Source organism: Streptomyces sp. NPDC002701, from assembly GCF_042889045.1.
Lineage (GTDB): Bacteria > Actinomycetota > Actinomycetes > Streptomycetales > Streptomycetaceae > Streptomyces.
The window spans coordinates 1-52,119 of the sequence record NZ_JBIAQL010000032.1 but is presented as its reverse complement, the minus strand read 5'-3'; the positions used below and the strand labels follow the sequence as shown (position 1 = coordinate 52,119).

The window sequence follows — 52,119 nt, the reverse complement described above, 5'->3', positions numbered from 1 at the left end:
TGATGGCCGGGCGGGTTCGTGCAGGCCCCCGCGGGGGGGGGGGGGGCCCCCCCCCCCCCCGGCGCGCGCCCCCCCCCCCCGGCGGGGGCGGGGGGGGGGGGGGGGCCCCCCCCCGCCCAAGACCCCGTCAGGGACCTCAAAGGAACTTGCCCATGGCTGACGCTGACCCGGTACCGATCACCGACGAGAACGCCGCCGCGCACGCCATCGCTGCCGCCATCCACGAGATCGTCAAGCAGAGGCTGATCCGGGCCGGATCGGTCGTCCGCGCCTCGGTTGCTTACAGCAACGCCCGCAAGACCGGCAAGACCGAACGTGGAGCCGTCCGCGACGCAGCAATCGAACTCGTCCGGCAATACCGCTTCCAGCACAACCTCTGACCGCCCCCGCGGTGACCGGCCGACACAGCCCGGCGGTCACGTGCCGGGACTGACCAGACCAGCGGCCAGGCGTCTCCCCCGCGCATGGCCGCTCCCAGGGCCGCCGCCCCGGGATCTCCCGGTACCGGGGCGGCGGCCCACCCCTAAAGGGCCCGTAGCTCAGTGGCAGAGCAAGCGCCTTAAAAGCGCATATCGCGCCGGTTCGAATCCGGTCGGGTCCACCCACACCCTGCACCAACCGCCCCGTGGCGGAGGAGATATGACCGCCGACGACCACCAGAACACCGCATCCCAGCCCACCGCCCCCAGCGTCGCCCCGAACGGCAGCGAGCGGGCCAGCGCGCAGGAAGTGATCCAGTTCGTCATCGCTGAGAAGCAACTCGCGGACCTAGACGTCGAGATCGATTTCGAGGCGCTCGCCAGGCTCGATGACATGCCCGACGACGAGGCCGCAGCCCTGATCGACGAGACGATGAGACGAATCCTCTTCAGCTGACCAGCGGCCGGGGCTTTCCTCCCCCGCGCGCCCCGCCCTACCGGGGCGCGGCCCCCACCTCACCACCGAGGTGCTGTAGCTCAGGTGTGTAGAGCGCCGGCCTCATAAACCGTTGATGTCGTGGGTTCGAGTCCCACCAGCACCACGCGAACCATCACGGCCAACCCGGCCAGCTCGTCACTGGCCGACGATCCGCCGTCCCGCCAACCCGCGCGTTGCGCGGGGCGGCGGACCCGCCCACCGCCCCATGTTCCCTCCGACCGCACGGGAGTTCTGATCGTGACCGCCGACATCCTCACCATCGACACACCGTCCGGCACAGTGCGCGCCACCGCCCGGTCACAGGGCAAAGACGCCGTCGTGTACGCCCTCACGGGCGCGCTGCGCGGCAGCGTGCACGTGACCGGCACCCACCATCCGCGTCACTGGAACCAGTTCACCGCGCTGCGCGTGAGTCTCGGCTCCGCCAATGCCATGGAAGGAACCGCGCCGGCCGAGTCCCTGCCGCGCAGGCGCGGCAGTGCGACCGGCTACACCGGTGGCCTGGTGCGGTGGACAGACGTCGGTTACCCGTACCAACACGCCGCGACGACCCCCGTCGAGTCAGCGGCCGGGAAGGCCCCTTCCCCCACAACGGACGAGACCCTCGCCCTGGTCATGCATGCCTGCGCCGAGGACGTTGCTCACCGGCCCGACCTTCACCGCCTGCTGGACGCCTCCCGCGAGCGTGAGACCCCCGGCCTGCTGCGCTTCCTCGAATGGTCGATGCGTAAGGGCGAGGCTGAGGCGGCATGCTTCGAGTCCAAGGCCCAGACCCACCGTCGCGACGCCCGCAGCGCCGTCTCCAGCTGGTGGACGGCCGCCCGGTGGCTCGCCGTCCGTCCGCACCCGGTCCTGGCCCTGGTGCTGATGAACTACCGAGGGTCGCTCGCGCGCCGCGCCGACTACCTGCCCGGATACGCCGAGTACGCCGAGCGCGCGGCCCGCGAGGAGCGTGATCGCGTCAGTCGCATCCGCACTGAGATCTCGTCCCTGCGCGCCCAGCAGCGGCCGCGCCGGCGAACCCGCCGCCCCGCTGTCGACTACCCGGCATGAGCGACTCATTGCGGCCGTGGCGAGCTAAGGACTTCGACGACACGTGCGAGACCTGCGACGCGCCGCCTGGCCAGTTCTGCCGTTCCTGGTGCACGACCGGATACACCGCCGCCGACGCACTTCGCGAGGCCGAGAAGGCGCAGAGGGAATCGGTGACCGGCACCCCGCCCTCCGAACAACTCGCCACCGCCATCAAGGGAATACCCGCCCCACATCACTTGTTTATCTAGTATCGAATCCATTCGGAGTGACGTCCTAGCAGGCGCCGAATCCGCACGAAGGGAAGTCCCAGGCATGGGCTACGACATGTACCTCGTACGCTCCCCCGAGGGCGAGGACGCAGCGTACGAAGCGGCCAGCAGGTCGTTCGACGCGGCCGTGGAGAACCGCGACGGTCTCGACCTCCCGTATGACCATCCGGAGTACCGCGCCGTCCAGGCGAAGGTCAACAGGGCCTACGACGCGATGGAAGCGGTCCGCACCACGCACTTCTACCTGACGACCTGGGCGATGAGCGAGTGCCGGGCACTCATGGACCACTTCGGCATGCTGATTGCCACGCAGCCACCGGACCGCCCCGCGCCTGAGACGTACGGGGCCACCCCCAGGGAAGCCGCTCTCGCCCCGGCATTGGACATGCTCGGCTTCCCCGTCGACTACACGGGGGACGCGGCTCCGGTGCAGGTCCAGCGGTACCGCAAGGCTCTTGCAGAACGGTTGTCGTGGGCACCGCCACAGCCCGAGGGCGTCGCGGCCCACAAGCTCGGCGGTGACGAGGGCTGGACCGTCACCCCCGGTGAGATCCATGCAGCCCTCGCGGCGTATGAGACCAACAGGGCCGCGAACCCCGCGCTCCTTTCGGAGGTCATCGAAGACGCCGACTGGTGGCCCGAGTGGATCGACTACCTCAAGCACGCCGCCAGGCACGGCGGGTTCCGCACCTACGGGCCCCCTGTGACCTGACGCGCCCCTCGCCGGTCACCGCGACACGGCGCGGGCCACAGACCGGCCGGGCCCGTTCCCTTCGTTTGGGGCCCGGCCGCCCACGGCCCGGCCCGCGGTCAAGCCTCGTGCGGTCGCCGCGCGAACCGCACCCGAGCTCCCGCGCGCCGGGCCGACCACCTCCTACGCAGCGAGCACGAGAAACACCCATGACCAGAACCCCTTCCGCCCTGCTCCTGACCTGCGACGCACAACTCGTCGAAATTGAGCTGCCGTTCGGCCACGACAGCGAGTCCAGCGCCGAGCGCCGTGCAGGGCTGCGCGCAGCCCTGCGCTGCGACCGATTCGACGTCGTCTCTCTGACCCGCCAGTGGGACATGTGGATCGACGACGAAGGTCTCTACAACCACCCGGTGAATCCCGCCGCAACGGCTCTGGCCCAGCGGTTCGGTTTCACCCACCAGCGCTACTACGGCCCCGTCCTGCTCACCGGAGGGCCCGACGCGGAAGGCAACACCCTCCCGCTGCTGAGGCAGCAGCTCGTCGGCCTACTGTTCACCTTGCAAGACCTGTAACGGCACCGGCCTCCCCGGGATCTGCAGGCACCGACACCCGCACAGTTCTCTCCCGCTCATGCGCGTACGGCTCCTGCGAGCCGGGCCTTCCACCGACCGACTCAGCGTGGGGCCCGGCTCGGCGCCGCGTCCCACCGCCGGCGGACTGCCGAGCAGTCCCGGCCCTCACCCCCGGCCACTCGGCCTCTGGAGTACCTGCCATGCCCGACCCGTTCGACACCGCAGCCCAGGCGTTCGAGGCGCTGCTGGATGCCCTCGAACCGGGACGCCATCGCCTCGTGTGCAGCGCCCATACCGCCCTCGGGAGCTATGCCAGCGCCTCGGCGAGCGTCGAATGCACTCCCGGCGACCAGGACCAGGTGAGCGCCGGCTACGAAGGCTGGCTGATGTTCTGTCACCTGCTGGCGCAGACCTCCATCGCCTTCCGGGACGCGGCCATCTTCGCGCGCACGTACACCACCGACAGCACATCCGTACTGCGCGGCTGGTTCGTCATCGAGGTGCGGCCCCAACCCATGGCAGCGGCCGACGTGTTCGCGGCGTACTGCACCGACCTCGCCACGGGCGACCCGATCCCTCCCGAGCCGCGCACGGACTACCAGGCGGTCCCCCCGCTGTCGACCGCTTTCGGCGACAGCAGCTGCTGAGTGCCACGAGCACGCCCCGCGCCGCCGACGCCACCAGGCCCTGGATTGGGGTGCGCCACCCGCGCCCAGGCCGTTCAGCACCGCCACAAGAAGGAGGTGACCACTTACCTTTCCGGCAGTTATTATCTAGTATCGATGATAATACGGTGTCATCGGCACACAGCCTGCGCGCCGTGATCTCACTGCCCGAGAGGAACGCACCGCCATGTCGCGTGCTGAAGATCCCGCTCCCTTTCCCACCGGCTGGCCTAAGGCCCGCTATCGCGCCACCCGCCGCGCGATGAAGGCGCTCCGGCTCGCCGATCACCTGTTGCGCCGTGGGCTCGCCTACACGCCCGACGACACCACCGACGAGTTGATCCGCACCGCTGCCGAGCAGACCGGTCACCACTAGCCGTCCCAGACCACCTGCTCGCTCGTACGCGCAGTCCTGGGGCTGCTGCTCTCCCCGTCAGTCACCGTCGCCCCGACCGAGGGCGACGCCAGCGGACGCGTCATCCGCATGGTCGTCACAGTCGACGACCGCCTCACGGCCTGACCGGCCGACCGGACGGGCCGGGACATGCCCGGCCCGCCATGCACCACCAGCACAGGAGTACCCATGTCCACCGCCTCCCAGGCGAAGAAGACCACGACGACCCCCACCAAAGCCGCCTCTGCTGCGACCCCGAAGCCCGCGCAGCCCGAGCCGTCGGCCGTCGAAGAGGCCCATGACCAGATCATCCGCCTCGACCCGTCCCTGATCGTGCGCGACGACTACAACGCGCGCACCACCAACACGGAGCCGGACGACGACCTCAAGGCGTCGGTGGCCGAACTCGGCGTACAGGACCCCATCCACGTCCGGCCGCTGGAGAACGGAACGTACGGCGCGTTCAAGGGATGGCGGCGCGCCCAGGCCCAGCAGGCCGCCAATGCCACGGCCGAGGCCGAGGGCAGGCCCGCACGCAAGATCCCCACGATCGTCCGGGCCGACCTGGTGGGCAACGACGCGATGACGCACCTGCTGTCGCTGATCGAGAACGATCACCGCGAGCAGATGCACGATCGCGACCGGGTCAAGGCCATCGAGACGCTGGCGCTCATTGATGTGAGCGAGGAGCAGCGCGAGACGATGGCCCGCGCCCTGAAGATCAAGCGGGCCGAGCTGCGCGCGGCGCGCGAGGCGGCCCGCCTGGACGACGCCCAGCTCCGCCGGGCAAGTGTCCAGGGGTTCGACCTGATGCAGATGGCTGAAATGGCCGAAGTCAGCGACGTCTCCCGGGCCTTTGAGGTGCTGGAGGACGCTCATGCCAAGGACGCTGCCGAGGAAGGCGGCGGGCGCGGTCACTGGGACCAGGCCCTGGCCCGGCTCCGGCAGGCCAAGGCCGACGCCGAAGCCCGGCAGACGGCGCTGGACGGACTTCAGAAGGCCGATGTTCCGCTGCTGCCCGACTACTTCCCTTGGGGGACGAAGGACACCTCCCGGCCGCTGAGCGAGCTGCGCACGCCCCTGGGCGCGCCGCTCACGCCGGACAAGCACGCGTACTGCTCCGGCCATGCTGCCCGCCTGGATGAGGAGTTCCAGCCTGTCTGGTACTGCTCCGACCCGGCCAAGTACGGCCACAAGCTTCGCCCCGGGGCCAAGCAGGCCAAGCAGTCCATGAGCGAGGAGGAGAAGGCGGCACGGGCGCGGACCATCGCGGGCAACAAGGCGTGGAAGACCGCGCGGACGGTCCGAGAGGACTTCGTGAGGCGGCTGTGCAAGGGAAAGTCCCTGCCCGAGCCCGTGCGGCAGTTCGCCCTGCGCACGGTGATGAGCCCGCCCTACCTGTACGCGAAGTGGTGCGAGAAGGGCGAGACCGAGGCCGTTGCCCTGTTCCTCGGAGTCCCGGATCCCAACGCCGACCGATCCCGGTACAGCCGTGAGGGAGATCCGTTCGACGATTTGGTCAGCCGTCAGGGCAAGACCAAGGGATGGCACCAGGTGTTCGCGCAGGCTGCCGCCGCGTTCGAGTACAGCATGCGCGAGCCGAAGGCGTGGCAGGGCCTCAGCCGCCACCAGGCCGCTTACCTGCTGTGCCTGAAGGCGGAGGGCTACCGGCTGTCCGACGTGGAGGAACTCGCCGTCACGAAGTACCTGCCCCAGCCCGATGACGAGGACCAGGTCGCCGACCAGGCCGCCTGAGCCCTGCCGGGCGCAGCACTCCCCAGCAGCGGTGCTGCGCCCGGCCCGCTCCCCTCCCCCACAGCCAAGGAGTACGTCGTGTCCGACGACATCTGCCCGACGGGACGACGTCGCTACCCCGACCGCGCGGCCGCTCGCGCAGCCTTCGGAGCCACCCGTGCCCGCGGCAGGTCGACGCGCGGCTACCGCAAGTGCGGGATCTGCGACGGCTGGCATCTCACGCCTGAGCGCAACCACCGCCCACGCCGCCGCAGACGTGCGCGGACGCAAGGACGGCCGCTGCAGCGCGATTTGGAAGACAGCGCCCGCCCTGATTGCCGGTCACAGGCGCACCCAACGTCTGACCGGCTCCCAACACCTCACCCTGTGATCCGGCCGGGCACGCCCCGAGCCCGGCCGGGTCCGATCAGTCTGTGAAAGATCGGCCTCTCCATGAATTCCGCGATACCCCAGCGGTGTGCACACCGCCCGCTGGCCGGCGGGCTCGTAGTGCCCTGGGTCTCCCTGCTCCACAACGGCCATGCGGCTTTCGGTAGCCTCGACGCTGAACGCGCGTTCCGGGCCTAACTCGACCGCCTCTGCCAGATCTGCGGCCAGGAGCTGGACGAGCGGTGTTTCCTCATCGTCCGTCCGGCCGACCACGCCCGCGGCCACTCGCCCGAACCCGCCCTGCACCCGGAGTGCCTGCCCTACGCGGCCGCGCACTGCCCGATGCTGAACGGCACTGCAACGCACTACCGCCGAGCTCCGGTACTGGCCAGCCACCCCGCTGGAAGACCCTGCACCGATCCATCGTGCCCCTGCCCGTCACGCGACCCTGACCAAGGCCATGCCTCCCGCAGCGGCAGTACCGCCGACCGGTACGAGGCATGGATGATCTCCACCGCCGACTACCGCCTCGTCGCGCAACCGGACGCTCCTGGTGTGCCAGCGGGCATCAGTCTCGGTGGCCCGATCCGGCGCAAGCGCCTGCTGCGCGAGGCCGCCCTGCCTGAGGACGCGGCGCAGCTGCTTGAGGTGCTGCGCAGTGCGCTCGACCTGGAGGGCGGCGGTTGAGCCCGCCCCGCCTCCAGCCGACACAGGACCGCGCCGCGGCCTGGCCCGGCAAGCGGTAGTCCTCCGCCTGTCGCGTGGGGGAACTCACCGTCGCCACGTACCTGCCCCGGACCGCTGACGAGGACCAGGCCGGCTTCCCCCTCCTGCTACTGCCCGCCTGGTCCCGCGTCCTGTTGTCGCTGCCTCCCCTGCGAACCGGCGCTGCTCACCCGCCCCCGCGCCGTCGTGACCTCCTGCCTGTATGCCCGAGGAGTAATCCATGCAACTCGACCTGTTCGCCCCCGATGAGCCGCCCGAGCCTGATCCCAGCCAGCCGCGGATCCACCTGAGCTCAGCCGACACCGATCCCCCGCGCCCGGAACGTGCGGCAGCTACTCCGGCGCTCACTGCGGCCCGCCGTAAGCGCACCCGGACGCGCGGCCTGTCGCCGGCGCATCTCGCCCTGGACGTGGCGGAGAAGGTGGCCCGCACCTGGCACCGCAACCGCATCGACTCCCGCATGGAGGTACCGGTCGGCGTCGTCGCCGTCCTTTCCCTGCTGCGCCAGACTGACGACGGTCCGGATCTCACGGGACACCTCCTGACCTTCGGCCCGCAGGAGTTGCTCGACCTTTACCGGCGCGTGTGGGGTCTCTTGTGGATCAGTCGTCCGGAGCTGGTCGAGTGGGCGCATCCGCTGCGAGGGTGGCTCGACGAGGAGGAGCAGAGCGCGAAGCGGCTCGCTGCCGTCCACGCGGTCACCTGTGCCGCGCTGGAGACCGGATTGCTGGAGCTGACCGCAGATGCGGACCCGTCTTGGCGATCGGAGGCCGACGTGCTCGGCTTCCTCGTCACCGAACTGCGCTCCCGTGGCGCGCGGGAGGCGCTCGGCCAGGTCCATACTCCGCCGGACATGTGTGACCTGATGGTCCGCATGACGTTGTCCGTGGAGGATCTCCCCGAGGGAGCGTGGCTGGGTGAACCGACGGCCGGCACCGGTGGCCTCGTTCGAGCTGCCGCCCAGTACCTGCGTGAGACCGGCCGCGATCCGCGCGCCTACGTGTGGGCCATGAACGATCTCGACCCCATCTCCTCGGCCTGCTGCGCCGTCAATGCGGTGGTGTGGGATCTCGGTCGTCGTGTCCTGATCTCCTGTACCGACACCCTGCATGAAGGCGACGGCACCGAACGGGCCCTCGCGGAGCGCACCGCCATCTTCGCCCGCCGCAACGAGCTCATCGGACGCGCCCAGACGATCGCCGCCACCTACGAGGCCATCGCCGAGGTGGAGGATCTGATCTCGCGCGGCCCCGGCCCAGCAAAGGCATCCTGACCATGCCCTCGCCCTCATTCGATCAGGCCACACAAGAAGGGGCCGCGATCGCCGATCTGTTCAGCCGGATCAAGGACATCGAAGAGAGCAGCGGCGACTGGAACGGCGGCGAGGTTATCGCCGTGCTGTCCCAGTGGTTTTCCGAACTGCATATCGACGTCGACGGCAGTGCAGATCAGGTGCGGCACCCGCAGCCCGGCTAGAAACTCCACCCGCCGGCGGGCCCGCAAGTCCACTGAGTGGTACAGCAGTTCACAGGCATCCCGAGAGGGGCCCTGCCGTGTCGATACCCGCCGCCACCAAGGCCCTGACCTGCACCGGATCGCAACCGCGGTAGGGGATGCGGCCCCGAATCCGCTTGCAATCCCAGCAGATTTTATCTGGTATCGAATTAACCACTCGGTGGGGTGTGCCCCTCCCGCGGGGCAGCGCCGACGTGCCGACCGACGGCCGCATACCGGCAGCCCACCGCCGAGCCGCTACGCAAGCACGCATCCCGTCCGGCAGCGCCCTCAACAGACGCGGCCCTCAACCACCTCTCTGCGGGGAGGGCCGCGCCATCGGGCGCCCCGGGATCACTCGCTCAGCCTGAGGAATTCGTCATGACCACCCCTGCATGCGCGCCCGCCGCCGACCGGCGGCAGGCCACTGTTCAACCCCGTCCTGAGCAGGTCAGAGAACTGCCCTACCCCATCGCCGAGGACTATGTGAAGGACTGGACATCCGAGCGGGCCCTCGTGGAACTGATCGCCAATGCGCTGGACGAAGACCCGCACACGGAAGTGGCGTGGAACGACGGTGTTCTGACCATCCACGACCAGGGGCCCGGCATCCCCCGCACCGGGCTCCTCCTGGGAGCCTCCCGGAAGAGCAGCCAGCAGATCGGCCAGTTCGGGGAAGGCAAGAAACTCGCAGCGCTCGTCCTCGCCCGCGACCCACAGATCGGCACGGTCCAGTTCGACACGGTCGGCTACAGCTTCACGCCCGTCCTGAAACCGAGCACGTACCTCACCGACGTCCCCGGCCCGGCCGAAAGCCATCAGAGCCTGGTTCTGCACTACCAGTACTGGTCGACCGACCGGCAACTCGGCACGCTCGTCAGCGTCCCCTGCCCGCGCGAAGTGGCCGAAGACGCCATCGGCCGGGTCCGCTACCTCAGCACCCCCTCCTACCGGCCCCCGCAGGATCACGCCCAGATCCTTCTGGAGGGTCCCCCTGGACGCATCTTCGTCGGCGGCATCCTCGTCTCCACCGACGCCCGGCTGGCGGCCAGCTACGACCTCCCCCTGGCAACGGCCAAGGGGGAGCAGAACCGTGACCGATCGATCGTCGACGGTGCCGCGCTGGAGACCCACATCCGCAGCGCGCTTGCAGCCAGCACCGATCCCGCCGTGATCGCACGGTTCGTCGAGCGCGCGCTGAACGGGCCACGGCTGTCGACCGCCGAGACCTACTTCGACTCCGTCACCGACTTTGCCGTGCGCCGCGCCTTCCGCGACCACGCCCGAACCCTGTGGAACGACGACGAGGTCTACCACAACGCTTCGGGCACTGCGGTCGAGGACGAGCTCCACCTGCAAAGCCGTGGCGTCACGTGTGTCACCAGCAGACTGAGCCGCCACATGCACAACGTCCTGATGCAGCTACTCGGCATCAGGCCCGTACCTGTGGCCGTGGAATACCACGAGCGCCTGCGCCCAAGGACACAGTGGGTCAGGACGGGTGGCGTCTCGGTCGAGCGACGGCGCACGCTGGACCTCGCCTGCGCGGTCTTCCGCAGCGTCTTCGGCCTGGAGTCCCTCGGAAAAGTCAGGATCTACCGGGAGGACGAGGCACGGACGCGCTATTGCACCGACGGCATCTACCTGACTGCCTCCGACGTGACGGGGGTCAAGGAGAGCACCCTGGACGACCTCAATGAAACGTTGCGTGTGGTGTTCCACGAAGGCGGGCACCGGCGGGCGGCCAGGGAGGACAACCTCAGTTCGTCCGACCGCAGCGAGTCCTTCGAGCACGCCATGGACGCCATGGGAGGCAGCCTCCTGCACCTCCTCATGATTCCTGAAGCGAAAAGCTTCCCTCTCCTTGACGTCGAGGCGTGGCAGGACGTGCCGCTGCCAACCGGCGCCTACTTGGCCGACGCCTCGCACCTACACGATCTTCGCCAAGCGCAGCCGACCATCACCCAGCTCCGCCGGGCACAGCGGCTGGAGAGAGCCCCCGAACCACGGCGCCTGCTGGCCGAACTCGCTGAGCGGCGGATGGATGTCACCCTCGGGGAACTGGGGCTGCGCAGCGCTGAAAGGGCCGTGTCCACCGTCGCCTGGACCATGCCGCAGTGGCGGTTGATCGTGAACCCCAATCCTGCCGGGTACCGCCGTAGCGGGGGATTCACCTGCATTCCCGACTACCGCAGGGCCGTCGCGCTGGCCGAACTTCTCGGCATCCATGCACCGGTGCTCTACCTCGGGCACATCGCCGTCGAAGGCCCCCTCTACAACGTCCGGAAGGGCACCAGCCCCGCCAACCGCCCGTGGAGGAAACCTCTGAGTACCCACATGCCGAAAGTCATTTCCGACCTGCGGGCTCTCGGCGGGCCCTACGCGGCGCAGGCCGATGCCATCGCGGCGATGTCTCAAGGGCGTACGCCCTACGACGCGGAAGGTTCTTGGCTCCGCCCGGTGATCGACCTCCTGAATGCGGAGAAACAGCGGCTCAGCTGCTGAGAGGACAGACCCGTCTGCCGGTGCGGGATGCGCGGTCCTTCAAGGGCCGCCCCCGGGCCGACGACGCAGGCCAGCAGCCGGCGCCGGTGCGCACCGAGCGGCATCCGGCCAGCACGACCGGGCGCCTCGCTCTGACCTGTAGAAATACCCACTGGGCGGGCGGTGATCCGCTTGCACCATACCCGTACAGTATCTAGTATCGAATACAGGGAAGTTGACACCCTCCCTGCGCCGAACCACACGAGACAGGAGCGCCCCGTGCCCACGCCCGATCCCGTCCCCTCCGCCAGCGGGTCCACGCAGGACGGCTCCCGCCGCTCCCGGAACTAAGCGCCGCTATGACCGGCGAGACCATCGTCACTGTCACCGGAAACCTGGTCGCCGACCCCGAAATTCGGTTCACCGAAATGGGCACGCCCGTCGCCCGCTTCCGGGTCGCATCAACGCCACGGGTCTACGACCGCAAGACCAGCCAGTGGACCGACGGCGAATCACTGTTCATCACCTGCACGGTGTGGCGGCACGTTGCAGAGCACGTCTGCGAGTGCCTGCAGCGCGGCATGCACGTCATCGTCCAAGGCCGCCTGCGCCAGCGCACCTACACCGACCGCGAAGGCATCAAGCGCACCGTGTTCGATCTCGACGCCGACGACGTCGGGCTGAGCCTGCGTCACCGCATCGCCTACACCGACAACACCCTCCCCTCCACGCTGGCCCGACCCACCGCACCCTCAGCGCCCCAAGCAGGCACTGCCGCAGGCCAGGGTGCGCCAGAACACGAGCGACAATCCCGCCCCAAGCGCCACGGCGGCTGGGCCCGCATCCGCTGACGTCCCTGGAGATCCCCTGTGTCCAGTGGCAGCTCCCTGACCCCGATGCCGGAATTCCGGCCTGAGGTCAAGGAATCCAGACCGGTCCGCCTGGCCTTCGAAGGCCCGTCAGGGTCCGGCCGCACCCTGACCTCCCTGCTGGTCGCCGCCGAGCTCGGCGAGCCGATCGCGCTCATCGACACCGAACACGGGATGGCAGCCAAGTACGCCGACCGCGTGCCCTTCCACACCCAGGAATTCACCCGCTACGACCCCAGGTCACTGTTCGCGGCCCTCGCCCGCGCCGCCATGCGCGGCTACCCCGTGCTGATCGTCGACGCCTACAGCGCCTTCTGGAGCGGCGAGGGCGGCATGCTCGACAAGGTCAACAGCGAAGCCCGGGCCGGATATGGCGGCGACAGCGCCGGATGGTCGAAGTACCGGCCGGAGGACCGCGCCGTCACCGAAGCCCTGGCCGCCTACCCCGGGCACGTCATCGTCACCCCCTCAAGGCCCGGACCAACACCGTCATCGAAACCGACACCCGCGGCCGCGAGTACGCCCGCCGGATCAGCGTCCGGCCCGAGCAACGAGCCGACATCGAGTACGACTTCGACGCGTTGGGCTCCCTCTGCCCGGTCGCCACCGTATGCCTCGGCAATAGCCATATCCCCGCACTGTCCGGAGAGGTCATCGAACAGCCCGACGAGAACCCCGGCCGCACCATCCTCACGTGGGCCGACGGCGGTGTCCCCAACTGGCCCCAGCAGTCCTTCATCGAGCGCGCCCGCGACCCGGACGCCACGGTCGACAGCCTGCGCGAGCTCTGGTCGGAGATCGTCACCGCCCGCGCCGCGGGCATGGCCGCACTCGACCTCCACGACCAGCCCATCACACTCGCCGAGCTCGTCTCGAACCGCGGCAAGCAGCTGCGCGCCTTCGACTCCGCACCCCAGCCGGATCCGCCGGCCCTGCCACCTCAACACCCCGGAATACGACATGAACGGCTCCCCCACCACCGTCGAGCAGCCGACCACCATCCCCGGCAGCCTCGGCCACGACTTCGCCGACACCTGGTGCGGCACCCTCACCGCCGACATCGCCCACCTCCTGAACTGCGAGGAGGTAGACGTACTCGCCAGCCTGCTGCGCTCGCTCGGCGCCGAACAGGCCGCCGACGAATGGATCGACGCCCACTCCGTGGCCGACAGCGAACCCCAGGACCGCCACTACCGGGACCCGAACGACCCCGCGGCGCTCTCGGCCGACGCATTCCGCTGGCACCCGGGCCTCGAAGGGACCTGACGCCGTGGCCCACGAGCACTCCGTCGTGATGAGTCCCTGCATCAACTGCGGGCGACCGCTCATGTACGACCCGGAGCGTGTGGTGTCGGTCCTGATCCTCACCGCGACCGGCTGGTATCCCGAGCCCGGCCGACGTCATCACGCGGCGCGAGTGCCTGCCTGCCACTTCGGTGTCAGGGCCGCGAACGTCGAGCGGCGCAAACGCGGACTTCCCCCGGGCTACGAGGGCGACACCTAAACCGACCTGATGAGGCGCCTCGCCCGAGACGAGTGGTGTAGCTGACCCCTCGTGCACCGTTCCCCCGCACCCTCCCGGCGTCACCTGGTCGCCGCCCCACAACGAACCACCCTCACGGCCCTGTTGGAGGGCATCTTATGAGAAGCCGTGTCCGTACACGGGATGCTGTCTCCACACTCGCGGACGAGCGCATTCCCTTTCCCCACCGAGCACCCCACGCCCTGCCAGGACGATCCGGCGCTGTTCGCCTTCGAAGAGGTCGCCGACCGACTTCAGCGGACGAAGACCCTCGCCAGGGCCAAGCTCGCCTGCTCCGGCTGTCCCGTCGTCCAGGGCTGTCTGAAGTGGGTCCTGGCCAACCCGTCACTGACTCCCAGAGGTGTGTGAGCGGCAACCACCCCCGGCGAGCGCGGCGCGCTGCGCAACGGGCTCGTGCAGCGCCTCGGTGACGACTGGGTCGGGGTAGTGGCCGACCAGGATCGCAGACGTGAGCAGCAGCAGGCGACGCCTACCGCGCCGCCCACGATCCGGGAGCAGATGCTCGCCCGCCAGGAGCTGGAGCTCATCCCTACCCGGCCGCGGCCTTACGAGCCGTGACGTGAACCGCTCACACCCCAGCGCCGCGCCGAAAACTGGCGTCTCCTCGAACGCGCGCTCGCCGGCAAAGACCCGAGGCGTGCCAGCCGTCGGCCCCCGAACCCGCGCAGCGCCCCCTGACTGCCACTCCCCCCTTCCCCCAGGAGACTTCGATGCCTACGCGCGCTTTCCCGTCCTACGTCGCACCGGTCCACGCCCGTCACGGCTCCTACTCCCCCCGCTACGGCTGGCTCCTCAAGACGCACCTCGCCGTACAGGACAACCCACGCGTGTTCGCAACGGCCCGCGCGACCGTCGAACTAGGCGCCGACAAGAGCGCGGTGGCCTCCATGCGGTTCTGGTCATCGGCGTTCAAACTCACCGACGAGATCCGCCACGGGCCCGGAACGGCCAGCGACGTGACTCCTACCGCAAGGGGCCGGTGGCTGCTCGACGAAGACGGGGCCGACCCCTACCTGGAGCAGGACGGCAGCCTATTCCTACTGCACTGGTGGCTGCTGGCTCCTCCCTGCCGGGTTCCCGCCTGGTTCTACACCTTCTGCCTGTCGCCGTTCGCCCGGCTGGAGCCAGGCTCCCTGCGGGAGGGGATGCTGCGCGCGGCCTCCGCGGCCAACTGGAGACGGCTTCCGACGGCCGCCACGCTCCACCGCGACATCAGCTGCATGATCCGCATGTACACCACAGGCAGCGCCCATGAGCAGCCGCGCACCACGCTGGAGGACCTGGTCGACCGCCCGTTCAGTGCCCTGGGCATGATGAGCGTCGCCCCCGACGGCGCGGTCCACCTGAGCCCTTCGGCCGGCATCAGTGCGCCGACCGCGGTGGTGGCGTATGCCTGCCTGGAGTACGCCTCTCGGTCCACGCCCGGCCCGGGCAGTATCTCGTTCGGCCGTCTCCTGCACGACGACGCAGGTCCGGGGCGCGTGCTGCGGCTCCAACCGCGCAGCCTTCGGCGCGCGCTGCAGGCCGCCGCGACGCGGCACCCACAGTTGGGCGTGGCGGACTCCGGTGACGGCACCGAAGTGCTCACGTTCAACCGTCCCCCGCTGGCGCTGGCCTGGGATGTCCTCGACGAGAGCTACGGGCGCGTTCGCCAGCGCCTCGGGCTCCACCCCCAGCAGGACGCCTACCAACCCCGGCCAGGAGACGCCCGTCCAGTCGAACAGTTGGCCTTCGGCGAACCGGCATCCCAGGACAGCCTCTGACCTGACCCGCCACACTGCCTGCAGTGCGCCGGACATCACGGTTCCCCACCACAGCATCGTTATCTCGGATCGACTCTGCGTGGTCGCTTCTCTCGACTGCCTTACGGAGCACCATCGTGATCGACCGCCCCGACCTGACCGCGACAGCGCGCTCGGACCGGATGCCAAGATCCCCCAGCAGCTACCAGGTGTTCCCCTCATCAGACTCGCGCACAACGCCGACAGCAGCCTGATCCACCGCAACCGCTCCCGCGAGTACGGCTCGTCGACCGTCCAGCTCAGCTGGGCCATGCCGTTCGACGAGACCACCGCGACCACACTCCTGGCCTACACCGTGCGCCTCATCGCCATCTGAGTCGCGGCGCGGGCCCTCAGTTCCCTATCGGTCGCGTCTCCATCCCAACCACAGGTCCCACCGCTACACGCCGCCGTTCCCGTGGCCACCGCCCGGGCACGGCCCTTGGAGAAGATCCCTATGGAACACCCTGCCGGCTTTCTCGCGTCGGCCCTCCCTTTCTGCCCCGACCACGCCGATGTCACCGAGGTACTGGGGGATCCGGCGGCCGACCACTGCGCACGCGACGACGGCGGTTACGTCCCCGACCCGTCCGCCGCCCGCACCGCTGTACCTACGTTGGCTGGCCCAACGAGCCCTCTACTCCAGCGACTACGAGGCCCTGGCCGTCGACGACTCGCGGCGTGCGGTGATCAGGGAGCGTTTGCTGCCGTCACTGGCGGGTGCCGGCCCGCTGCTGGTGACCCCGCAGCGCCACTGGGACCTGGTGCACACATTGCGCGCCGTCCTGGACCAGGGCCGAGCGTGGCTGGCGGAAGCCGGCGCCGCCGGGGTGTACCTGCTGGCACAAGAGGTACCGCCGTTCCCGGAACGCGATGACACCGACAGCGAACTGGAGAGCCGCTCCCAGGACGCTCTGCCGGAGACGGTGTTCCTCCATCTGATGGCCGAGGACAACCTCGCCCTGCTCCCCGACGACACTCCCCGCGGCTTCGTCGAACTGTCCCTGCGAGTGGGCCGGCGCCCGTGGGAGGCCCGGCACCTGGAGTTCGACTGCGTCCAGTGGCACAACATCGACATCGAGGCAGCAGACGGCAGCGTCCAGCGCCGCCGCTACCCCTTCCTCGTCTACTGGATGCAGAAGGTCCGCCGACGCCACAAACTGCCACTGCACCTCACCGACGTCGAGGTGATCACCCGGCAGCAGGACCACCTGCGACGGGAGTTCCCGCAGTGCTTCGACCCCGAGGGGCGACCGCTCTCACAGCGGATGCTGCTGTTCCCCACACCAAGGCTGTCGCGCGCGAACAAGTTCGGTGAGCGCCCCTACGGCTCCAGCACGAGCCGGTACTGGCTGGAGGTGTGGGTGGACAGTGTTTCTCAGCTCGTCGACGAGGACGGCCAAGACCTCGACCGCTCCAGTGTCTTCCCTTACGCCTTCCGGCACACCTACGCCCAGCTGCACGCCGACGCCGGGGTACCACTGGAGATCCTTCAGGTCCTGATGGCTCACCAGGAGTCTTCCACGACGCAGATCTACTACCGGGTCTGCCACCCGCGCAGGGTGGATGCCGTGCGGGCCATCGCCGCCAAGTACCAGTTCGACATCTCCGGCGGCCGGCTTCGCGCCCGCACCCCGGCCGACGACCTCGCCGACCGTGCCCCCGCGGGCGTGGGCCAGGTACCGGTCCCCGGCGGGACGTGCCACGCGATGAACAACGTCCGCGCCGACGGGCACGGCTGCCCGGTGTACTACCGGTGCTTCTCCTGCAAGTTCTTCACCACCGACTTCACCCAGCTCCCTGAAGTCCGCCAGCTGCGCGCCACCAAGGCCGAGCAGCTCGTCCGGCTGGAGGCCACCTACGGCAGCGTGCTCGTGCCGGGGCCGCAGGGCCGGGCGAACACGGAGCTGCTGCGCCAGGAACTCGTGCAGATCGACGAGCTCATCAGCAAGTGCGAGACAGACCTCGGCTCGCTGACCGAGAAGGACAAGGCCACCGTCGAGGCATGGCTCCACAGCCGGGACCGGTTCCTCACCGTGATCCCCGTCGCCGCGGTACTGGCCGGCCGCCAGCAGCTGGCCCAGCCGACCATCGACCCGATCCTCCTGGCCGTCGAGGCCAGGTGACCGGCGGCCGCATCCCGCAGGCACCGGCAGCGAAGGACCTGGCCGCCGGGCGTGCGGCCGCCCTGGACGCGGGCCGACAAGCCGCCGCGGCCCTGCGCCGGGCAGACAGCGAAGCGTGCCGGCAGCGCGTGCTGGCCGTAATCGCCGGTATGCGCACGTCGCGCAGGCCGGTCTCCGACGCGGAGATCACCCGGCGCGCCGCGGTCAATCCCCAGTACCTCCACGGCACCGGGACCCTTAAGGCCGAGGCCGTCCGCGCGCACCTCGGCGGCGACCGGACCCGGGCCGCGGCCGCCGCCGCGGCCCGCCAGGACACGGCGCTGGAAGTGGAGAACCGCATGCTGCTCGAACAGAACACGGCACTGCGCCGGGACCTCGAAACAGCCAGAGGCGAGCTCCGGGCCGTCCGCGTACTCGACCTCGCTACCAGTGTGTCGGGCGGCCTCGCTCCGGCACCGGGCCGCAATGCCGAGGTCGAGGCGTTGCGCGGGGAACGCGACCAGGACCTGGCCGCAGTGCGACGCGCAGACACAGAGCTGGTGGCACTGCGTAACGTTGTGCAACGCCTTATGGTGGAGAACACCCGGCTGCTCGGGAGCGAGCACCAGCAGTAGGCGACGAGCGGCACGTTGTACCGGCTCAGGCAGAGATCATCCGATCGGTGGTGACGACGCGCCAGGCGTCGGCTGGCCCGTTACCGGGAGCGCGCTTCTGGCCGGCGCTGGAGGCACGGTGCCGATGCCGGGCTGTGCTGGTCCTGATTGCCGACGCCACGCGTGCGTTATTGCCTGCGCAGTTCGATGACTGTGATGTCGGGTGGTGCTCCGACTCTGGTGGGTGGCAGGGATGCTCCGACTCCGCGGGAGACGTAGAGCTGTGTGTGGTCGATGGTGGCCAGTCCCGCTGTGAGGGGTTGGGTCAGTGGCACGAGCAGGTTGCCGGGGAAGAAGGCCCCGCCGTGGGTATGCCCGGACAGTTGGAGATCGACTTTGTGCCGGGCGGCTTCGCGCACCTGCACGGGTTGGTGGGCGAGCAGGACGACGGGGTGGGAGGCGTCGCGGTCGCCGAGGGCCTTGTCGTAGTCGGGTGTGTCGTGGTTCTGCTCGCCTGTGACGTCGGTGACGCCTGCGAGGTCGATGGCTCCGCCCCGATGTTTGATCAGTGTTCGGGTGTTGCGCAGGGTGGTGACGCGGAAGTCGGCGAGTGTGGCGATCCAGGCGTCGACATCGTGGCGGTAGTCGTGGTTGCCCGTGACGAAGAAGGTGCCGTGGGTCGAGGACAGCCGGGTGAGCGGCGCGGCGTGAGCGACCAGGTCGTCTGCGGTGCCGTCGGAGAGATCGCCCACGATGGCGACGATGTCGGGCGAGGTGTCGTTGATCATGCGGACCGTGCGTGCGGTGTGGGCGCGGCCGAAGAACGGGCCGAGGTGAAGGTCGCTGGCCATGGTGATGCGCATGCCGTCGAGTGAGGGGTGCAGTCGGCGCAGGGCCACGGGCACGACTTTCACATCGGGTGCTCCCAGGCCGCGGTGAAAGCCGTAGCCGGTGGTGGCCACGGCGGTTCCGGTGGCGAGCAGGGCGACCGAACGGGCCAGGACGAGACGGCGATCCGCCATCCGCGGTGCGTCCTGGGCCGGTCCGGGATTCGGGGCTCCCATAACCGGAGCCGTAACGGGGTGGCTCTCCTGCTCGACCGATGCCCGTAGGGCCTGCTCAGGAATCACGGGGCCGGTTACGGTTCGGCGCCGCAGTGCACGCGCCGTGAGGCGAGCTGGGATCTCCAGGGCGACGAGCGTCATCAGCAGGTAGGCGGCTAGGGCGGCCCACACGAAGGCCGGCCAGGCCAGCCATGCGATGCGTGTGGGGTTCGCGTACTGGGCGGCGAGGACACCGGTGGGGACCAGGACCGTGAGGGCGAGTGCCGTGGCACCGCCCGCGCGGCGCAGCCGGGCGGACGCTGTGACGTCCTTGACGAGCCGCAGGTAGAGGTAGCGGTGTGCGGCGGCTGAGGCGATAATGCTCACCGCGGCGACGGTGGCTTCCTGCGCGAGGGTGCTCACGCCGCCGCCTCAGCCGGTGGGAACGGGCTGGAGACGGGTCGCCCGTCGTGGGTGCTGGAGCCGGGGTGTCGGTGCATGGCGGCGGGGTGCTCCGGGAGAGTTGTCGAATAGTTGGAGTTGATTGGTCCGGGGTTCGGCGGCGCCCGGCTGGAGGGACGGCCGCGTCGGACGGCGGCATCCGGGGTCCGTCTGCCTGCCCGGGCGGGTTCACTGAGGGCGGGCCAGGCCCACGTCGTAGGCGAAGATGACGGCCTGTACGCGGTCGCGGGCATCGATCTTTGCCAGGATGCGGCTGACGTGTGATTTGACCGTCGACTCGGCCAGGTGGAGGTGGGCGGCTATCTCGGTGTTGGACCATCCCGTGGCGATGGCGGTGAGGACTTCGCGTTCGCGTTCGGTCAGAGCGGCCAGGTGTCGTCGCTGTGCGGGGCTGAGGACAGGAGCGGCGGAGGTCCGTTGGGGGTGCGTGGTGGTGAAGGCGTCGATGAGTCTGCGGGTCAGGCTCGGGGAGATGACGCTGTCGCCAGCCGCCACGGTCCGGATGCCGACGACGAGTTCCTCGGGGCGGGCGTCTTTGAGGAAGAAGCCGGCCGCGCCGGCGCGCAGGGCCTCGTAGGCGTACTCGTCGAGGTCGAAGGTGGTCAGGACCAGGACCCGCGAGCGGCCGCCGGACTCGACGATGCGGCGGGTGGCCTCGATGCCGTTGACGCCGGGCATCCGGACGTCCATCAGGACGACGTCGGGACGCAGTTGCGCGGTCAGGCGGACGGCCTCCTGGCCCTGGGAGGCTTCGCCGACGACTGAGATGTCCGGCTGTGCTTCGAGGAGCATGCGAAAGCCCAGTCGTTGCAGGGTCTGGTCGTCGACGATGAGGACGGTGGTCATATGCGGTGCTTCTCCTGGGCGGCGCTGGGCAGGGTGCGGGATGTGCTCAGGACGGTGTGGACGCGCCAGCCGCCGGCGGGAGTCGGGCCTGCGCTGATGCGCCCCTGGTAGAGGGCGGCGCGGTGGCGCATGCCGACCAGTCCTTGTCCGCCGTGCCTGCCGTGCCGTTCGCTGTCCGCCGTACGGGTGGGGCCTGTGTCCTCCACCGTGATGTGCACCGATTCCTCGTCTCTGTACAAGTCGACGGACACGGTGGTGTGGGCCGCGGCGTGTTTGAGAGTGTTGGTGAGGGCTTCCTGCACGATGCGGTAGACGGTGAGCTGAAGGCCGGGACTGAGCGGTGTGAGGTCCCCGTTGGTGTGCAGGTCGGCGGTGGGGCCTGCGGCGCGGACGCGGTGGAGTAGCGCTGGCAGGTCCTGAAGGGTCGGCTGTGGTGCGAGCGGAGTGGTGTCCCGCTGTGTCGCAGGGTTGTCGACCACGATGAGCAGGCGGCGCAGTTCCGCGAGGGCCTCGCGGCTGCTGTCGCCGATGAGGTCGAGGGTGCCGGCGGATTTCTCCGAGCGGGATCTGGCCAGGGCGGCAGCTCCGTCGGCGAGGCCGATGATGACGGCGAGGGTATGGCCGAGGATGTCGTGCATCTCGTGGGAGATGCGGGTGCGTTCCGAGGCTGCGGCCAGGCGGGTGTGCTGGTCCCGCTCGGTCTCCAATGCCACGATGTATGCCTTCGCCAGGCGTCCGGTGAGGGCCAGTCCGGCGCAGGCGGTGACGGCGAGCATGGCCAGCGGCGTGACGATTTCTGGGCGCTTGGCGTGTTGCAGTTGGCCGCTTCCCCAGAACGCCGCGATCCAGAGAACGAGCTGGGCGGCGGTGACCGTGCAGGCGATGACCAGCTGGCGGTGGCTACCGTAGCGGCCGACGTTGTAGAGCGCGACGATCCGGGCCGCGTCGGCGCCGTTGAGGACGTTCAGCGGCAGCGCGAGGACGGAGGCGGCTGTGGTGATCGCGAACACCAGGCCGGGACGCCGTTCGCGCCACAGCAGCGGGACGGTGTAGGCGAGGGTGAGGACGATCTCGCTGGGCAGGTGGGCGCGGTTGGTCGGGTTGAGGAGGGAGGGCAGTGCGAGGACGGCGCAGAAAGCGGGCACGGTCCACAGCCGCAGCCGGGGGTGGTCGCGGTCGAGCGTCCGCCAGGCGGCCAGCCCGCTGATGATCGACACCGTGACGCGGTGGTCGGGGTCGCTGGTCAGTGACTGCGGAAGCCGGGAAGCATGGGGCGAGGTGCCGCGTACGGGTTCTCGGGTGGTCGGCTCGCTCATGGCAGGTGGGGGCCTTTTCGCTGTCCGGGCAGGCCGCCCGCCACTCCTCGGGGAGCGTGAACCGGCGGGCGGGGCAGAGGGGCCCGGACAGCTGATGTGCGGTGCACGGTGTGCTGTCCGGGCCCCCGGGGACCGCCTGCCGCCCCTCGGGGGGTGAGGGCCGGCAGACGGGGTCGGGGTATGCCGGGGCTGTGCCTACCCAAAGGGCGCAGGCGCCGTCGGCTCCTGGTCGTTCTGCGCGGGAATGCGGGTCTGGCAGTCGCGTTCGGCCAGCACCCGGCGCAGCTTCTCGCCCTCCACGTCGACGTTGGGCAGGAGGCGGTCGAGCCAGCGGGGAAGTGCCCAGGCCCGTGCGCCGAGCAGGGTCATCACCGCGGGGACGAGGGTCATGCGGATGACAAGGGCGTCGAAGAGGACCGCGGCGGCGAGGCCCATGCCGATGGATTTCACCAGGGCGATGTCGTCGAGAAGGAATCCGGCGAACACCGAGATCATGATGATGGCGGCGGCGGTGACCACGCGGGCGCCGTGGCGGAACCCGGTGACGATCGCCTCGGTGGGGCCGGCGCCGTGGACGTATGCCTCGCGCATCCCGGAGACGAGGAACACCTCGTAGTCCATGGCCAGGCCGAAGACCACGCCGATCAGCAGAATGGGCAGCAGGCTGACGATGGGCGCGGTCTCCTCGACGCCGAAGACGTCCTTGAGCCAGCCCCACTGGAACACGGCGACCAGCACGCCGAGGGTGGCGACGACGCTGAGCAGGAAGCCGGCCGCGGCCTTGATCGGGACCAGGACCGAACGGAACACGAGAAGCAGCAGGACCAGCGCGAGGCCGACGACGATGGCCAGGTAGGGCACCATCGCCTCACCGAGCTTGGCGGAGACGTCGATGTTGAGCGCGGTCGTGCCGGTCACCATCACCTGCGCGCCGCTGTCCTCCTCCACCGCGCCGCTGCGCTCGCGGATGTCGCCGACCAGGTCGACGGTCTCCTGGCTGGTGGGAGGGCTGCCCGGCACCGCGGTGAGCAGGGCCACGTCACCGGCCTCGTTGAAGACCGGGGGCCGTACGGCAGCGACGTCGCCGAGGCCCTCCAACAGGGCGGAGGTGTCCGCGGCCGCAGTCTTGGCGTCGTCGCTGCCCCGAGCGTCGACGACGATGGTCAGCGGGCCACTGAAGCCCGGCCCGAAACCCTTGCTGAGCGTGTCGTAGGCCACGCGCTGGGTGCTGCCGGGAGCGGCCATGCTGTCATCGGGCAGCGTCAGCCGCAGCGACAGCGCCGGGATGGCCAGCACACCCAGGCCGACCACCGACGCCAGCAGCATCTTCCAGGGATGGCGGGTAACGAAGCGACCCCAGCGAACGCCCATCGTGACGCGCCGGCCACGCTGCTCGGCACACACCCGGCGCGTGGTGAGGCGACCGTGTGCCACACGGGTGCCGGTGAAGCCCAGCATGGCCGGCAGGAGGGTGAGCGCGACCAGCACGGCAACGGTGATGGCGAAGGCCGCAGCCAGCCCCATGGTGGTGAGCATCGCGATACCGATGACGCTCAAACCGGCGAGCGCGATGACGACGGTCAGACCGGCGAAGACCACCGCCGAGCCCGCGGTCCCCAGAGCACGCCCGGCGGCTTCCTCAGGCGCGTGCCCCTCACGCAGCTCTGTCCGGTAGCGCGAGACGATGAACAGGGCGTAGTCGATGGCCACCGCCAGACCCAGCATGAGCGCCAGAGTCTGCGCGTTGGAGGCCATGTCGACGAACGACGAGGCAACGGTGATGGCGCACAGGGCGATGCCCACGCCGACGATCGCGGACACCAGGGGCAGTCCGGCCGCGACCAGCGAACCGAAGGTGATGACCAGGACGAAGGCGGCGACCAGCAGGCCGATCAGTTCGGCCGCGTTACTCTGCTCCTCCTCCAGCACCGCGTTGCCGCCCAGGCTGACGTCCAGGCCCGCCTTCTCGCCCTTGTCCGCCACCTGGTGCAGGGCGTTTGACGCGGCGGTAGTGATATCGGCCTGCGGGACGGCGTAGGTCACCTGGGCATAAGCGATGCTGCCCGAGGAGTTCACCAGGCCGGCGGTGAAGGGGTCGGTGACGTTCGCCACCTGCGGTGCCTTACGCAAGTCGGCGACCAGTGACTCCACCTCCTGCTTGTGGGCGGCGGACGTCAGCTTCTGCCCGTCCGGAGCCTCCATGACCACACGGGCCGTGGCGCCGCCGGCCGAAGCCTGCGGGAACTCCTTCTCCAGCAGGTCGATGGCCTGCTGCGACTGGGTACCGGGAAGCGTGAAATCGTCCGTCGTACTGCCCGACACGCTGCTGACACCGACGACCGCGGCGACGAGCACCGCGATCCACGCCAGCAGCACCAGCCAGCGCCGCCGGAAGGCGAGCCGACCGAGCCGGTAGAGAAAGGTGGCCACGAAAATTACTCCCACCAGGAGAGAAAACGGATGTATGAAGGCGAGCCCGACAGGCTCCGCCCATGAACGTAGGAGCCGGCTGCGGCCGAAAAGAGCTACTGGAGGACGAATCCGCGCCCGGGGCGGTACCCCGGTACCGGGCGGTGTCCTCCCTGAGGCGGGCGTGCCGGGTCTCAGCCGGCCGGGTGAGCGGCGAGAAGTGCCGTGGTCGCGTCCCACAGCTCCCGCTGCACGCGCGGGTCCCGGCCGGGCTCGGGGCACTGCAGGGGGCGGGCGCCGCGGGCGGAGAAGTAGCCGCCGGTGGTACCCGCGAGCGCCGCATCGGTGGCGAGCCTCACGATGATGCCGGCGCCCTTGCGGGGATCGCCGATCTTCAGCGTGTTCAGCACCCGCTGCAGGACGGCGGAGCCGGGCAGGTCCCGGCCCAGGCCGGTGGCGTTGAAGCCGGGGTCGCAGCAGTTCACCGTGACCTTGTCCGCGTCCAGGCGACGGGCCAGCTCCTGCGTCCACATGATGTTCATCAGCTTTGTGCGCCCGTATAGGGGCATCGACTCCCGGCGGGTGTAGGGCTCGGTACGCCGCAGGTCCTCGGCCGGGTCGATCGTTTTCGCCTGCTGGGCCGCTTCGGAGGCGACGTTGACGATCCGGGCCGGCGCCGAGACGCTGAGCTTCGACGTCAGCGCCTCGGTCAGGACGAACGGGCCGAGGTAGTTCACCGCCGTCATCTCCGCGAAGCCCTCGGTGGTGATGCGCTGCGCGAAGGCATGGAGGCCGGCGTTGTTGACCAGGACGTCCAGGCGCGGGTAGCGCGCGGCGATCTCCTCGCCCGCACGGCATGCCTCGGAGAGCAAGCCCAGGTCGGCGTGGAAGACATCCACGGGCTCGTCGGTCACCGCCTTCAGGTCGGTGACGAGAGCCTGCGCCTTGCTGCGGGAACGGGCCACGGTGCCGATGCGGTAGCCCCGGCGGGCCAGCTCGAACGCGGCGATGCGGCCCAGTCCGGAGGTAGCTCCGGTGATCACGGCGACGGGACGATCCATCCCACAACCCCTTTCGTGAGGTACCTCATGATTATGTTGTGCGAGGATACCCGAACCATGGAGCAGCACGAATCAACAACCGCGGGCAGCCTCCCTGAGCAGGTGGGACTGTCCTTCCTCACCCTCGCGTACAGCCTGCGCGAACAGGTCGACCAGCACATGCTGGCGACCGCCGGCCTGTCCCTGTCCCGCACCAAGGTCCTTCAGGCACTGGCCGACTGCGGCGCGCTCCACCAAGCGCAGCTGGCCGCCTCCCTCGGCCAAGCACCGCGCTCCGTCACCCAGATCGTGGAGGGCCTGGAGCGCCTCGGCATGGTCGCCCGGACCGGCGACCCCGAGGACCGCCGCCGCAAGACCGTCTCCATCACCGACACCGGCCGCACGGCACTAAGGGCCGCGGAAGAAGCGGGCACGCACGTACTTCGCCAGCGCTTCGGCCGTCTCGAACCACAACAACTGGCCACACTCGACACGCTGCTCGCGCACCTGGACATCGCCCTCACTGGCGGCAAGACCGGCTGACACGGACGAAAGAGCCCCGCCTCAGTGGGTCACCCATAGACCTGCAGGAAAACTGGGCCTCATGCTGGACTGATGGCTGTTTCTGGTGCGCAGAACCGACCGTACACGGAGTCGTTGGGGTGCTCGCGTTTTGTGCTCCTGGAGGAGTGCCCGGCAAATTCTGAGAGTTGGTTCCTCGCGCGCTGCCACGCCGGCCTGCTGGCAGGCGTGCGCGGTGTGGTGCCCTTCGCCGATCCAGTCCCCGACCCACCGCTTCCGGTGCCCTGATCATGACCGGGCACTGTGGCTGGATCTACCAGGCGACGAACGGTGTCTACGCCGGCAGGGCGACCGCGCGGATCATCAAACTACTGCCCGACGGCACCGTCTTCCATAGTGGAGTACGCGCGGGTTCCCGGAGGCTGCTCGGCGGCGGTGAACCTGCATTTCAGCAGGTAGATCGTACGGTGCTGGCCCGTCACCCGATGGTGTGAGATCTGCGCAGTAACTCGCAGATTCTGCGTGTGATCGCCGTAATCTGCGGTTTCGTGTCAGATTCCGAAACTCGCGTGCTGATGCTCGTGCGCCCCGTACCGGAACCTGCTGGGCCGGTGGACCCCGCAGCGGTCTCCGTCGAGAGCGGGCTCGCGGACGTCGTCACGCTCCAGCGGCGCCGTCAGGCCCGCATCTCGGCGCAGGACGAGGAGAGCTTCTTCCTCGACACGCTGTCGGAGTACCAGTGGGCGAGGGATGCCGCCGGTCTGGCGCCGACGACGCTGGACGGGCTGATCAAGCCGGTGGTGGAGGTTTGTGAGTTCTACGGCACGGTGCCGTGGCAGCTCACGTCCCGCGAGGTCGACCGGTATTTCGCCGGCCCCGGGAAGCGTGCCCCGTCGACTCTGCGCGGAAAGATCAACAAGATCGACGCGTACTTCGCGTTCCTCGAACAGCGCTACGCCGGCGAGATCATGCGCCGCTTCGGCCAGGCCGTCGAGTCGCCCATCGACGTGTTCAACCGGCCGCGCCATCGCGGCGATTTCGGTCTGCGGATCCCGCCCTCGCAGGCGGCGTTGCGGGACTTCTTCGGCCGCTGGCGTGAGGATCTGCCGAACGCCCGGAAGTACCTGGTCGCCTGCCGTGACTACGTGATGACGAAGGTCGCGTACCTGTCCGGTGTCCGGGCGGCCGAGCTGTGTGGGGTGTGCATGGGCGACCTGCACTGGGAGCATGGCCAGTGGGGCCGCTTCGTCGTGCTCGGCAAGGGCGCCCACGGGTCGGGGCCCCGGCCGCGCGAGGCGTACATGTTCCAGGAGGGCCGCGCGCTGCTGTGGTGGTACATCGAGGAGATCCGCGGCGAGTTCGGCGACGATGTGGAGCATCCCAGGGCGCCGCTGTGGCCGTCGGAGCGCAAGCCCACGGCGGTGGCCGCGTTGAACCTTCCGATCGCGCCGGCGATCGTCCCCTCGACGTTCCGCCGGGCCCTGCACCAAGCGGCCGGCGCCTATCTGAGCGGACCGGTAAGCGACCTGTTCCCGCACCTGCTGCGGCATGCATGCGCGACCCACAACTACGAGCGTGGGATGACGTTGTGGGAAGTGCAGAAGGTCCTCGGACACGACTGGGCGACCACGACCCTGCGGTACATGGCGACCGCGCACGCCGACCCGGAGCACGCGAACCTGGCCGCGAGTTCCCGGGCGGCCCAACGACTGGTGATGGACAAGGGGAACCTCCGGTGAAGTGGAATCTGCGGATGGTGGCCGCCCAGCGGGACCTGTGGCGGCCGACCGAGGTGCTGGCTGCTTTCCAGCAGGTGGGGTTCAACCCTTCGCTGAGCAAGGTCGCCGCACTGTGGGGCGGGACTCCGGTCACGGTGCGGCTGGACGACCTGGACCTGATGTGTGCGGCATTGGACTGCACCGTCGCGGATCTGCTCCAGGCCGAACCGCTCGCCGGCGCCCAGCCGGCAGGGGAGGCCGGCGACGTGGCCGTGGGTGCCGAGGTCCAGCCGCCGGGGCCGGTGCGGCCGGTGCCGCGCGGTCCTCGCCGAGGCGGGCCGCGCTCGCTGCCTCCGAGCTGAGGGGATGGGAGATGGCGAACGAGGGCAGCGCCCGCAGCTGCGAGATGTGTCTGAGCTGGTCGGTGCTGCGGTGGACCCGGACGTGCCACGGCTGCCGGGCCTGGAAGCGGACGTACCCCGAGCGGGGAGTATGCCCGCGGTGCCGGCACGAGGCCCACCTGAATACCGATGGCCTGTGCAAGCCGTGCCTGCAGGCGATCCGGGCCGTCGATGACGCCGAGTGGGCCCTGGGCGGTGCAGGAGCCCGGCCGCGCGACGTGCAGCTCATCGTCGGTACGTGGCGCGACTACGCGACGCAGTCCCGCAAGCTGGTCCGAAGGACCGACGGCGGACGCCGTGTGAGCCAGGCGTGGCGGCTCAAGCTCAAGCAGGAGCAGGTGCCCACCACCGGAGCGGCGGCCGTACTGGAGCCGGGACTCCCCCGCCAGCTCGCCCTGTTCACCGTGCCGCGCACACTGACCGATGCCACGGTGCGGGCGATCATCGGCCGGCCTCTGTCCGGCTGGGACCGTGCCCGTCCCGTCCTGGTGGAGATGGCGGCCGAACACGGCATGAGCCAGGGCTGGCACTACGTGGTTGCCGAGATGGTCCGCCTCGCCCTGGCGGTCCGCGAGGCCGAGGGAGCTGACCGGCTCCCCGAGCCGATGCTGCGGGACCTGCCCACCCACCGCGATGCGGTGCGGCTGGTTCTGCTGCGGGCCGACCTGCTGGAGGCGGCACCGGAGCCGATGCGGTTTTCCCGTATGAACCAGCCCGCCCGCACCCCGTACATGACTGATCCGGTGCCAGTTCCGCCGCGCGCGCCGCGGCAGTGCCGGGACTGCCACGGCTGGATGCCCGTGGGCCGCCGGGCCGGGTTCCGCTGCTCTCCGTGCCGGCATTGGCGCGAGCGACATCCGCGCGGCCGGTGTGTGCGATGCCGCCGCGAGGACTTGCCGTTGCGTGCCGACCGCTGCCGCACCTGTCATCCGTACCGCCTCCTGGACGAAGCCAGGCCCGCGACGTCCCGAGCCACCCAACTGGAGGTCACTCTCCCCGCCGGCGTGGGTGGGCCGGTCCTGCCCGTGCCGGTCGATGCCCCACCCGCCGCCGGCACAGACGAGACACCCGCAAGCCGGACGGCCCGCGGCCAGGAAGCGCTATTCGCCATGCGGCGCGACTGGTCACCGGTGCTCACCCGGCTCCGGCGCCGACCGCGGGCCGAGCTGCCTCTCACCGAGCGGGCACGGCTCGTGGTGGAGGAGTACCTTCAGCTGCGCGCGGACCAACAGGCCCCGGACTACCGCAAGAACATCCACACCCTCACCATCCTCATGTACTGGCTCGGTGCCGAGACGGCCGTCCTCGAGCGCGACGTCCACGACCTGGCCCAGCTCGATCCGAACCTCGCCGCCAAGCCTGTGTGCCAGTTCCTACGCGCCCGCGGCCTACTCGTCGACGACCCGGACCTCCACCAGGACGCCGATCTGGTCTGGATCGAGACCACCCTCGACGCACTGCCGCAGCCCGTCGCGAGCGAGGTCCGCGCCTGGGTAGACGTGCTGCGCAGCCAGGGGCGCCGAGAGGGCGAGTTCCGCAGCTGGGACGGAATCCGCCGCTACCTCACCTACGTCCAGCCGGTGCTCAGCGACTGGACGGCGAGCGGGGTGGCCACGCTGCGGGAGATCACTAAGCAGCAGGTCGAGGACGCCGTGAACGACCGGTCCGGCCACGCCCGTCGGCAGCTCGCCATCGTCCTGCGCAGCCTGTTCCGTTCCCTGAGGCGGCAACGCGTCGTCTTCCGTGATCCAGCGCGAAACCTGCCCGTCGGCGACCTGAAGGGGATGCCGCGGTCCGTGCCCAGCGACCTGCTGGCCGGGCTGCTGGACCACGCTGCCACTCCGCTCGGGCGCCTGACCGTCGCCCTGGCCGCCGTGCACGCGGTCACCGGCCACGACATGCGCACGATCCGGACAGCCGATGTGGACCTCGCCCGCGGCACCGTCGAGATTCGACGCGGTCTGCTGCGGCACACCCTCTACCTTGAGCAGTTCACACACCGCTGGGCCGCCGAGTGGCTGACCTACCGCCACCGCCGATGGCCGGCCTCGATGAACCCGCATCTGCTGGTCAGCCAGAAGACCGCGCTCGACCCCGATCAGCCAGCCGTCAACATCGGCACGCTCCGAGGGGTGCTGCCCAAAGGCGTGACCTTGGACGGCCTGCGCCAGGACCGGATCCTGAACGAGGCGCTCGAGTGCAGCGATCCGCTGAAGCTGATGCGCCTGTTCGGCATCACGGAGAAGACCGCCATGCACTACGTCGGCGTGGCCCATCCGGAGAAAACCTCCCAGCTTCCCCGGTGACCGCTGGTGCGAGAGCGACAGCAACGGGGCCGCCCGGAGCATCCGGACGGCCCCTCCTGCGAGTGCTGCTCAGGCCGGGACGGCAGCGGTCACCGGCTCGGCCTCTGCCGCGCCGCGGGCGGCGAGGTAGCGCTCGGCGTCCAGGGCCGCGGCCGCGCCGGTGCCGGCGGCGGTGATGGCCTGGCGGTAGGTGTGGTCGACGACGTCACCGGCGGCGAACACCCCCGGCAGGCTGGTCCGCGTCGTCGGGGCGGCGACGGTGATGTAGCCCTCGGTGTCGAGGTCGAGCTGGTCCTTGAAGAGTTCGGTGCGCGGGTCGTGGCCGATGGCGATGAACAGCCCCGTGGCGTCCAGGTCGCGGGTGACGCCGGTGAAGACGTCGCGCAGGACGACGCCGCCGAGCATGCCGTTCGTCTCCTTGATCTCGGCGATCTCGCTGTCGAAGGCGAAGGAGATCTTGTCGTCGGAGAAGGCGCGGTCCTGCATGACCTTGGAGGCGCGCAGGGTGGAGCGTCGGTGGACGACAGTGACCGAGCGGGCGAAGCGGGTGAGGAAGGTGGCTTCCTCCATGGCGGTGTCGCCGCCGCCGACCACGACGATGTCCCGGTCACGGAAGAAGAACCCGTCGCAGGTCGCACACCATGAGACGCCGCGGCCGGACAGCTCGTCCTCGTTCGGGAGGCCGAGCTTGCGGTAACCAGAGCCGGTCGCGATGACCACCGTCTTCGCGCGGTGCACGGTGCCGGCCGAGTCGGTGAGGAGCTTGACGTCGCCGGTCAGGTCGACGGAGACGATGTCGTCGTCGATCATCTCAGCGCCGAACTTCTCGGCCTGGGCCCGCATGTTCTCCATGAGGACCGGGCCGTCGACGCCGTCGGGGAAGCCGGGGAAGTTCTCCACCTCGGTCGTGGTGGTCAGCGATCCGCCGACGAAGATGGAGCTGCCGAACAGCAGGGGGCGCAGCTGGGCGCGGGCGGTGTAGAGGGCGGCGGTGTATCCGGCAGGGCCGGAGCCGATGATGACGACCTCGCGTATCTCGCTCACGCCGTCTCCTCCGGCTTCTCCGGGGCGATCTCGGCGATCAGGCCCTCGACGAGGGTCTTGATCTCGTCGCGGATCGAGCGGACGGCCTCGACGCCCTGGCCGGCCGGGTCCTCGAGCTTCCAGTCCAGGTAGCGCTTGCCGGGGAAGACGGGGCAGCTGTCGCCGCAGCCCATGGTGATGCAGACGTCCGACTCGCGGACCGCGTCGACGGTGAGGATCTTCGGCGTCTCCTCGGAGATGTCGATGCCGACCTCGGCCATGGCCTCGACGGCGGCCGGGTTGACCTGCTCGCCGGGGTTGGAGCCGGCGGAGCGGACCTCGACGCGGTCTCCGGCCAGGTGGGTCAGCCACGCGGCGGCCATCTGGGAGCGGCCGGCGTTGTGGACGCAGACGAACAGGACGGACGGCTTGTCGGCCATGGTGATCGTTCTCTCTCGTCGCATGGCGGAACCCAGCCGCCAATGACTTCAGCCCCCGCTGGTATCAGCGAGTGATGATGTGAGAGTATCAGTGCATGCTGACTTCAGTCGATCCTGACGTGATCCGGGTGCTGGGCGATCCGCTCCGCCTTCAGATCGTGACCCTGCTGGCGCGCGAGACGCTCTGCACGACACACCTGGTCGAGGAGACCGGAGCCAAGCAGACCAACCTCTCCAACCACCTGAAGGTCCTGCGCGAGGCCGGACTGGTGGAGACCGAGCCGTGCGGACGCTTCACCTACTACAAGCTCAAGCCCGAGGTCCTCGCCGGCCTGTCCGAGCAGTTCGCCGAGCTGGCCGCCTCCGCCCGTACCGCTTCCGAGAACAAGAGGGCCTGCCCGTGACCTCCACCGAGCCAACCACCGCCTCCACCGAAGGCGCCGGCCCGGCCGGGGACGACTCGATCGTCAAGAAGCTCTCCACGCTCGACCGCTACCTCGCCGTGTGGATCCTCATCGCCATGGCCGTCGGGCTCGGTCTCGGACGCTTGATCCCCGGACTGAACGACGCGCTGGCGAAGGTGGAGATCGGCGGGATCTCCCTACCGATCGCGCTGGGCCTGCTGATCATGATGTATCCGGTCCTGGCCAAGGTCCGCTACGACAAGCTGGACGCCGTGACCGGCGACCGGAAGCTGATGGTCTCCTCCCTCGTCATCAACTGGATCGTCGGCCCGGCGGTGATGTTCGCGCTGGCGTGGATCTTCCTGCCGGACCTGCCCGAGTACCGCACCGGCCTGATCATCGTCGGCCTGGCCCGTTGCATCGCCATGGTCATCATCTGGAACGACCTCGCCTGCGGTGACCGCGAGGCGGCCGCCGTCCTGGTGGCGCTCAACAGCGTCTTCCAGGTCATCGCGTTCGGTCTGCTCGGCTGGTTCTACCTCGACCTGCTGCCCGGCTGGCTCGGCCTCGGCGACGGCGAGCACCTGGACATCTCCATGTGGGAGATCGCGGCGAACGTGGTCATCTTCCTCGGCGTCCCGCTGCTGGCCGGCTTCCTGACCCGCCGCATCGGTGAGAAGAAGATGGGCCGCGAGGGCTACGAGCAGCGCTTCCTGCCGAAGATCGGCCCCTGGGCGCTGTACGGGCTGCTGTTCACGATCGTCATCCTCTTTGCCCTCCAGGGGAAGACGATCACCTCGCAGCCGCTGGACGTCGCCCGGATCGCGCTGCCGCTGCTGGTGTACTTCGCGGTCATGTTCTTCGGCACCTTCCTGCTCGGCAAGGGGTTGGGCCTGGCCTACGACCGCACGACGACGCTGGCGTTCACTGCGGCGGGCAACAACTTCGAGCTGGCCATCGCGGTCGCCATCGCCACCTTCGGTGTCACCTCCGGCCAGGCCCTCTCGGGCGTTGTCGGACCGCTCATCGAGGTCCCGGTCCTGATCGGCCTGGTCTACGTCGCGCTCGCCTGGCGACGGAAGTTCGCCGCCGACGCGGTGACGACGGCCCCGTGACGCAGCACACGCAGGTGGTGGTGGTCGGCGGCGGCCAGGCAGGGCTCGCCGCCGGCTACCACCTGCGCCGCCAGGGCCTGGACTTCATCGTCCTGGACGCTGATCCGGCGCCGGGCGGGTCCTGGCAGCACATGTGGGACTCCCTGCACCTGTTCTCCCCGGCGGAGCACTCCTCACTGCCCGGACGGCTCATGCCCGCCCAGGCAGGTGAGACGTATCCGGACGCCGGGCACGTGGTGGACTACCTCACCGACTACGAGAAGCGCTACGACCTGCCTGTCCAGCACGGCACCCGCGTGGACGCCGTACGCTCCGCGGGCGACCACCTCCTGGTCGAGGCGGACACCGGCACCTGGCGGGCCCGCGCGGTCATCAGCGCCACCGACACCTGGTCGCGACCCTTCCCCCCCGCCACCCCCGGCCGCAGCACCTTCACCGGCCGGCAGCTGCACACCGTGAACTACCGCTCCCCGGCCGACTTCGCCGGTCAGCGCGTCCTCGTGGTCGGCGGCGGCAACTCCGGCGCCCAGATCGCCGCCGACCTTGCCCTGCACGGCCGCGTCGACGTCACGTGGGCGACCCAGCGCCCACCCCATTTCCTGGCCGACGACATCGACGGCCGTGCCCTGTTCGACGTCGCTACCGCACGCCGCCGCGCCCTCGAAGCGGGCCGTAGCGACACCGGCGGGGTGGCCTCGCTCGGCGACATCGTCGCCGTGCCGCCTGTCCGCACCGCCCGCGACGCCGGTCTCCTGACCGCGAAGCCGATGTTCTCCCAGCTCACCGCCGACGGAGTCCGGTGGGCGGACGGCAGCGAGGCCGACGTGGACACGGTCATCTGGTGCACCGGATTCCGGCCGGCCCTGTCCCACCTCGCCCCGCTGAACCTGCGCGGGCCACGCGGCCGCATCCCCACTGACGGCACCCAAGCTCTGGGCGAGCCACGGCTGCACCTGCTCGGCTACGGCGACTGGACCGGCCCGGCCTCCGCCACACTCATCGGCGTCGGCCGCCCGGCCCGCGACGCGGCGCGCGCCCTCACGGCCCTGTTGCGCTGACCTCCCGTCGGACCTCAACGAGACCCGGCCGCTGCCCCGGGGCCAGGGGATGGAGGGCGGCCCGACTCCCGTATCGTCTTCCGATATCGATCTCCGTCATGGATGTCTGTGTCGCCGAGGAGTGAGCGATGAGCAAGCAACCGACCGCTGCCGGAATGCCGGACGAGCTGCACCGCCGGCTCGGGGTGTCCGACGCTGTGCTGATCGGCCTCGGATCGATGATCGGCGCCGGGATTTTCGCCGCGCTCGCCCCTGCCGCGCGGGCCGCCGGGTCGGGGCTGCTGATCGGCCTGGCGCTGGCCGCCGTGGTGGCGTACTGCAACGCCACCTCCTCCGCCCGGCTCGCCGCCCGCTACCCGGCCTCGGGCGGCACCTACGTCTACGGCCGCGAGCGGCTCGGCGACTTCTGGGGCTACCTGGCAGGCTGGGCGTTCGTGGTCGGCAAGACGGCCTCCTGCGCGGCGATGGCGCTCACCGTCGGCTCATACATCTGGCCGGGCCATGCGCACGCCGTCGCGGTCGCGGCGGTGGTGGCGCTCACCGCGGTGAACTACACCGGGGTCCAGAAGTCCGCACTGCTCACCCGGGTCATCGTGGCCGTGGTCCTGGCGGTGCTCGCCGCCGTGGTGGTCGCCGCCCTCACCTCCGACGGGGCGGACGCGGCGCGGCTGGACGTCGGCTCGGACGCGACCTTCGGCGGGGTGCTCCAGGCGGCGGGGCTGCTGTTCTTCGCCTTCGCCGGCTACGCGCGCATCGCCACCCTGGGCGAGGAGGTCCGTGACCCGGCGCGCACCATCCCCAGGGCGATCCCGATCGCCCTGGGGATCACCCTCGTCGTCTACACGGTCGTCGCCGTCTCCGTCCTGATGGTGCTGGGCCCGGAAAATCTGGCCGAGGCGACCGCGCCGCTGTCGGATGCCGCGCGGGCCGCGGGCGCCGACTCGCTGGTCCCCGTCGTCCGCGTCGGCGCTGCCGTCGCCGCGCTCGGCTCCCTGCTCGCCCTCGTCCTCGGCGTCTCGCGCACCACCCTCGCCATGGCCCGCGATCGGCACCTGCCGCACGCCCTGGCCGCGGTGCACCCGAAGTTCAAGGTGCCGCACCGCGCCGAGCTGGTCGTCGGCGCCGTCGTGGCCGTGGCCGCCGCGACCGGGGACCTGCGCGGGGCGATCGGGTTCTCCTCCTTCGGCGTCCTGGTCTACTACGCCGTCGCCAACGCCTCCGCATTCACCCTCACCCCCGAGGAGGGCCGCCCCGCCCGGGTTATTCCGGTCGTCGGGCTGGTGGGCTGTCTGGTGCTGGCCTTCGCGCTGCCCGTGTCATCGGTGATCTCCGGTGCCGCGGTCCTGGCCGCCGGTGCCGCCTGGTACGGCGTCCGCCGCCGGTTCGCCGCCCGAAGCTGACCACCCGCCAACCCGTACGACACGCCCGCTCCGCGGAGGCGGGAAACCGCCGGTGCCCCTTTGCCTCGCGGGACGATATCGACACCCGATACGTCTCCGCATGGCAGAGGGGCACCCGCATGACACCGCTCAGCAGCACCTGGCAGGCGAGGCTCACCGCCACCGACGCGCCCGCCGCGACCATCCTCATCCGCCTCTACGTCGGGGCGGTCTTCCTGTCTGAGGGGATCTTGAAGTTCCTGCGCCCCGACGCCCAGGGCACCGGCCGCTTCGACAAGGCCGGCATCCCCGCCCCCGGCTTCTTCGCGCCGCTCGACGGCTTCTTCGAGATCGCCTGCGGCCTGCTGATCCTGGCCGGCCTCGCCACCCGCCTCGCCGTGATCCCGATGATCGTGAACATGCTCGGCGCACTGGCGATCACCAAGCTGCCGATCCTGTGGGGCGACGCCCCGCTGTTCGCCGGCAAATCCGGCTGGTGGGACTTCGCCCACGAATCACGCACCGACCTCGCCCAGCTGTGCGGCAGCCTCTTCCTGCTCCTCGTCGGCGCCGGCGCCTACTCACTCGACGCCCGCCTCACCCGCCGAGCCGCCAGCCCGACTGCGGATGCCGAGGTCGCGAGCAGGTGACGCGCCGGTTCTATGGGGCGTCGTCGCCGAGGACTTCGCGAGCCAGCTCCGCCAGTGCCTTGCGGTCTTCGGCCAGGGCCTTCTTCCCGGCCTCGGTCGCCTTGTAGACGCGCCGGGTACGGCCCTCGACAACGCGCTGCTCCGAGGTCAGCAGTCCGTCCACTTCCAGCCGGTGCAGCGTCGGATACAGCGTGCCGGGGCTGATCTGGTAGCCGTGCGAGGCCAGCTCCTCGGTCATCCACGCGCCGTGGATCTCTCCCTCGGCCGCGTGATGCAGGATGTGCAGCCGCACCGCGCCCCGCTGGAACTCCCGCACCTTTACCCACCTCGCCGCCCACCGGGCAGTGACGAAACCGATATCGGGTATCGAGTCTACGACGTGGCGCACCGTTCGCTCCGGCTCTCTGCGTGTGCCCCCCTGTGGTCGGTGAGCCAGGCACGGGGCACAAGACCAGGACCCTGATCCTTGGAGGCAACCGCGATGACGGACACCGACAGGCCCGGCAGGTGGCCAGGACCGGCCAGAGCTGCGGTGACCGCATGGCTCGCCGCACCGGCCGGCAAAGCCGCCCTGCTGCTCACCGCCGCCGCGGCGCTGACCATCGCCCTGGTCGTCGCCGGCGCGCAGCCCGTTCTGCGCCTGGACCAGGCGGTGGCCGCGCGTCTGCACGCGGTGGCGCTCCAGCACCCCGGCCTCACCCACGCCAGCCGCATCGTCACCGACTGGGTCGTCGACCCGTGGACCATGCGCCTGCTGCTCACCGCAGCCGTGGCGTGGCTGTGGCACCGCCGCCGGCGGCTCCTCGCCTGGTGGGTGGCCTGCACCTCCGCCGTGGAATGGGCGCTGCGCTCCGTGCTGCGCCGGGCCATCGGCCGCGACCGTCCCGAATGGGAACGCCCCGTCGACTCCGCCGAATTCGCCGCCATGCCCTCGGGCCACGCCATGACCACGGCCGCCACCTGCGTGCTGCTGCTGTGGCTCGCCCGTATCACCCACCTGCCCGCCGGCCTGGTGCGCCTCGGCGCGGTCACCGCCGCTGTCGCCGTCGCCGCCGCCTGCTTCACCCGGGTCTTCCTCGGCGTGCACTGGCTCACCGACACCCTCGCCGGAACCCTCCTCGGTGCCGCGCTGGCCACAGGCGCCGCCGCGACCTGGCACGCCGCCCGGCCGCACGAGGACGCCGCCCGGACGGGCACCTCGCCCGCCGCCGTCGATCTGAGTCAGGGCCTGCAACAGCCCCGCCCGAGCAGATATCGTGAATCGACATCGGATACCGATATCTGAAGGCGAGTCCCGTCATGGACAGCGAGCACTCCCTCGACCGCGTCATCGAGCACCTTGCCGCCCGCTTTCCGCACCACGGCGAACAGGTCGTCGCCGAGACCGTTTATGCCACCCACACCCGGCTCCGCCGGAACGCGACCGTCACGACGCACCTGGCCGCGCTGACCCAGCGGCAGGCCGGCGACACCCTCGCCCGTAACCCGCCCCGGCGCAAGGCGACCACCTGACCCGGGGCCCGCCCTCCCCTCCCTCCCCGGCTTCCGCATCCGCGCTGTCCTGCCCGTATGGCTACGGCGTACGGACATGTAGCGCGAACGACGAGGGGGCCCCGGCACCTGGCCGGGGTCCCCTCGCCGTTCGGGACCGGGTCAGTGGCTGCCGGCGAGTTCGCCGGTGAGCTTGGAGTGGAGGTCGGCGCTGGGGTCGTTGAGGCCGATGATCTCGACGGTCTTGCCGCGCTGGGCGTACTTGGTCTCGATGGCGTCCAGGGCGGCGACGGAGGAGGCGTCCCAGATGTGCGCGGCGGACAGGTCGATGACGACCTTGTCGGGGTCGGCGGCGTAGTCGAACTGTCCGACGAGGTCGTTGGAGGAGGCGAAGAACAGCTCGCCAGTCACGGTGTACAGGACGCTCGTGCCGTTCGAGGCGACGAGCCGGGTGACCTCGGCGAGGTGGGCGACGCGCTTGGCGAAGATGACCATGGCGGTGACGGAGCCGACGACGACGCCGATGGCGAGGTTGTGGGTGGCGACGACCGCGGCGACGGTGATGACCATGACGGCGATCTCGCCGGCGGGCATCCGCCTAAGGGTCTTGGGGGCGATGGAGTGCCAGTCGAAGGTCGCGAACGACACCATGATCATGACGGCGACCAGAGCGGCCATGGGGATGTCGGAGACGAGCGGGCCGAAGGCGATGCACAGCACCATCAGGAACACGCCGGCGAGGAAGGTGGAGACGCGGGTGCGGGCGCCGGAGACCTTCACGTTGATCATCGTCTGGCCGATCATGGCGCAGCCGCCCATGCCGCCGAAGAAGCCGGTGACGATGTTGGCGACGCCCTGGCCGATGGACTCGCGGGTCTTGTTGGAGTGGGTGTCGGTGATGTCGTCGACCAGCTTGGCCGTCATCAGCGACTCCATCAGGCCGACCAGCGCCATCGCGAACGCGTACGGGGCGATCGTCGTCAGCGTGTCCATCGTGAACGGCACGTCCGGCAGGCCCGGCACGGGCAGGGAGGACGGCAGTTCGCCCTTGTCGCCCACGGTCGGCACGGCGATGCCGGCCGCGATCGTGATCACGGTCAGGACGGCGATGGAGACGAGCGGGGCGGGAACCACGGTGGTGATCTTCGGGAAGAACACCATGAGCGCCAGCCCGCCGATGATCAGCGGGTACACCGCCCACGGCACGTCGCGCATCCCGGGGACCTGGGCCATGAAGATCAGGATGGCGAGGGAGTTGACGAAGCCGACCATCACCGAGCGCGGGATGAACCGCATCAGCTTCGCCACCCCAAGCGCGCCCAGGGTGATCTGGAAGACGCCGGCCAGGATGACGGCGGCGATCAGGTAGCCCAGGCCGTGCTCACGGTTGAGCGGGGCGATCACGAGGGCGATGGCACCGGTGGCGGCAGAGATCATCGCGCGTCGGCCGCCTACGACCGAGATGACCACCGCCATGGTGAACGAGGCGAACAGGCCGATCGCCGGGTCGACCCCGGCGATGATCGAGAACGAGATCGCCTCGGGGATCAGCGCAAGGGCGACGACCAGGCCCGCCAGGACCTCGGTGCGCCAGACCTTGGGGTTGTTCAGCCAGTCGGGCTTGAGGCCGCGCAGCCGCGCGGTCGGAGTCACAGCAGCAGAAGACAAGGAAAATGCGTACCTGTCGTGCTCGGGCACACCGCCGGGCAGGCCGGGGCGTGCGGGAAGGAGCGCGGGAGACCGGCCGGTTTCCCGCGGGCGGCCCGAGGCGGGCCGGGAAGTCATGGAGGACGCGAGCCGGAGGCCGGGATGGTGTCCGGCCGGGCGGGTCACGTCCGAGGGCGAAGGGTCACGGCGGGCAGGCAGCGGCGGTCGGCGTCATGGGCTCGCGCACGCGTCTCTCCTGCAAGAATCTTCGCCGGGGGCGCCATCGGCCCCGGAAACGGCAGCAGCGGGGCAGCCGTGCCGCCCTCACCTTCATCAACTCTACCCTAACGTTAGAGTAGAGGTAGGTGGGGTCGCACGGGACGCGGCCCGCCATGACGGGAAGGGCCAGGAACACGGGCGTGGACGGCAAGCACATGCAGATCGGCGAGGTCGCCGCGCGAACGGAGTTGTCCCTGCGTACCATCCGGCACTACGAGGAGACCGGTCTCGTCGTCCCCTCCGCCCGCTCCCAGGGCGGGTTCCGGCTCTACACCGAGACCGACGTCGCCCGTCTCATAGTCATCCGGCGGATGAAGCCGCTCGGCTTCACGCTGGAGCAGATGCGCGACCTGCTGGACGCCACCGACCGCCTCGACGCCGGTGACGAACTCGGCCCGGATGAGCGCGAGGTACTCCTTCAGCGCGTGCGCGAGTACGAACAGAGCGCGGCGCAGCAGGTGGAGAAGCTGCGCGTGCAGCTGGCCCGCGCCGAGGACTTCGCCGCCACCCTGCGGGCACGGCTGCCCGAGCGCGAGCCGGTGCGCCCCTGACCGTTTCCGGCTCCGGCGTGCTCTGCCTCTGCGGCAGCGCATCAGATGCTGTGGCTGCGACTCCCGAGGACCCCTCCCAGGCACGGGGCCTGGGGTGACCATAGAGGAACAAAGTAGACGCACCGGGCCCCTGAAGGAGGTCACCGTGGCAGCCGACCACCCGTCCACGCCGCCGGCCGGGCCGGTTATGGCGGTCTCCGCGCCCGAGAACCGCCCGGCCGAGCTGGTCCTGGTCGGTCAGATCGGGACCGAGTCGCTGCGAGAGCTGGAACAACGCCTCGATGCCCCGTCGCTGCGGGAGGCCACCGAGTGGTTCGTGGACATGAGCGGGGTCACCCGCTTCGACCTGGCGTGCGCCTACGCGCTGCTGCGGGCGGCCACGCTGCGGCCAAAGCCCGCGACACTCACAATCCACGGGGCCCGGCGCGCCGTCCAGCGAATGCTGCGCCACGCCGGGCTCGATGCGGTCGCCGTGATCGAGGAGTGAGGACGTCAGATGACGGCGGGACTGCGGCGCTCGACCAGCACCACGTCGCGCCAGACGCCGCGGTGGCGCCCGATCCGCTCCCGAGTGCCGATGACACGAAAGCCGGCACGCCGGTGGGCGGCGAGGCTGGCGCTGTTCTCGGGGAAGATCCCGGACTGAATGGTCCAGATCCCGGCCCGCTCGGTGGAGTCGATCAGCGCCTTGAGCAGGGCGGAGGCGATGCCGCGGCCACGGGCGTCGGGGCGGACGTAGACGGAGTGCTCAACCACCCCCGCGTACGCGCACCGGTCCGACACCCTGCTCGCCGCGACCCAGCCCAGCACCGACCCGTCCGCGTCGAGAGCGGCGAAGCGGTGCTCGGGCAGCTTCGCGGCCTCGAACGCCTCCCACGATGGTGGGCTGGTCTCGAAGGTCGCGTTGCCCTCGTCAATGCCCGCCTGGTAGATCGCCAGCACCTGCTCGGCATGCTCCGCCGCCAGCGGCACCACCACCGCGCTCAGCGCCCCGCTCACCGCTTCCCCCTCTGTCCGATTCCGTTCGATCGTCAGGCCGCGGCCGGCAGGGTCAGCAGCTTGCCCATCGCGGCAAGCACGGACGGCTCGACCCGGTAGTAGACCCAGGTGCCACGCCGCTCGGAGGTCAGCAGCCCGGCCTCTTTCAGCTTCTTCAGGTGGTGGGAGACGGTGGGCTGGGAAACGCCGACGTCGGAGATGTCGCACACGCACGCCTCCCCGCCCTCGTGGGAGGCCACGGCGGAGAACAGCCGCAGGCGGACCGGGTCGCCCAGCGCCTTGAACATCCGCGCGGCCGTCTCGGCCTCCTCGGCGGTCATCGGGCGCTCGGTCAGCGGCGGGCAGCACGGCGCCACACCCTGACCGTCGGCGGGCTCGAGCAGCGGCAGCACCTTCGCATTCGACATGCGTCTATGTTGACACACGTCGAACCAGTGGGTCGAGGGCGGTCACCGGCACGCGAGGCGGGCGGCCAGGCGCCGGGCGATGCGGTCCGCGTCCCGGCCCACGCCGCGCAGCGAGTTCGACGACAGACTGCGCTGCCACTCCAGCCCGACGAACGCCAGCCCCGGAACGTCCGTCGCCACGCCCTCGCGGTGGCGGGGGTTCCCGGCGGCGTCGAGCGCGCCGTCGAGGCCGGCGAGGTAAGGCAGGTCGGGGCGGTAGCCGGTGGCGAGCACGATCGCGTCGATGTCCTCCCGCTTCCCGTCCTGCCAGGTGAGCTCGGTCCCGTCGGCGCCGACGAACAGCGGCCGTCGCTCCGGCCGTCCGGCGGCCAGGGCGGCCCGGTAGCGGCCGTCGTCGAGGGTCGGCTGCGCCGGCGGGCGCCCAAGGAGCCGGCCGAGAGGCGTGGTGTCCAGGCCGGTACGGGTCGTCCAGAAGTGCAGGTCGCGGCCGAGGATGCGCTGGGCTGCGAACTTCACCGGGGCGCGGGTGGCGAGCGTGACCCGTGCCGTCTCGGCGAGCTCGGCGGCGATCTGCACTGCGGAGTTCCCGGCCCCGACCACGACCACCCGGCGGCCGGAGAAGGGGGCCGGACTGCGGTAGTCAGCGGCGTGCAGCACCTGCCCGGCGAACTCCTCCAGGCCCGGCAGCGCGGGCCGGTGCGGTCGGCCGAACGTCCCGGAGGCCGCCACGACGGCCCGCGCGGACAGCCGGCCGCCGCCCTCCAGCTCCACCTCGAAGCCGCCGCCGGCGCGGCGTATCGCGCTGACGCGGCAGCCGGTGCGGATATCGGCATCCAGGCGGTCGGCGTAGGCGGTGAGGTAGGCGACGACCTCGTCGCGGTGCGGGTAGCGGTCCGGGTCCGAGCCGGGGAACGGCATCCCGGGCAGGGAGCTGTACCGGGCGGGTGAGAACAGCGTGAGGCTGTCGTAGTAGTGCGGCCACGACCCGGCCGCACGGTCTGATGCCTCCAGCACCACCGGCCGCAGCCCGCGCCGCAGCAGGGCGTGGACGGTGGCGAGTCCGGACTGGCCACCGCCGATGACGGCGACGTCGATGCGCTCCATCAGCGAATCCCCCTGGGTTCGATAGATGTCTATGTTGACGCTCATCAATACAGGTGTCATGCTGGGCCGCGCAAGCCATCGACAGATGTCGAAACACGCAAGGAGTCGCCGTGATCGCGCCCGCCACCACCGAGCTGCCCGTCATCGTGATCGGGGCCGGACCCGCCGGTCTGGCCGCCGCCGCTCATCTGATCGACCAGGGCATCGAGCCCCTAGTCCTGGAAGCCGGCCAGAGGGCCGGTGCCGCGGTGCGCGAGTGGTCGCACGTGCGGCTGTTCTCCACTTGGGGTGAGGTCGTCGACCCGGCGGCCGAGAAGCTCCTCGCTCCCACCGGCTGGACGAGGCCGGATCCGGCCACCTACCCCTCCGGCGGCGACTGGGCCGAGCAGTACCTGCAGCCGCTCGCCGACGTCCTCGGTGACCGTGTCCGCACCGGCGCCACGGTCACCGGCGTCTCCCGGGCCGACCGGGACCGGATCGTGGATGCCGACCGCGAGGCCCAGCCGTTCGTCGTGCACGTCGCCTACGCCGACGGCCGTGAGGAGCGCCTCTTCGCCCGCGCGGTCATCGACGCCTCCGGCACCTGGACTACGCCGTCCCCGGCCGGCGGCAGTGGGCTGCCCGCGCTCGGCGAGAAGGCCGCTGCGGACCGGATCACCTACCGCGTCCCGGACCTGAAGGACCCGGCCGTGCGCGCCCGGTACGCGGGCAAGCGCACCGCCGTGATCGGTTCCGGCGCCTCCGCCTTCACGGCCCTCGTCTATCTCGCTGACCTCGCCAAGTCCGACGCCGGCGCGGGCACGAAGGGCGTATGGATCCTGCGCCGGGGCATCTCCGGCTCCACCTTCGGCGGCGGCGAAGCCGACCAGCTCCCGGCGCGCGGGGCCCTGGGATTGGCGGCGAAGGCCGCCGTCGACGAGGGACACGCGGACGCGGTCACCGGCTTCCGCACCGAGGCGATCGAGCGCGGCCCCGACGACCGGCTGATCCTGGTCGGCGAGGACGGACGGCGTCTCGACGCGGTCGACGAGGTCATCATCCTGACCGGCTTCCGCCCCGACCTGTCCTTCCTCGACGAACTGCGCCTGGGCCTCGACGAACGCCTCCAGGCGCCCACCGCGCTGGCTCCGCTGATCGACCCCAACCAGCACTCCTGCGGCACCGTCTACCCGCACGGCCACCGCGAGCTCTCCCACCCCGAGCAAGGCATGTACCTGGTCGGCATGAAGTCCTACGGCCGCGCCCCGACCTTCCTCGCCATGACCGGCTACGAGCAGGTCCGCTCCGTCGCCGCCGCGATCGCCGGCGACCTCGAGTCCGCCGACCGCGTCGAACTCACCCTCCCCGAGACCGGAGTCTGCGGCGGCGCCGGCCTGTTCGACGCGCCCGACACCGCTGAGGCCGACGGCGGCGGCTGCTGCGCGCCCGCACCGCAGCTCGTCCAGCTCGGCACCCCCGCCGCGGTCGGCGCGGCTGCTGAGCAGGCCCCGGCGGGCGGCTGCTGCGGCTCGTGACAAGCCTGGGTACCCCAGCGAGCGGGGCCGCGACCGGAACAGGGGACCGGACGCGGCCCCGCGCCGCCCTGCCCGCCCTCTGCCTGACGCAGATCGTGAGCTGGGGCATCGCCTACTACGCCTTCCCCGTCCTCAACCCCCAGATCACCTCCGCAACCGGGTGGCCGACCGGAGCGACCACCGCGGCGTTCTCCCTCGCTCTCGTCGTCTCCGCCCTTGCCGGAATCCGCGTCGGCCGCATCCTCGACCGGCGCGGCCCCCGTACCGTCATGACCGCAGGGTCTGTGCTCGGCGTCATCAGCCTGCTGATCGTGGCCGCAGCCCCCAACCTCCCGGTCTTCATCGCCGGTTGGATGCTCGCCGGGCTGGCAATGGCGGCCACCTTCTACCAGCCCGCGTTCGCCGCCCTCACCCGCTGGTGGGCCCCCGACCACGTGCGCGCCCTGACCATCGTTACCCTCGCCGGCGGGCTCGCCTCCACCGTCTTCGCACCGCTGACCGCAGCCCTCGCCGACCAGCTGTCCTGGCGCCACACCTACCTCGTCCTCGCCGCTATCCTCGCCACCGTCACCATCCCCACTCACGCCCTGGCACTGCGCGCACCCTGGCCCGACGCCCCAACGAGCCGTGCACACGCGGCCGCAGGCGCTGCGGGCGTCGGACGCAGCCGACCGTTCCTCCTGCTCGCCGCCGCCTTCACCCTGTCCAGCTTCGCGATGTACGCCGTCGTCATCGCCCTCGTCCCGCTCCTCCTGGAACGCGGCTACACCACCAGCCAGGCCGCCTGGGCCCTCGGCATCGGCGGCGCCGGACAGACCCTCGGCCGCACCCTGTACGCCGCACTCGCCCGCCGCACCACCGCCACCGCCCGCACCACAATCTTGATCGCGCTCGGTGCCCTCACCACCGCCGCCTTCGCCACCGCCCTCGGCCCGTACGCCCTGATCATCGCCGTGTCAGTCGTAGCCGGCATGGTCCGCGGCAACCTCACCCTCCTCCAGGCCACCGCCATCACCGACCGCTGGGGCACCACCCACTACGGACACCTCTCCGGACTCCTCGCCGCACCTGCCCACACAGCAGCAGCACTCGCGCCGTTCGCCGGCGCCGCCCTGGCCGTGCCCCTCGGCGGATACCGGCCCCTCTTCCTCCTCCTGGCCGCCGTCTCCCTAGGCGCCGCGCTCATCGCACCGTGGACAGCCACCGGCGCCGTACGCCGCGGATCCGGACGGCGGCCCGCAATCGTTACTGATCGCTCCGCAGAGTAACTGCAGAGCAACATCAGCGACTTTTGCCAACAAAGGCGGGGTTCGTCCTGGAACGCCGGCGATGCGGTCCGGAAGGTGGACCACAAAGGCACCGCAGCAGGCACCGAGATACTCTGGCCTTCGGCCGTGATCTGCGATCGCGGCGCGGCGGTGGGGCTCGCCGTACCCGAACCGCGGCACTGGTGCCGCCAACAGTCCCTACTTGCGATGGTGTGTGCCCGCGTGCGTGCGGGCCCCGGCGAGTAGGAGACGTACGTTCATGACAGCCCCGAAGCCCCAGGCGGTGGGCGAACCCACAGACCCCGACGTCGATCTGCACATGCCCGCCCAGCGGCAGCAGTCCTGGCGGGCACAAGGGCCGATCGTGGCGGTGGTGGCGATCGGCGGAGCCATCGGGGCCTGCGCCCGGTACGGAGCCTCGCTTCTGTGGCCAGCCGCGGCCGGGGCATTTCCGTGGACCACCTTGTGGATCAATGCCGTCGGCTGTGCGGTGATCGGCGTCTTCATGGTGATCATCAGCGATGTGTGGGCGGCGCACAGGCTGGTGCGGCCGTTCTTCGGCACCGGCGTCCTGGGCGGCTTCACGACCTTCTCGACGTACGCCGTCGACATCCAGAAGCTCGTGGACGCAGGTCATGCCCGTACCGGTCTGGCCTATCTCGCGGCGACGGTGCTGGCGGCGCTCGCCGCCGTATGGCTCGCGGTGACGGCGACGCGCCGCGTTCTGGCATGGAGGCAGGGATGACGAGGCTGACAGGCAGGGCTCTGCGGGTGACGGTCTTCATCGGGGAGAACGACACCTGGCACCACAAGCCGCTGTACTCCGAGATCGTGCACCGCGCCCACAAGGCCGGGCTGGCGGGAGCAAGCGTCTTCCGGGGCATCGAGGGTTTCGGGGCCTCGTCACTGATCCACACCTCGCGGCTGCTGTCGCTGAGCGAGGACCTGCCGGTGGCGATCGTGATCGTGGATACCGAGGAACTGGTACGTGCCTTTCTGCCGCAGCTCGACGAACTTGTCGGCGAGGGACTGGTGATCCTCGACGACTGCGAGGTCATCCGGTACGTGGGCAGGGAGAGCAACGCGTGAACTGGCTGCTGGTGATCGTCGGCGGGGCGATAGGCGCGCCCCTGCGCTACCTGACCGACCGGGCTGTGCAGAAACGGCACGACACCGTCTTCCCGTGGGGCACCTTCACCGTAAACGTCGTGGGCAGCTTCGTCCTCGGCCTGCTGAGCGGGGCGATGGTGGCCGGGGCCGCCTCCTCACACGTGCAGCTGCTGCTGGGCACCGGGCTGTGCGGGGCGCTGACGACGTACTCGACGTTCTCCTACGAGACGCTGCGCCTCGCCGAGGACGGAGCACGGTTCTTCGCCGCCGCCAACGTGATCGCGAGCGTCGTGGCCGGACTGGGCGCGGCGTTCGTCGGGGTCGCCTTCGCCGAGGCGCTGTGGGCGTGACCACGGCGTCCGCCCGGCAGCCGGGCGGGATGCGGCCGTGGCGGTTCGTGGTCTGGTTCGGCACAGTCAGCCTGCGCGCGGACTTCGTGTACGAGGGCGCCCGCTCGATCACCGGCCCGCTGCTGGCCTCGCTGGGCGCGTCGGCCTTGGTGGTGGGCGTGGTGACCCGCGCGGGCGAGGCGGCGGCCCTGGGGTTGCGGCTGGTTCGGGCCCGCTGGCGGACCGCACTCGCCGCTTCTGGGGGCTGGCGATCGCCGGATACGCGCTGACGGTCGTCTCCGTACCGCTGCTGCGGCATGGTCGGGGTGCTGTGGGCGGCATGTGCGCTGGTGGTCGCCGAACGGGTGGGCAAGGCGGTGCGCTCGCCGGCGAAGGACACGATGCTGTCGCACGCCACCGCCGCCACCGGGCGCGGACGCGGCTTCGCCGTGCACGAGGCGATGGACCAGGTCGGGCTCTGGTCGGGCCGCTCGTCGTGGCGGGCATGCTGGCGATCACCGGCGACGACTACGGGCCTGCGCTCGGCGTACTCGCTATCCCGGGCGTCGCGGCGTTGGGGCTGCTGGTGTGGCTCCGGGCCCGGGTGCCCGACCCGGAGGCGTATGAACGGGAGGCCACACCGAGCACCGGCGACGCGGCGCACACCGATGGCCGCCTTCCGGCCGCGTTCTGGACGTACGCGGTGTTCACCGCCGCCATCACCGCCGGGTTCGCCACCTTCGGCGTGCTGTCGTACCACCTGGTCGAGCGGCACCTCATGGCGGCGGCGTGGGTGCCGGTGCTCTACGCCACCATGGCCGTCGACGCCGTCGCCGCACTGGCGACCGGCTGGCTGTTCGACCGCCACGGCGCGCGCGTGCTGATGGCGCTGCCAGCCCTGACTGCCGTCGTCGCGGTGCTCGCGGGCCAGCGGCTCCGCCGCCGCGGCGGCCTGCTTCTCCCCGTGGGCCGTCAGCGCAGCGTCGACCCAGCCGGTGAAGCGGCCCGCCGCGTTGGTGGTGCTCTGCCCGTGCCCCACCGGGCACCTCTCCTGGCCACCGCCTCCGTGGCCGCCGCGCGCATCGCACCATGGACAACCACCGCCGCCGAACGCCGCGGACTCCCGCGGCTCTGACCGCCGCCGCATCCCCGGCAGACTCACATGAACCCACCCTCGTTCCCGTCTCCAACCGGGCGCCGACGCGCGGGTTCAGCAGCTGCCCCGTCCAAGAATCCGCGAACCCACGCGCTTCCGACCGGGCGGCACAGAAGGTCCGCTGCCAGGAGTAGGGCCACGAGTATGCAGAAGCCCAGCTCATCGCGCTCGGGGCGCCGGTGCCGCGGGCTGGCTGCAACCGGGCCGTCTGGCTCCGGGAGGCCCTGGTCGCGGTCGGTGCTCGCAGCGTTCGCCACCGCGGCGCTCACCGTTACGTGTTCCGGCTCGGCCGCACCCGCCGCGAGCGAGAGCAGATCAAACTCGGCCTTCCTACTCGAATTCCGTATCCCAAACATCCCGACCCCGAACCGACGGCGTCCTGAGGGTCTCACCACCCCTGCACGAGGGAACCTTGCCCGTCGACGGGGCCCCAGGCCCACCGCCCTGTACTACTTCCCCCGGAGAAGCCGTGTTGGCTCGCACTACCCACTACTCGCCCAGTACACCTGTCCTGACCTCGTACGATCTGCTCGGAGCAGAAGTGTCCGGCGGGGCGGGCAGCACTCACACCCACGTTCCGCGCTCCCAACTGGAGAAAATCTCGGGTCCGCAGCTTGCCAACCACGACACGCTATATCTAGTATCGAACTATCGGCGCCGGCGCAGTTCACAGCGGCCCACCGAGATCGGACACCGACCGAAGGGAGGTCACCATCATGCAGGCTCACAGCATCCGCCAGATACACACATCCACCGCTGCCGCCGACGGCGCCCTCCTCCCCGCCCTCCGCGCATCCAGCTCACGCGGCCCTTCGCCCCTCAACACGCCTTCCTGGAGGAAGACGATGACCGGCACCGACGAGAACGAACTCCTAGACTCCAAGCAGATCCACGACGAGTTCGGCCTCAGCCCCTCGCGCCTGAGCGAGCTGTACCGGGACCGCGCCACCACCGGATGCCCGGAGCCGGACGAGATCGAGGGCCGGCGCCGCCGGTGGAAGCGCGGCACCATCGGCCCCTTCCTGACGGCCTACCGCACGGCAAAGGCGTCACGGTCCCCCGTCTCCCACAGCCTGCTCACCGGCCCCCGCGACCGGTTGATGTCGACGTCAGAGGTGGCCAAGGTGCTCGGCCACAAGCGGACCGTGACCCTGCTCGGCTGGCTCGCGGACCGGCCCGGGTATTTCCCCGAGCCCGATGTCGCGGAGACCACCGAAGGCGGCCGTCTGCGCCGCTCCTGGTACTTGGGCACCGTCGCCGACTGGATCGACCAGCGCCCGGGCCCGGGCAACACCCAGAGCAAATCCCGCACGCAGGCGGCCGCTCCGGCCGAGGACGGAGACCCGGAGGAGTTGCTCGACACTAAGCAGGCCGCGCCGATGCTCGGCTACAGCAGTCACCTGGAGCTCAACCGGGCCATCGCCCGCGGCATCCTGCCCGAGCTCGCCAGGCCGGACGACGTCCTCCGCAGCGACCGGGGACTGACCAGCAACCGCTACAAGCGCCGGCGGGTCATCGCTCTCGCACATGCCCGCCAGCAGGTCCCCACCAGTTCCGAACTCGCCGAGCGCCGTATGAAAGCAGCCGTGCATGCCCTGCGTGCGGCCGCGGACCCGGGCGCGGTCACCGTCGAGGTCCTGGCCGAGTCCCATCCCGGCCACGGCAGCGCCGTCGCGTGGAAGAAGACGATCGATGAGGCGCGCGGCACCCTGCAGGCGGGCTGACACACAAGAAGCAGGTAGCGAAAAGCGGCCGCTATCCTGACCATGCACGGCACCCGGCTGTGGGTTTCCTTCGTGTGACCCCGGCGGGCCGGGTGTGTCGGCCGATGGCCGGGGGAGGCTGTCAACCTCCCACCGGGATCCTCGGATCCCGGGCCGGCCATCGCTCTCTTCGACCGGCAGCCCTTGCCGGCAGGTTTTGAGGCCCTTTCGCCTGTTGCACCCCCCGAGGGCGCTGACGCAGCGATGCAGGGATCGCCTCCCATCGCCAGCGTCAACCGGCACCACTGCCGACTCAAGCGAGTCAAGGTCCTCGGCGTACGCGGCATACACGATGCCAGCCACACCCGACCGACTAAGAGCTGGCAGCGGTGCACCCAAGGTGTTCTAGGTGCCAGACCTTGCACCGACCTGCCGTCACTTTGGCGGGGCTCCCCCGATCCGTCCCTATCCGGCAAATCCTGACTCAGTACAGCGGCGTCTCGTGGTCCTACGGGATCGGACAGTCCCTCCCGCCCCTAGACGGGGCAACTGACCAGCGCTGTGAAGGGCGCAACGCGCAGCAGCGTTCAGGCGGTGGTCGGACCGACCACAGGCCCGACCACCGCCTTTGTGTCCCCATCGTGACCATGGTTGGGGCGTCGTGGTCGGTGGCCGGGTCGGGGGCAACAGGTTTCCTCAGAGGCAGCAACACCTCATTCTGACGTGGGAGTTCGACCACGTCTTCCGCCAAGAAGGGACACCGGTGACCGCTACCGCTGCCTCGTACACTCCCAGGCCCGACGAGCCGCTGCCCCATCAGCTTCTGTCCGCGCTCGCCCAGCACCGGATGGCCACGACCAGCCAACTCCACGACCTGCTTCGGCCGAACGTCGCCCGCCAGACCGTTTCCACCCCGCTGAATAAGCTGCGGCAGCAGGGGCTCGTCGACTGCACGGTGCTGCCCCAGTCCAATCGCACCCGCGCCTGGTACCTCACGGGCGAAGGTGCCCGCCTGGCGCGGGACTTCCCAGTGCTGCGGGGCCGCCCTCCGTATCCGATCAACTCCGCAACGGCCGCCTCGCTGAAGACGCCGCACACGCTCACTGTCGTGCGTGCCCACCTGGCCTTTGCGGCAGACGCCCGTCGGCTGGGGCACGAGCACGGCCCGTGGGACTGGACCCCTGAGGTATCTCATCCCCTGGGTGAAGGGGAACGGCTCGTTGCCGACGCTGTCATGCACTACACCGTCGCCGACGGCGAGCAACGGCGGAAGCTCCGCGCGTTCGTGGAGATCGACCGCACCACCATGAGCAGCGAGCGCCTGGCCGTGAAACTGATCGAGTACGCCCGGCTGTTCCAGTACGAAGTCCAGCCCATCGGCCGCCGCAGGCCGATCTCCACGGACCCAGCCTGGCTGCGCTGGTATCCGGTTTTCCCCCGCGTACATTTCGTGCTCACCGGCGCCTCCCGGGCCAGGCTGGGAGACAGGATCAGTGATCTGCAGGCGATGGTCGCTCAGCACCAGCTCGTCGCGGCCCTCGCCCGCGAGGTGCAGCTGGGAGCCGCGGTCCTGGAAGACATCGAGCAACACGGTCCCAGTGGGTCAGTGTGGGTGCCGCTAATTGGGGGCAAGCCTCGCCCGTGGACCGCTCTGTGATGACTCTGCCCGCGCCTTGGTCACCAGCCGCCTGAACTGCGCGCGCGTATTTGGCATTATCGAACATGTCGCCCTCGGCCCGGGGCGGGCGCGACCAGATGGTGGCGAGCACGCGCATGTGGCGGTCCCAGACCTCCGGTTCGAATCGCGCGCCGAAGCACCTCGGGATCAGCAGATGCAAGGCACTGATCACGGGCATGGCGGCGAGCGCGACCGTGAAGGATGCCTCGGGTCCGGTGGTGGGCAACATGGCCAGCGTCTCCTTGAGGATGCAGGTAGCACGGGACGGCGGCGGCCGCCATATGAGCCGACGCTAACAACGGACCGCACGGTCAACACCGTCGCCGCACCAAGGGGTTGGTGGTCTTACGCCTGCTGAAAGAGCGGGGGCACTAGGGCCTGTTGCGAAAGTGCTGGTCATAGCCACTCGTTGATGGCTGCGACCAGCACGGTCGCTTCGTAGCGGACGGCGAGTTTGTCGTACC

General features: G+C 70.2%; 56 protein-coding genes, 2 tRNA genes and 2 pseudogenes. 46 read left to right on the top strand and 14 right to left on the bottom strand.

Features of this window, described 5'->3' with window-relative positions:
* Positions 1 to 152: 152 nt before the first annotated feature.
* The 17 genes and pseudogenes from ACFYXC_RS38585 to ACFYXC_RS38505 form a co-directional block, all read left to right on the top strand.
* Positions 153 to 380 (top strand): hypothetical protein, encoded by a 228-nt coding sequence (locus tag ACFYXC_RS38585; RefSeq protein ID WP_389557406.1) that lies wholly within the window; start codon positions 153 to 155, stop codon positions 378 to 380.
* Between the two features lie 148 nt (positions 381 to 528).
* Positions 529 to 601 (top strand) — tRNA-Leu (locus ACFYXC_RS38580).
* 38 nt (positions 602 to 639) lie between these two features.
* Positions 640 to 876: a hypothetical protein gene (locus tag ACFYXC_RS38575; protein WP_389557404.1), complete on the top strand. Its 237-nt coding sequence runs from the start codon at positions 640 to 642 to the stop codon at positions 874 to 876.
* Between the two features lie 69 nt (positions 877 to 945).
* Positions 946 to 1,021 (top strand) — tRNA-Ile (locus ACFYXC_RS38570).
* Between the two features lie 134 nt (positions 1,022 to 1,155).
* Positions 1,156 to 1,971 (top strand): hypothetical protein, encoded by an 816-nt coding sequence (locus tag ACFYXC_RS38565; RefSeq protein WP_389557402.1) that lies wholly within the window; start codon positions 1,156 to 1,158, stop codon positions 1,969 to 1,971.
* Positions 1,968 to 2,201, top strand: a complete 234-nt coding sequence (locus ACFYXC_RS38560; RefSeq protein ID WP_389557401.1) for a hypothetical protein — start codon at positions 1,968 to 1,970, stop codon at positions 2,199 to 2,201. The genes ACFYXC_RS38565 and ACFYXC_RS38560 overlap by 4 nt, the downstream gene beginning before the upstream one ends.
* A gap of 64 nt (positions 2,202 to 2,265) precedes the next feature.
* Positions 2,266 to 2,934, top strand: a complete 669-nt coding sequence (locus tag ACFYXC_RS38555; protein WP_389557400.1) for a hypothetical protein — start codon at positions 2,266 to 2,268, stop codon at positions 2,932 to 2,934.
* A gap of 188 nt (positions 2,935 to 3,122) precedes the next feature.
* Positions 3,123 to 3,488, top strand: a complete 366-nt coding sequence (locus ACFYXC_RS38550) for a DUF3846 domain-containing protein (RefSeq protein WP_389557399.1) — start codon at positions 3,123 to 3,125, stop codon at positions 3,486 to 3,488.
* 200 nt (positions 3,489 to 3,688) lie between these two features.
* On the top strand, positions 3,689 to 4,135 hold the full coding sequence (locus tag ACFYXC_RS38545) for a hypothetical protein (protein WP_389557397.1): 447 nt from the start codon (positions 3,689 to 3,691) through the stop codon (positions 4,133 to 4,135).
* Positions 4,136 to 4,340: 205 nt separating this feature from the next.
* Complete coding sequence (locus tag ACFYXC_RS38540) at positions 4,341 to 4,529, top strand: hypothetical protein (RefSeq protein ID WP_389557396.1); 189 nt, start codon at positions 4,341 to 4,343, stop codon at positions 4,527 to 4,529.
* A gap of 207 nt (positions 4,530 to 4,736) precedes the next feature.
* Positions 4,737 to 6,302 (top strand): ParB/RepB/Spo0J family partition protein, encoded by a 1,566-nt coding sequence (locus ACFYXC_RS38535; protein WP_389557394.1) that lies wholly within the window; start codon positions 4,737 to 4,739, stop codon positions 6,300 to 6,302.
* 873 nt (positions 6,303 to 7,175) lie between these two features.
* Positions 7,176 to 7,358 (top strand): hypothetical protein, encoded by a 183-nt coding sequence (locus tag ACFYXC_RS38530; RefSeq protein WP_389557393.1) that lies wholly within the window; start codon positions 7,176 to 7,178, stop codon positions 7,356 to 7,358.
* 259 nt (positions 7,359 to 7,617) lie between these two features.
* Complete coding sequence (locus tag ACFYXC_RS38525) at positions 7,618 to 8,670, top strand: hypothetical protein (RefSeq protein WP_389557392.1); 1,053 nt, start codon at positions 7,618 to 7,620, stop codon at positions 8,668 to 8,670.
* A 2-nt stretch (positions 8,671 to 8,672) separates the two neighbouring features.
* Positions 8,673 to 8,873: a hypothetical protein gene (locus ACFYXC_RS38520; RefSeq protein ID WP_389557390.1), complete on the top strand. Its 201-nt coding sequence runs from the start codon at positions 8,673 to 8,675 to the stop codon at positions 8,871 to 8,873.
* A 399-nt stretch (positions 8,874 to 9,272) separates the two neighbouring features.
* Complete coding sequence (locus tag ACFYXC_RS38515) at positions 9,273 to 11,396, top strand: hypothetical protein (protein ID WP_389557389.1); 2,124 nt, start codon at positions 9,273 to 9,275, stop codon at positions 11,394 to 11,396.
* Positions 11,397 to 11,734: 338 nt separating this feature from the next.
* On the top strand, positions 11,735 to 12,226 hold the full coding sequence (ssb, locus tag ACFYXC_RS38510; RefSeq protein ID WP_389557388.1) for a single-stranded DNA-binding protein: 492 nt from the start codon (positions 11,735 to 11,737) through the stop codon (positions 12,224 to 12,226).
* Between the two features lie 45 nt (positions 12,227 to 12,271).
* Positions 12,272 to 12,649 (top strand): annotated as a pseudogene (locus ACFYXC_RS38505) (AAA family ATPase); the annotation flags it as partial.
* A 35-nt stretch (positions 12,650 to 12,684) separates the two neighbouring features.
* On the opposite strand, the gene ACFYXC_RS38500 reads toward ACFYXC_RS38505, so the two are convergent.
* Positions 12,685 to 13,206, bottom strand: a complete 522-nt coding sequence (locus ACFYXC_RS38500; RefSeq protein ID WP_389557416.1) for a hypothetical protein — start codon at positions 13,204 to 13,206, stop codon at positions 12,685 to 12,687.
* Between ACFYXC_RS38500 and ACFYXC_RS38495 the strand changes: the two genes are divergently transcribed.
* The 7 genes from ACFYXC_RS38495 (at position 13,205) to ACFYXC_RS38465 (ending at position 18,308) form a co-directional block, all read left to right on the top strand.
* A complete protein-coding gene (locus ACFYXC_RS38495; protein WP_389557415.1) occupies positions 13,205 to 13,510 on the top strand; it encodes a hypothetical protein in 306 nt (101 codons plus the stop codon). The two genes, ACFYXC_RS38500 and ACFYXC_RS38495, sit on opposite strands and share 2 nt — an antisense overlap.
* A gap of 4 nt (positions 13,511 to 13,514) precedes the next feature.
* On the top strand, positions 13,515 to 13,748 hold the full coding sequence (locus ACFYXC_RS38490; RefSeq protein WP_389557386.1) for a hypothetical protein: 234 nt from the start codon (positions 13,515 to 13,517) through the stop codon (positions 13,746 to 13,748).
* Between the two features lie 162 nt (positions 13,749 to 13,910).
* Positions 13,911 to 14,135 (top strand): WhiB family transcriptional regulator, encoded by a 225-nt coding sequence (locus ACFYXC_RS38485; protein WP_389557384.1) that lies wholly within the window; start codon positions 13,911 to 13,913, stop codon positions 14,133 to 14,135.
* A gap of 362 nt (positions 14,136 to 14,497) precedes the next feature.
* On the top strand, positions 14,498 to 15,550 hold the full coding sequence (locus ACFYXC_RS38480; protein WP_389557383.1) for a DUF4007 family protein: 1,053 nt from the start codon (positions 14,498 to 14,500) through the stop codon (positions 15,548 to 15,550).
* Between the two features lie 79 nt (positions 15,551 to 15,629).
* Positions 15,630 to 15,905, top strand: a complete 276-nt coding sequence (locus ACFYXC_RS38475; RefSeq protein WP_389557381.1) for a hypothetical protein — start codon at positions 15,630 to 15,632, stop codon at positions 15,903 to 15,905.
* A gap of 364 nt (positions 15,906 to 16,269) precedes the next feature.
* Positions 16,270 to 17,694 (top strand): tyrosine-type recombinase/integrase, encoded by a 1,425-nt coding sequence (locus ACFYXC_RS38470; protein WP_389557379.1) that lies wholly within the window; start codon positions 16,270 to 16,272, stop codon positions 17,692 to 17,694.
* A complete protein-coding gene (locus tag ACFYXC_RS38465; protein ID WP_389557377.1) occupies positions 17,691 to 18,308 on the top strand; it encodes a hypothetical protein in 618 nt (205 codons plus the stop codon). The genes ACFYXC_RS38470 and ACFYXC_RS38465 overlap by 4 nt, the downstream gene beginning before the upstream one ends.
* Positions 18,309 to 18,475: 167 nt before the next feature.
* Here ACFYXC_RS38465 and ACFYXC_RS38460 read toward each other — a convergent pair whose 3' ends face one another.
* The 5 genes from ACFYXC_RS38460 to ACFYXC_RS38440 form a co-directional block, all read right to left on the bottom strand.
* Entirely contained in the window at positions 18,476 to 19,753 is a 1,278-nt protein-coding gene (locus ACFYXC_RS38460; protein WP_389557376.1) for a metallophosphoesterase, read from the bottom strand.
* Between the two features lie 207 nt (positions 19,754 to 19,960).
* Entirely contained in the window at positions 19,961 to 20,638 is a 678-nt protein-coding gene (locus ACFYXC_RS38455) for a response regulator (protein WP_389557374.1), read from the bottom strand.
* Complete coding sequence (locus ACFYXC_RS38450) at positions 20,635 to 21,954, bottom strand: sensor histidine kinase (RefSeq protein ID WP_389557372.1); 1,320 nt, start codon at positions 21,952 to 21,954, stop codon at positions 20,635 to 20,637. The genes ACFYXC_RS38455 and ACFYXC_RS38450 overlap by 4 nt, the downstream gene beginning before the upstream one ends.
* A 195-nt stretch (positions 21,955 to 22,149) precedes the next feature.
* On the bottom strand, positions 22,150 to 24,384 hold the full coding sequence (locus ACFYXC_RS38445) for an MMPL family transporter (RefSeq protein WP_389557371.1): 2,235 nt from the start codon (positions 24,382 to 24,384) through the stop codon (positions 22,150 to 22,152).
* Positions 24,385 to 24,557: 173 nt separating this feature from the next.
* Positions 24,558 to 25,424, bottom strand: a complete 867-nt coding sequence (locus ACFYXC_RS38440; protein ID WP_389557369.1) for an SDR family NAD(P)-dependent oxidoreductase — start codon at positions 25,422 to 25,424, stop codon at positions 24,558 to 24,560.
* Between the two features lie 57 nt (positions 25,425 to 25,481).
* Between ACFYXC_RS38440 and ACFYXC_RS38435 the strand changes: the two genes are divergently transcribed.
* The 5 genes from ACFYXC_RS38435 to ACFYXC_RS38415 all read left to right on the top strand — a co-directional run bounded on the left by ACFYXC_RS38435 (position 25,482) and on the right by ACFYXC_RS38415 (position 30,350).
* A complete protein-coding gene (locus ACFYXC_RS38435) occupies positions 25,482 to 25,946 on the top strand; it encodes a MarR family winged helix-turn-helix transcriptional regulator (RefSeq protein ID WP_389557367.1) in 465 nt (154 codons plus the stop codon).
* 269 nt (positions 25,947 to 26,215) lie between these two features.
* Entirely contained in the window at positions 26,216 to 26,419 is a 204-nt protein-coding gene (locus ACFYXC_RS38430; protein WP_389557366.1) for a hypothetical protein, read from the top strand.
* A 117-nt stretch (positions 26,420 to 26,536) separates the two neighbouring features.
* Positions 26,537 to 27,664: a tyrosine-type recombinase/integrase gene (locus tag ACFYXC_RS38425; protein WP_389557413.1), complete on the top strand. Its 1,128-nt coding sequence runs from the start codon at positions 26,537 to 26,539 to the stop codon at positions 27,662 to 27,664.
* A complete protein-coding gene (locus tag ACFYXC_RS38420) occupies positions 27,661 to 28,005 on the top strand; it encodes a helix-turn-helix domain-containing protein (RefSeq protein WP_389557365.1) in 345 nt (114 codons plus the stop codon). The genes ACFYXC_RS38425 and ACFYXC_RS38420 overlap by 4 nt, the downstream gene beginning before the upstream one ends.
* 44 nt (positions 28,006 to 28,049) lie before the next feature.
* Positions 28,050 to 30,350, top strand: a complete 2,301-nt coding sequence (locus tag ACFYXC_RS38415; RefSeq protein WP_389557411.1) for a hypothetical protein — start codon at positions 28,050 to 28,052, stop codon at positions 30,348 to 30,350.
* Between the two features lie 69 nt (positions 30,351 to 30,419).
* Here the strand turns inward: ACFYXC_RS38415 and trxB are convergent, their stop codons facing one another.
* Positions 30,420 to 31,394 (bottom strand): thioredoxin-disulfide reductase, encoded by a 975-nt coding sequence (gene trxB, locus ACFYXC_RS38410; protein ID WP_389557363.1) that lies wholly within the window; start codon positions 31,392 to 31,394, stop codon positions 30,420 to 30,422.
* A complete protein-coding gene (locus ACFYXC_RS38405; protein WP_389557409.1) occupies positions 31,391 to 31,813 on the bottom strand; it encodes an arsenate reductase ArsC in 423 nt (140 codons plus the stop codon). The genes trxB and ACFYXC_RS38405 overlap by 4 nt, the downstream gene beginning before the upstream one ends.
* Positions 31,814 to 31,908: 95 nt before the next feature.
* Between ACFYXC_RS38405 and ACFYXC_RS38400 the strand changes: the two genes are divergently transcribed.
* The 5 genes from ACFYXC_RS38400 to ACFYXC_RS38380 all read left to right on the top strand — a co-directional run bounded on the left by ACFYXC_RS38400 (position 31,909) and on the right by ACFYXC_RS38380 (position 36,419).
* On the top strand, positions 31,909 to 32,217 hold the full coding sequence (locus ACFYXC_RS38400) for an ArsR/SmtB family transcription factor (protein ID WP_389557362.1): 309 nt from the start codon (positions 31,909 to 31,911) through the stop codon (positions 32,215 to 32,217).
* A complete protein-coding gene (gene arsB / locus ACFYXC_RS38395; RefSeq protein WP_389557361.1) occupies positions 32,214 to 33,332 on the top strand; it encodes an ACR3 family arsenite efflux transporter in 1,119 nt (372 codons plus the stop codon). The genes ACFYXC_RS38400 and arsB overlap by 4 nt, the downstream gene beginning before the upstream one ends.
* The gene (locus tag ACFYXC_RS38390; protein ID WP_389557359.1) at positions 33,329 to 34,390 is read left to right on the top strand and encodes an ArsO family NAD(P)H-dependent flavin-containing monooxygenase; all 1,062 of its coding nucleotides are present in this window, start codon (positions 33,329 to 33,331) and stop codon (positions 34,388 to 34,390) included. The genes arsB and ACFYXC_RS38390 overlap by 4 nt, the downstream gene beginning before the upstream one ends.
* A 128-nt stretch (positions 34,391 to 34,518) precedes the next feature.
* A complete protein-coding gene (locus ACFYXC_RS38385; protein WP_389557358.1) occupies positions 34,519 to 35,790 on the top strand; it encodes an APC family permease in 1,272 nt (423 codons plus the stop codon).
* 119 nt (positions 35,791 to 35,909) lie between these two features.
* A complete protein-coding gene (locus ACFYXC_RS38380) occupies positions 35,910 to 36,419 on the top strand; it encodes a DoxX family protein (RefSeq protein WP_389557357.1) in 510 nt (169 codons plus the stop codon).
* Between the two features lie 10 nt (positions 36,420 to 36,429).
* Here ACFYXC_RS38380 and ACFYXC_RS38375 read toward each other — a convergent pair whose 3' ends face one another.
* Positions 36,430 to 36,735, bottom strand: coding sequence for a PadR family transcriptional regulator (locus tag ACFYXC_RS38375; protein ID WP_389557356.1), 306 nt, complete (start codon positions 36,733 to 36,735; stop codon positions 36,430 to 36,432).
* 165 nt (positions 36,736 to 36,900) lie between these two features.
* On the opposite strand from ACFYXC_RS38375, the gene ACFYXC_RS38370 reads away from it, so the two are divergent.
* Positions 36,901 to 37,704 (top strand): phosphatase PAP2 family protein, encoded by an 804-nt coding sequence (locus ACFYXC_RS38370; RefSeq protein WP_389557355.1) that lies wholly within the window; start codon positions 36,901 to 36,903, stop codon positions 37,702 to 37,704.
* 14 nt (positions 37,705 to 37,718) lie between these two features.
* Positions 37,719 to 37,931, top strand: coding sequence for a three-helix bundle dimerization domain-containing protein (locus ACFYXC_RS38365; protein WP_389557354.1), 213 nt, complete (start codon positions 37,719 to 37,721; stop codon positions 37,929 to 37,931).
* 141 nt (positions 37,932 to 38,072) lie between these two features.
* Here ACFYXC_RS38365 and ACFYXC_RS38360 read toward each other — a convergent pair whose 3' ends face one another.
* Complete coding sequence (locus ACFYXC_RS38360) at positions 38,073 to 39,563, bottom strand: SulP family inorganic anion transporter (RefSeq protein WP_389557352.1); 1,491 nt, start codon at positions 39,561 to 39,563, stop codon at positions 38,073 to 38,075.
* Positions 39,564 to 39,976: 413 nt separating this feature from the next.
* Between ACFYXC_RS38360 and ACFYXC_RS38355 the strand changes: the two genes are divergently transcribed.
* Both ACFYXC_RS38355 and ACFYXC_RS38350 read left to right on the top strand, forming a co-directional pair.
* On the top strand, positions 39,977 to 40,387 hold the full coding sequence (locus ACFYXC_RS38355) for a MerR family transcriptional regulator (RefSeq protein ID WP_389557350.1): 411 nt from the start codon (positions 39,977 to 39,979) through the stop codon (positions 40,385 to 40,387).
* A 145-nt stretch (positions 40,388 to 40,532) separates the two neighbouring features.
* Positions 40,533 to 40,874, top strand: coding sequence for an STAS domain-containing protein (locus ACFYXC_RS38350; protein ID WP_389557349.1), 342 nt, complete (start codon positions 40,533 to 40,535; stop codon positions 40,872 to 40,874).
* Between the two features lie 5 nt (positions 40,875 to 40,879).
* Here the strand turns inward: ACFYXC_RS38350 and ACFYXC_RS38345 are convergent, their stop codons facing one another.
* The 3 genes from ACFYXC_RS38345 to ACFYXC_RS38335 are packed head-to-tail and all read right to left on the bottom strand — an operon-like array spanning position 40,880 to position 42,897.
* Positions 40,880 to 41,386: a GNAT family N-acetyltransferase gene (locus ACFYXC_RS38345; protein WP_389557347.1), complete on the bottom strand. Its 507-nt coding sequence runs from the start codon at positions 41,384 to 41,386 to the stop codon at positions 40,880 to 40,882.
* A gap of 32 nt (positions 41,387 to 41,418) precedes the next feature.
* Positions 41,419 to 41,793, bottom strand: coding sequence for a helix-turn-helix transcriptional regulator (locus ACFYXC_RS38340; protein ID WP_125537260.1), 375 nt, complete (start codon positions 41,791 to 41,793; stop codon positions 41,419 to 41,421).
* 42 nt (positions 41,794 to 41,835) lie between these two features.
* Entirely contained in the window at positions 41,836 to 42,897 is a 1,062-nt protein-coding gene (locus tag ACFYXC_RS38335; RefSeq protein ID WP_389557408.1) for a flavin-containing monooxygenase, read from the bottom strand.
* 110 nt (positions 42,898 to 43,007) lie between these two features.
* Between ACFYXC_RS38335 and ACFYXC_RS38330 the strand changes: the two genes are divergently transcribed.
* The 6 genes from ACFYXC_RS38330 to ACFYXC_RS38305 all read left to right on the top strand — a co-directional run bounded on the left by ACFYXC_RS38330 (position 43,008) and on the right by ACFYXC_RS38305 (position 47,408).
* A complete protein-coding gene (locus tag ACFYXC_RS38330) occupies positions 43,008 to 44,411 on the top strand; it encodes an NAD(P)-binding domain-containing protein (protein WP_389557345.1) in 1,404 nt (467 codons plus the stop codon).
* Complete coding sequence (locus tag ACFYXC_RS38325) at positions 44,408 to 45,679, top strand: MFS transporter (protein ID WP_389557344.1); 1,272 nt, start codon at positions 44,408 to 44,410, stop codon at positions 45,677 to 45,679. Before ACFYXC_RS38330 ends, ACFYXC_RS38325 begins: the two co-directional genes overlap by 4 nt.
* 259 nt (positions 45,680 to 45,938) lie before the next feature.
* Entirely contained in the window at positions 45,939 to 46,424 is a 486-nt protein-coding gene (crcB, locus tag ACFYXC_RS38320; RefSeq protein WP_389557343.1) for a fluoride efflux transporter CrcB, read from the top strand.
* On the top strand, positions 46,421 to 46,768 hold the full coding sequence (locus tag ACFYXC_RS38315; protein ID WP_389557341.1) for a DUF190 domain-containing protein: 348 nt from the start codon (positions 46,421 to 46,423) through the stop codon (positions 46,766 to 46,768). The genes crcB (ACFYXC_RS38320) and ACFYXC_RS38315 overlap by 4 nt, the downstream gene beginning before the upstream one ends.
* A complete protein-coding gene (gene crcB / locus ACFYXC_RS38310) occupies positions 46,765 to 47,139 on the top strand; it encodes a fluoride efflux transporter CrcB (RefSeq protein WP_389557339.1) in 375 nt (124 codons plus the stop codon). The genes ACFYXC_RS38315 and crcB (ACFYXC_RS38310) overlap by 4 nt, the downstream gene beginning before the upstream one ends.
* Positions 47,136 to 47,408, top strand: a complete 273-nt coding sequence (locus tag ACFYXC_RS38305; protein ID WP_389557338.1) for a hypothetical protein — start codon at positions 47,136 to 47,138, stop codon at positions 47,406 to 47,408. Before crcB (ACFYXC_RS38310) ends, ACFYXC_RS38305 begins: the two co-directional genes overlap by 4 nt.
* A gap of 680 nt (positions 47,409 to 48,088) precedes the next feature.
* Here the strand turns inward: ACFYXC_RS38305 and ACFYXC_RS38300 are convergent.
* Positions 48,089 to 48,265, bottom strand: a pseudogene (locus ACFYXC_RS38300) (hypothetical protein); the annotation flags it as partial.
* An 854-nt stretch (positions 48,266 to 49,119) separates the two neighbouring features.
* On the opposite strand from ACFYXC_RS38300, the gene ACFYXC_RS38295 reads away from it, so the two are divergent.
* Together ACFYXC_RS38295 and ACFYXC_RS38290 are read left to right on the top strand one after the other, a co-directional pair.
* Positions 49,120 to 49,998 (top strand): hypothetical protein, encoded by an 879-nt coding sequence (locus tag ACFYXC_RS38295; protein ID WP_389557337.1) that lies wholly within the window; start codon positions 49,120 to 49,122, stop codon positions 49,996 to 49,998.
* Positions 49,999 to 50,740: 742 nt separating this feature from the next.
* The gene (locus ACFYXC_RS38290) at positions 50,741 to 51,634 is read left to right on the top strand and encodes a replication-relaxation family protein (RefSeq protein ID WP_389557336.1); all 894 of its coding nucleotides are present in this window, start codon (positions 50,741 to 50,743) and stop codon (positions 51,632 to 51,634) included.
* Positions 51,635 to 52,119 lie beyond the last annotated feature (485 nt).

Excerpts from the sequence above, each read along its gene's own strand:
- ACFYXC_RS38585 (WP_389557406.1), top strand. The coding sequence starts at position 153 with ATGGCTGACGCTGACCCGGTACCGATCACCGACGAGAACGCCGCCGCG.
- ACFYXC_RS38575 (WP_389557404.1), top strand. The coding sequence starts at position 640 with ATGACCGCCGACGACCACCAGAACACCGCATCCCAGCCCACCGCCCCC.
- ACFYXC_RS38560 (WP_389557401.1), top strand. The coding sequence starts at position 1,968 with ATGAGCGACTCATTGCGGCCGTGGCGAGCTAAGGACTTCGACGACACG.
- ACFYXC_RS38555 (WP_389557400.1), top strand. The coding sequence starts at position 2,266 with ATGGGCTACGACATGTACCTCGTACGCTCCCCCGAGGGCGAGGACGCA.
- ACFYXC_RS38550 (WP_389557399.1), top strand. The coding sequence starts at position 3,123 with ATGACCAGAACCCCTTCCGCCCTGCTCCTGACCTGCGACGCACAACTC.
- ACFYXC_RS38545 (WP_389557397.1), top strand. The coding sequence starts at position 3,689 with ATGCCCGACCCGTTCGACACCGCAGCCCAGGCGTTCGAGGCGCTGCTG.
- ACFYXC_RS38540 (WP_389557396.1), top strand. The coding sequence starts at position 4,341 with ATGTCGCGTGCTGAAGATCCCGCTCCCTTTCCCACCGGCTGGCCTAAG.
- ACFYXC_RS38535 (WP_389557394.1), top strand. The coding sequence starts at position 4,737 with ATGTCCACCGCCTCCCAGGCGAAGAAGACCACGACGACCCCCACCAAA.
- ACFYXC_RS38530 (WP_389557393.1), top strand. The coding sequence starts at position 7,176 with ATGATCTCCACCGCCGACTACCGCCTCGTCGCGCAACCGGACGCTCCT.
- ACFYXC_RS38525 (WP_389557392.1), top strand. The coding sequence starts at position 7,618 with ATGCAACTCGACCTGTTCGCCCCCGATGAGCCGCCCGAGCCTGATCCC.
- ACFYXC_RS38520 (WP_389557390.1), top strand. The coding sequence starts at position 8,673 with ATGCCCTCGCCCTCATTCGATCAGGCCACACAAGAAGGGGCCGCGATC.
- ACFYXC_RS38515 (WP_389557389.1), top strand. The coding sequence starts at position 9,273 with ATGACCACCCCTGCATGCGCGCCCGCCGCCGACCGGCGGCAGGCCACT.
- ssb (WP_389557388.1), top strand. The coding sequence starts at position 11,735 with ATGACCGGCGAGACCATCGTCACTGTCACCGGAAACCTGGTCGCCGAC.
- ACFYXC_RS38495 (WP_389557415.1), top strand. The coding sequence starts at position 13,205 with ATGAACGGCTCCCCCACCACCGTCGAGCAGCCGACCACCATCCCCGGC.
- ACFYXC_RS38500 (WP_389557416.1), bottom strand. The coding sequence starts at position 13,206 with ATGTCGTATTCCGGGGTGTTGAGGTGGCAGGGCCGGCGGATCCGGCTG.
- ACFYXC_RS38485 (WP_389557384.1), top strand. The coding sequence starts at position 13,911 with ATGCTGTCTCCACACTCGCGGACGAGCGCATTCCCTTTCCCCACCGAG.
- ACFYXC_RS38480 (WP_389557383.1), top strand. The coding sequence starts at position 14,498 with ATGCCTACGCGCGCTTTCCCGTCCTACGTCGCACCGGTCCACGCCCGT.
- ACFYXC_RS38455 (WP_389557374.1), bottom strand. The coding sequence starts at position 20,638 with ATGACCACCGTCCTCATCGTCGACGACCAGACCCTGCAACGACTGGGC.
- ACFYXC_RS38450 (WP_389557372.1), bottom strand. The coding sequence starts at position 21,954 with ATGAGCGAGCCGACCACCCGAGAACCCGTACGCGGCACCTCGCCCCAT.
- ACFYXC_RS38440 (WP_389557369.1), bottom strand. The coding sequence starts at position 25,424 with ATGGATCGTCCCGTCGCCGTGATCACCGGAGCTACCTCCGGACTGGGC.
- ACFYXC_RS38435 (WP_389557367.1), top strand. The coding sequence starts at position 25,482 with ATGGAGCAGCACGAATCAACAACCGCGGGCAGCCTCCCTGAGCAGGTG.
- ACFYXC_RS38430 (WP_389557366.1), top strand. The coding sequence starts at position 26,216 with ATGACCGGGCACTGTGGCTGGATCTACCAGGCGACGAACGGTGTCTAC.
- ACFYXC_RS38415 (WP_389557411.1), top strand. The coding sequence starts at position 28,050 with ATGTGTCTGAGCTGGTCGGTGCTGCGGTGGACCCGGACGTGCCACGGC.
- ACFYXC_RS38405 (WP_389557409.1), bottom strand. The coding sequence starts at position 31,813 with ATGGCCGACAAGCCGTCCGTCCTGTTCGTCTGCGTCCACAACGCCGGC.
- ACFYXC_RS38400 (WP_389557362.1), top strand. The coding sequence starts at position 31,909 with ATGCTGACTTCAGTCGATCCTGACGTGATCCGGGTGCTGGGCGATCCG.
- ACFYXC_RS38385 (WP_389557358.1), top strand. The coding sequence starts at position 34,519 with ATGAGCAAGCAACCGACCGCTGCCGGAATGCCGGACGAGCTGCACCGC.
- ACFYXC_RS38380 (WP_389557357.1), top strand. The coding sequence starts at position 35,910 with ATGACACCGCTCAGCAGCACCTGGCAGGCGAGGCTCACCGCCACCGAC.
- ACFYXC_RS38370 (WP_389557355.1), top strand. The coding sequence starts at position 36,901 with ATGACGGACACCGACAGGCCCGGCAGGTGGCCAGGACCGGCCAGAGCT.
- ACFYXC_RS38365 (WP_389557354.1), top strand. The coding sequence starts at position 37,719 with ATGGACAGCGAGCACTCCCTCGACCGCGTCATCGAGCACCTTGCCGCC.
- ACFYXC_RS38340 (WP_125537260.1), bottom strand. The coding sequence starts at position 41,793 with ATGTCGAATGCGAAGGTGCTGCCGCTGCTCGAGCCCGCCGACGGTCAG.
- ACFYXC_RS38335 (WP_389557408.1), bottom strand. The coding sequence starts at position 42,897 with ATGGAGCGCATCGACGTCGCCGTCATCGGCGGTGGCCAGTCCGGACTC.
- crcB (WP_389557343.1), top strand. The coding sequence starts at position 45,939 with ATGACAGCCCCGAAGCCCCAGGCGGTGGGCGAACCCACAGACCCCGAC.
- ACFYXC_RS38315 (WP_389557341.1), top strand. The coding sequence starts at position 46,421 with ATGACGAGGCTGACAGGCAGGGCTCTGCGGGTGACGGTCTTCATCGGG.
- ACFYXC_RS38295 (WP_389557337.1), top strand. The coding sequence starts at position 49,120 with ATGACCGGCACCGACGAGAACGAACTCCTAGACTCCAAGCAGATCCAC.